The sequence below is a fragment of the Cupriavidus sp. WKF15 genome, assembly GCF_029278605.1.
GTDB lineage: Bacteria > Pseudomonadota > Gammaproteobacteria > Burkholderiales > Burkholderiaceae > Cupriavidus.
On the sequence record NZ_CP119573.1, the window covers coordinates 342,088 to 397,484 of the forward strand.

Consider the following 55,397-nt stretch of genomic DNA (forward strand, 5'->3'; position numbering starts at 1 on the left):
CTCGTCGATGAAGAACACCGGCCGGCCCAGCACCGCGCGCGTGAACGTGGCGCCCGCCGCGCGCTCGGCGCGGCCTTTCAGTTCGCTGATGAAGTGCGCCAGCAGCTTGCGGAAGGGCATGGCCTGCCCCATCACCTCGGTGCTGTCTTCCATCATCGAGGTACCGAGCAGGCTCTTGAGCGAGCGCATCAGCCGCCCTTCGTAGCCGGCCAGGTAGTCCTCCAGCGCCGCGCGGCCATAGCTGACCAGCGGGTCTTCGGCATGGAAAAAGATCACTGAAGGCAGCGTGAGCTTGCCGTCTTCCAGCGGCAGGAGCGCGGCCAGATGGCCGGGGCGGGTCCATCCCACCGTGGAGTTGGACGTGCCGAAGTCCAGGCCGCATGCGTTTGACATCATCGATTCCGTTCTTTGTACAACTACTGCTAGTTCCCCGGGCCAGCCAATGGGCCGGCGCAGGCCGGGCGCCATTGTAGTGGCAGATGCCGGCCGCGTTCGGCCCTTGACACCGTCAGCGGCGAATCCTATGCTCCTTTCGTTCTTTCTATAAGACCTACGTTCTGTCTTATAGAATTTAATAGATATCAGGAGACGACATGACTTTCCCGCACCGCCGCAAGCTTCACACCTGTGCCCGCGCACTGCTGTGCCTCGCCATCCCCGGATTCATGGCAGCCGCGGCACCGGTCCACGCCGACACCTACCCGAGCCAGCCGGTGCGCCTGGTGGTACCGTTCCCGCCCGCGGGCGGCACGGACGTGCTGTCGCGGCTGGTGTTCAACAAGGTGGGGCTGGCCACGCACTGGAACGTGGTGGTGGAAAACCGCGCCGGCGCGGGTGGCAATATCGGCCTGGATGTCGTCGCCAAGGCCCGGCCCGACGGCTACACCCTGGGCATGGGCCAGACCGCGAACCTGGCGATCAATCCGACCCTCTACCCGAAGATGCCCTATGACGCGGTCAAGGACTTCGCGCCCGTGGTGCTGGTCTCCGCCCAGCCAGTGGTGCTGATCGTGCGCGCCGATTCCCCGTACAAGACGGTCGCGGAACTCGTGGCGGCCGCCAAGGCCAAGCCGCTGTCGATGGCCTCTGCCGGCACCGGCACCGTGGGCCACCTGACCGGCGAGATGTTCGCGCGCCGCACCGGCATCAAGGCGCTGCACGTGCCCTACAAGGGCGCGTCGCCGGCCTTGACCGACCTGCTCGGCGGCCAGACCGACTTCTATTTCGCCACGCCGCCCATTGCGATGCCGATGATCAAGGCCGGCAAGATCCGCGCGCTGGCGGTCACGTCCGGCAAGCGCCTGCCGCTGCTGCCGGCCGTGCCGACCGTGGCCGAATCGGGCTACGCCGGCTTCCAGGCGGAAGACTGGAAGGCGCTGGTGGCGCCGGCGGGCACCTCCCCCGAAGTGGTCAAGCGGCTCAACGCCGAGGTCAACAAGGCGCTCGCCCAGCCCGACACCGTCAGCAAGCTGCGCGAGGAAGGCAGCGAACCGCGCGGCGGCAGCGCCCAGGACCTGGCCGCCTTCATCAAGGCCGAGAACGCACGCTGGGGCACGATCGTGAAGGAATCCGGCGCGCGCGTAGAGTAATCGCCGCTGTCCCGCTCCGTCCCGGCCCGTCCCCGCATTCCGCAGGAAACCATCATGCAAAAACCGTTGCGCCATGTGCGCGTACTCGACCTGACCAATGTGCTGGCGGGCCCGTTCTGCTGCCACCAGCTCGCGCACATGGGCGCCGAGGTCATCAAGGTGGAAACGCCTGGCACCGGCGACCTGGCACGCCAGCTTGGCGCTGACGCGGAACTGAACCAGCGCCTGATGGGCGTGTCGTTCCTGGCGCAGAACCCCGGCAAGCAGTCGATCACGCTCAACCTCAAGCACGCGCGCGGCAAGGAAGTGTTCCGCAAGCTGGTGCAAAGCGCCGATGTCGTGGTCGAGAACTTCCGCCCCGGCGTCATGACGCGCCTGGGACTCGGCTATGACACCCTGAAGCAGGACAACCCGCGCCTGATCTACTGCGCGATCTCCGGCTTCGGCCAGGACGGGCCGCTGTCGGACCTGCCGGCCTACGACCAGATCATCCAGGGCATGTCCGGCGTGATGAGCATCACCGGCGACGCGCAGACCGCGCCGTACCGCGTCGGCTATCCGGTGTCGGACACCATCGGCGGCATCACGGCGGCCTTTGCCATTGCGGCGTCGCTGGCGGACCACCAGCGTACCGAAGGCTATTTCATCGACGTGTCGATGCTCGAAGCCACGCTTGCCACCATGGGCTGGGTGGTCTCGAACCACCTGATCGCCGGCCAGACGCCGGCCCCGATGGGTAACGAGAATTTCACGGCCAGCCCGTCCGGCACCTTCCGCACCGGCGACGGCCTGCTGAACATCGCCGCCAACAAGCAGGAGCAGTTCGAGTCCGTATGCCGCGTGGTGGGCCGCCCCGACCTGATCGCCGACGAGCGCTTTGCCGCGCGCCAGGCGCGACTGGCGAACCGCGCCGCACTGACGCAGGCACTGGAAGCCGAACTGGCAAAGAAGTCCGCCGAAGCGTGGTGGACCCTGCTCAACGATGCCGGTGTCCCGGCCGGCCCCGTGCTGGGCGTGCCCCAGACCCTGGAGCAAGCGCAGGTGCGCGACCGCGGCATGATCGGCACCTTCGCCGACGTGCCCGGCGTCGGCCGCGACATCCGCGTGGTGCGCACCGGCTTCAAGCTGAACCGCGAAGCACCCTCGGTAGACACCCCGCCGCCGCAGCTGGGCGAGCACACGCGGCAGATCCTTGCCGGCCTGGGCTACAGCGAAACCGAAATCGATACCCTCGGACAGGAGCGTGCAATATGAGCGAAACCAGCCAGACCATGGACCCCGGCCAGCAGATGTCCCAGGACTGGTGGCGCACGGAAATCATCGACATGCGCCCCGGCGAGATCCGCTACCGCGGCTACCCGATCGAGCAACTGATCGGCCAGGTCTCGTTCGCGCAGATGATCTGGCTGATGCTGCGCGGCGAGCTGCCGGGCCCGGGCCAGGGCGAGCTGCTCGATGCGGCGCTGATGGCTGCCGTGGATCACGGGCCGCAGGCGCCCAGCATCGCCATAGCGCGCATGGCGGCCACGTGCGGCGTCGGGCTGAACAATGCCATGGCCTCGGCGGTCAACGTGCTCGGCGACGTGCATGGCGGCGCCGGCGAGCAGGCGGTGGAGCTGTACCAGGACATCGCGCGGCGCATCGACGCAGGCGCTGCGCTGGATCCGGCGGTCAGCGCTGGCCTGCAGCACTACCGCGACCTGCACGGCAAGTTCGTGTCGGGCTTCGGCCATCGCTTCCACCCGCTGGATCCGCGCGCGCCGCGGCTGCTGGCGCTGGTGGACCAGGCGGCGGAGAAAGGCGTGGTGAACGGCCGCTACGCCGCGATCGCGCGGGCCGTGGAACGCGCGCTGGGCGAAGGCCGCAGCAAGCCGGTGCCGATGAATATCGACGGCGCCACGGCGGTGATCTATGCGGAACTCGGCTTTCCGGCGCCGCTGGCGCGCGGGCTGTTCTGCCTGTCGCGCTCGGTCGGCATCCTGGCCCATGCGTGGGAACAGACCCAGCAGGGCGGCCGCAACAAGGGGCCGATCCCGCGCCAGTTCCTGTGGACGTATGACGGCACGCCGCAGCGCGATGTGCCGGGCGGTCCGGAGGCCTGACTCAGCCCTGCCCCTGGCTCAGGGGCGCCGGCGCCATGATCTGGCTGACCACGCGGACCAGCGCCGGCGGCGGCGCGTCCTCGAGCGTGGCGGATGCCACCACATAGCGGTCGCGGCCCTGCTGCTTGGCCAGGTAGAGCGCGCGGTCGGCATCCGCGAACAGGGTGCGCCACAGCAACTCCTTGCTGCCCGTCTCGCCGCGCAACTGCGCCACCCCGATGCTGACCGAGGCAAAGCACTCCCGCCCGGGCAGCGGGATCGCGCGGACCTTGCGCAGGATACGGTTGGCCAGCGCGGTGGCCTGGTGTTCGTCGGTATGCGGACAGAGAATGCAGAACTCCTCGCCGCCGTAGCGCCCCGCCACATCGGAGGCACGGCGCGAGTTGTCGAGCGCGTGGGCCACTTCCCGCAGCACCGCGTCGCCGGCGTGGTGGCCAAAGGTGTCGTTGACCTGCTTGAAGTGGTCGATATCGATGACCAGGCACGATAGCGGCTGGCCGTCGCGCTGCCAGCGCGCCACCAGGCCCAGTGCCGAATGGTCCAGCGCGCCGCGGTTGAGCAGCCCGGTCAGCGCATCCAGGCGTGCGCCGCTTTCGTTGTTGGCGATGATCTGCTCCATCGCCATCACGGTGAATCCGAACAGCCCGAGCAGCACCGCGATCAGCAGCGCCAGCGCCCAGGCCGACCCCGCCGGGCCAATGAAGAACAGCGTGAATGCGTGCGGGTCGGCAGCCTGCGTGACGGCATGGCTGGCGCCGGCCAGCAGGGTCGACAGCTGCACCAGGCTGGACACCAGCACCAGCGGCGCGCCAATGCTGCGCCGCCCGCGGCCGGTCCGCAGCAGCGTCGCGATCGTCGCCAGGGCAATCATGGCAAGGATGCCGTAGACGGCTGCCTGCAGCACGCGCGGCCCGTCTGGCAGGCCAGCGAAAGTGACCATCAGCCCGACCACGACCACACCGGCCGTCGCCAGCGGGCCGGCATGCGAGAGCAGGCTGTAGTAGACGCGCACGCCGCGGTAGATCAGCAGCCAGCCCACCACGAAGGCGCCGGCGCCGGCCATGCCCAGGTGCGGCGCGCCACCGGCCGCGCTGACCGCCAGCGCCAGTCCGGCGCAGGAGACCATCACATGGCCGAAGGCCCAGAGCCGCCCCGCTTCGATCGCGCGCAGCGCAAAGACCAGCCCGGCCGAGATGACCAGCGTGCTGGAAAAGAACACGATCATCACGACCGCAAGGGTCTGCTGGTCCAGGTGCACGAGAATCCCTTGACAAGGCCATGAGGCGCGCCGTCAGTCGACATGACGGCACGGGTAAGGGGGGGCGACCGGGAATGATATCCCGCGGCAGCCGTCAACGGGCACCCCCGACAAGCCGGGTCGCCTCACCGCAACACCCGCCTGAGGAGGGGATCAGGCAGCCGCCGCCGGCATCTCGGGAAAATCGGGGAAGCTGCCGCCCAGTGCCTGGGTCAGCGCGCGGGCGGCGCCCAGGACATCGTCACGGAAGTCTTCGCGGAACCGGCTGGCCGGGCAGGTCAGCGTCAGCGCGCCGGCCAGGCTGCCGTCCGGTCCGAATACCGGCGCCGACACGCCCGCGATATCGGGACTGCGGTCGCCAACCAGCGCGACCACCCCCTGGCGGCGGATGCGCTCGTAGAGTTCGCCGGCTTCTCCGGCAAAGGCGCGCAGCACGCGCCCGCCGGCGCCGCGGTCGCGCGGCAGCAGTTCCCCGGCGCGGATGTGGTCGCGCACGGGCTGGGGCGAATCGACGCGGTACAGGCACAGCCGGTGTTCGCCCTGCTCGACATGGAACGCGGCGCTTTCGCGCGTGGCCTGCACCAGCGCGCGCAGCACCGGCATGACCGCGGCCTCCAGCGAGAACGACGCGGCATAGACCGCATTGAGCCGCGCCACCTCGGGTCCCAGGCTATAGCGCCCGTCGGGCCGCCGCTGCACCAGCGCCGCATGCTCCAGCGACGCGAGCAGCCGCAATAGCGTGCTTTTATAGAGGCCGGAGCGTTGCGCCAGCTCGGCCAGCCCGAGCGAGGTATCGCCAAGCCGGAACGCCGACAGCACGAACAACGCACGGTCCACGGCAACGGCGCCGCCTTCGGCGGCGTGCTTGTCGGCTTCGGAGACCTGGGCGGCTTTGCGTGGCATGGACTGGCGCTGAATGGAAAACCGGCGTGCAAGACACGCCGGCATGACGGAACGAGCAGCCACCGTATAGAACGGACCCGGCCTTGTCAATGCATGGCGGCCAGGCCGTCAACGGTGCCCGCCGCCACGTGCCCCGCCCATTCCACCACCCATCCCGCGAACCGCTCCGCCACCCATGCCGCCGCGGAACCCGCCGTGCGGCATGACACGGACGACGCGCCCGCCCCAGCCGCCGCCGACATGGCGGAAGAACACGTGGTGCATGGGATGCAAGTGGTGGTGGCGGTCAACGAAGACGAACGCCGCCCCGTAGCCCACGGCTACCGGCGCCCAGTACCAGGAATCGCTGTCGTCGTAGTAGTAAGGCGTTGGATAGTAGGCGCCGCCGCTGTCGTCCACCAGTTGCCAGCTGCCGTCAGGCTGCAGGCAGGCCACGCCGGTCACCTGCTGCCACTGGCCATTGATCACGACCTGGCCCGCCACCAGCTGGCATGGCGGCCCCGTGCTCCAGGTCTCGTCGGCCAGCGCGGGCGTCAAGGCGCAAAGGCCAAGACTGACCACCCATGCCGCCGTCCATCTTGCAGCATCGTTCATGGCCGTACCTCCCTAGCGCGCTCCGCCTGATACCTGTGGTATAGGCGTATACACGCCGCGCGCCAGCTTTATTCCGGCACGAGCGTCGATCGCGGCAAGCGGATAGCGCGCGAGCGAGTGATTGCCGCCGCGCGCACTGCGGGTGGCGCTGGCAGCGCACAGGTTCAGCATTCACTCCACTCGCGGCGAGTGCATCACGGCAGCCGATCCAAAGGCCTATAGGCTGGCGCCGACCAGTGGCGTATTTCTGCAACAGACATTTTCGTGCCGGGCGTCCTTGCGGGCGTGCAAAGGCGCCTTAATGCACATGGCGCTGCAGCTTGCGCCACTTATTCGCCGCGTGCGCGCCACATGCCAGAATTAGAAGGGATATTGCGTGCTTTTGATTAAGCTGCCGCTGCACAGCATGGATAGAATCATGCGTTACCTCCCGCCGCAGCCTTATTTTTCGCATTGGTATGACCCCTCCCAACCTCTCGCTTGGCGACATCCTGGATGACTTGCGCAGCGCACCGCGACCGCTGACGCCGTCCGAGCACACCTACCTGGCCTACCTCAGGCAGCGGATCGTCACCGGCGACGCCGACCTCTGGACCACTCTGGAAACCGCCGGCGTGCCATGCCGCGAGCGCCGCCTGTCGCCCGAAGTCGTACTGGCGCTGACCGCTCTGGGCCAGTTGCCCATGCACTGAAGCCGCGCGGGGCGCGCCGCCGCCCCGCCGTGGAACTCGCCCCGCTTTCCCCCTCCTCCAGTCCCCCCAGTCCCCCCAGTCCCGCAAGGGGCCCCGCCCAAGAACGCCAGCCGAAACTTCCGACGAGTCGCAATATCGTTGCTGAATTTTCTGAATCAGGCTCGCCACGCTCATCGCTAGGATCGGCGCTTTACCCTGCGCCACACCGCGCGAACCCCCAGTCTGCGGCAGGCTGGCGGCAAGCCAGCATGGCTCACTGCATGGCATACCTCCTCAAGAACCGCCGCGTCAGCCTGTTGTCCCTGCGCGCGTTCGTCGCCCTCGTGCGCCATCGGGACCTCGGCCGTGCGGCCGCGGAGCTGGGCATCCAGCCGCAGCGGCTGCAGTATCAGGTGCGCAGGCTGGAGTCCGCGCTCGATACCACGCTGTTCCGCGTCTGCAGCCCGCACTGGCTGCCCACGCCGGCCGGCATTCGCGTCCTGCCCAGGGCACAGCGCGTGCTGGCGATGTGGCGCGAGATTCTCGACAGCCTCGCGCAGGAACCGATGGCGTCGGAACCCGCAATACCGCCCTACGGGCCCGTCGCGTTCTGGGTCCGGCAGGCCACCATGTAGCGCGTTACGGTGACAGGCGCGTGCAGCTGTAAGCCTCGGTCCGGTAGGGAAACGCCACCTGCGCCCGGCCGGCCAGCGCCGGCTCCTGGTCGATGACGGCCTGCACCTGTGCCCGCACGGTGGCTTGCCGGTCGCGCGGCAGCGAGGCAATGAAGCTCACCGACATCACGCGATCGACGACGACCTGCTGCGGCGGGCCTTCATGCACGTACGGCAAGCTCTCCAACGCGAGCGGGCCGAAGCCCTGCGCAGGAAACACGCGTTTCCAGTCGCCCTTGTAGAAGCGCGGCGCATCGCCTTCGAGCGGCATCATGATGGCGGTGAGCCTGGCGACCCACGGCACGCTTTCTTCGCGCACGTTCCACACCAGGCCCAGTTTGCCGCCCGGACGCAGCACGCGGCGGATCTCCGCCATGGCGCGGTCGTTGGCGAACCAGTGGAAGGCCTGCGCGCACACCACGGCGTCGACGCTCGCTTCAGGCAATGGCATCGCCTCGGCCGTGCCGGCCACGGCCTGCACCGACGGCAATGCCGCAGACAGTTGCGCGCGCATCGCGTCGACCGGCTCGACCGCGATGACCCCGGCGCCCGTCGCAGCCAGCCGGCGCGTGAACTTGCCAGTGCCGGCGCCGAGGTCAACGACGGTCTTGCCCGGACCCAGATCAAGCGTCCCGCGCAGCCAGTCGCCAATGCCTTCCGGGTACTCGGGGCGACCGCGGGCATAGGTGTCGGCCTGGGCGGCAAAGCCTTTGGCGGCGGCGTGGTGGATCTCTGTCATGACGGGCTCCGGTCTCGCTGTAGCGCTGTGGCGCTGTGGATATTCCGGAGCCGTACACTACTCCCGCCCGCAGTGACGGGCAAGGACTCAGTGCAGCATCCCCCAGCGCCGCACCATCAGTCGTTCCAGCGTGGTGAAGATCAGCCCTTCCACCATCAGCCCGATCAGTATCACCGTGGCCAGGCTTCCGCCACGCCGCCGCACTCAGCGCGGCACGTCGCCTTCAATGGTGGTGCGATACATCACGCGGCGCAGTTCGGGTGGACAACCGGCGGCCAGGTGCAGCAGCGAGCGGTTGTCCCAGAACACCAGGTCGTGCTCCTGCCAACGATGCCGGTACACGTGCTCGGGACGCGTGCTATGCGCGAAGAGCTGGTCGAGCAACTCACGGCTCTCGTCTTCAGGCACGTCGGCAATGCGCGTGGTGAAGTGCTCGCTGACGAAGATCGCCTTGCGGCCCGTTTCCGGGTGCGTGCGCACCACAGGCTGCAACACCGGCTTCACTTGCGCGATCTGCTCGGGCGTGAGGTCGGGCCGCCATGGGCTGCGCGCCTGCAGTTCGGCATAGCGCGCCAGGTAGGTGTGTTCCGCCTGCAGGCCGTCGACGGCGCGCTGCAACGCGGCCGGCAACGTATCCCAGGCCAGGTGCATATTGGCGAACAGCGTGTCGCCGCCTTCGGCGGGCAGCTCGCGCGCATGCAGCAGCGAACCGAGGCTCGGCTTCTCCTTGTAGGAGAGATCGGAATGCCAGAAGTGGCCGGCATCGCCAAGGCCGATCGGTTTGCCGTTCTCCACCACGTTCGACACCACCAGGATCTCCGGGTGGCCCGGGAGCTGGAACTGGTGCAGCACGTGGATCTGCAGCGGACCAAAGCGGCGGCTGAACGCGACCTGCTGCTCCGGCGTGATGCGCTGGTCGCGGAACACCAGCACGTGGTAGTCAAGGTGCGCGCGATGGAGGCGCGCGAAGTCTTCGGCGGATAGCGGCTGCGACAGGTCCAGGCCGATCACTTCCGCACCTAGCGGTGCGTCGAACGGACGGATCTCGATGCGATCCGTGTCCGCATGCGGATGCGGTACATGCGCTACGTAATGCGGTGGGCTCGGCTGGCCGCTATGGAGGTTGGCAGTCATGGCAGGTTCGGTGATGCGCTGGGGGAAGCCAGCACCGCTACGCGTGCCAACGGGCACTGCGCGCGGCGGGTACGAGCCATCCACTGTAGGGACCGCCGCCTGACGCGGTCAACGAACCATATCGCTGGGTCATATGCGGACAGCGCATATCCATGCCTGGACATTGGCCGCCGTCGCCGCGGGCGTGGCGATCAGCCAGCGCTCGGCCGGTCTTCGATCAGGCGTACCAGTGCGTGCAGCAGGCGGTTGGCCGGCACCGCGACGCCGAGCGCCTCGCCGCGGCGCACGATCAGGCCGTTGAGATGATCGATCTCGCTGCGCTTGCCGCGCGCCAGGTCCTGCGCCGTCGACGAAGTCTGCGCGGGCATGGTCTCGGCAATGCGGCGCACCGCCAGATCGATATCGCCGGGCAGGACCACGCCGTCCGCGTGCGCGACCGCGAGGCATTCCGCCACGATATCGCGCATCACGGCCTCGACGCCTTCACCGCGCACCAGCCGGCCATAGGGCAGCTGCGTGATCGCCGAGAGCGCGTTATAGACGCAGTTCAGGATCAGCTTGGCCCACAGCGCGCCGCGCACGTTGTCGGAGCTCTCGACCGGCACGCCGGCCGCGGCCAGCGTACTGACGAGGCCCGCGCCCCGGCTGGTCGGCTCGATCACCAGCTCGCCGCGCCCGTGGTGCCTGACGTGTCCCGGGCCCGCCATTGCCGTGGCTACATAGACCACCGCGGCGGCCACTTCCTGGTCCAGCAGGCTGCGCAGCGTCTCGGCATTCTCGACGCCGTTCTGCAGCGACAGCACCAGCGCGCCCGGCGCCAGCGACGGCTTCATGGCCAGCGCCGCGCTCTGCGTGTCGGTGGACTTCACGCAGAACAGCACCAGGTCCGCACCCTGCACCGCGCTGGCGTCGGTGCTGGCGGCTACTCCTACCTGCTCGTCGAACGATTGCGTCTCGAGCCGCAGGCCGCGCGCCGCGATGGCCTGCACGTGTTGCGGACGCGCGATCAGCACCACCTCGTGACCGGCCCGCGCCAGCATTCCGCCGTAGTAGCAACCGACGGCTCCGGCACCCATGACTGCGATTTTCATTGTTGCCACGCTCCTGCTGTAAATCCTTTCTTGATCCTCGATGTAAGCGACGCGTCGTGCCGCCCTACCCCTTGCCTGAATGCGATTATGACAGGACGCCCCTGGCGCGGCGTACCGGGGCGAAGCGATACGCATACCAATAGGCACGCCGTGTACGAGCACAAGCGCAAGCACGCAACGGGTGCATATGCGGTCATCCCATAACCAATGCCGGAATCATTCGTTCAGTTGCCGCGCACCGCACGCTTATCGTGGAGCTCTCCTCCACTACCGTCAGGCAACGACCATGACCACGCAGCGCCCCACTGCCAGCCACCCGTACACGGCACCCCGCCTCTCGCGCCGGGACATGCTCAGGCAGCTGGCGTGCGCCGGGGCGGCGGCGGCGCTCTCGCCGCAGAGCGCGTTCAGTGCCAGCGCGTCCGCGCGCCCCGAGGTCATCCGCATCGGCGTGGCACAGCCGGCCACCGGCACGCCGCCAACCTTCGCGGGCAGTTCGCTGTCGATCGCGCATGCGCGCGGCTGGCTCGAGGAATCGTTCAAGCCCGCCGGCACGCGCGTGGAGTGGTACTTCTTCAAGGGCGCGGGCCCGGCCGTCAATGAAGCGCTCACCAACCGGCAACTGGACTTCGCGCTGCAGGGCGACCTGCCAGCCATCGTGGCACGCGCCGCGGGGCTGAAGACGCGGCTCGTGCTGGCGGTCGGCGTGCGTTCGAACATCTATATCGGCGTGCCGCCCGACTCGCCGCTGAAAACGGTTGCCGACCTGCGCGGCAAGCGCGTGTCGCTGTTCAAGGGCACCAATATGCATCTGCCGGCGCTGCGGCTGCTGGAAGCCAACGGACTCACCGAGAAGGACCTGCGCCTGCTCAATCTCGACACCGCGGGCTACCTGGCCGCGCTGAGCACGCGCGACATCGACGCGGCCATCGGCGCCATGGACATCCTGCGCCTGCGCGACAAGGGCGCTGTGCGCATCCTGTATTCGAGCAAGAACCAGTCGCCGATCTACACGCGGCAAAGCCACGTCCTGGTGACGGACGACTTCGCCAGCCGCTACCCGGAAGCCACGCAGCATTTCGTCAAAAGCGCGGTGGAAGCGGCGCGCTGGGCCTCCGACGAGAGCCATCGCGAAGAGGTGCTGCGCACCTGGGCGCGCGCCGGCACGCCCTACGACCACTGGAAGGAAGACTTCGACGGCGAACCGCTGCGCGTGCGGCTCAACCCCAATTTCGACCCGTTCCTGGTCAGCCGCTACAAGGACGCCGCCGAGCAGGCCTACCGCTTCCGCCTGAGCCGCGCGCGCTTTGACGTGGACCAGTGGATCGACCAGCGCTTCCTGAAGAACGCGCTGAACGAGCTGAGCCTGCAGAGTTACTGGCCCATCTACCAGCCCAACGGCAAGATCCTGGGAGCCTGATGCCATGGCCGCCGAATCGATCGCGCTTCCCGCACGCGCGGCCGTCAGCGCCGCCGGCTGGCACTGGCGCGAGGCCACGCTGTGGCTGCTGGCATGGCCCGTGCCGCTTGCACTGCTGCTGCTCTGGTACGTGGCGGCGCGCTACGAGTGGATTCCGCCGCAGGTGTTGCCCACGCCCGAGTCGGTGGCGCTGACGCTGGCCGATCTCTGGCGAAGCGGCGAGCTGCAGTCGAACCTGGCCGTCAGCGCGCTGCGCGTGGCGAGCGGCTTCGCGGCCGGCCTTGTCGGCGGACTGGCGCTGGGCGCGGCGATGGGGCTCTTCCCAACGTTCCGCGACTATGTCTATCCCACCTTCAAGGCCTTCAGCCAGGTACCCGTGCTCGGCTGGCTGCCGCTGCTGATGCTGCTGGTCGGCATCGACGAAGCGCTCAAGGTCATCCTGATCGCCAAGGCCGCGCTGGTACCGATTGCACTCAACACATACAAAGGCATCGGCAATGTGCCGGTGCGCTATCTCGAGGTCGCGCGCGTGCTGCGCCTGACGCGCTGGCAGACGCTCGCGCGCGTGGTGCTGCCCGCGGCCGCCGCGCCGGTCTGGAACGGCATCCGCTACGGCCTGACGCATGCGTGGCTGGCGCTTGTGGTGGTGGAGCTGCTGGCTTCGTCCGAAGGGCTCGGCTACATGATCGTGTACGGGCGCCAGCTGTTCCAGCTCGACATGGTGATCGCGGCCGTGGTGGTGGTCGGTGTGGTGGGCCTTGCGCTGGACAAGGCACTGGCGCTCGCCGAGCGCGCGGTGCTGCGCTGGCGCAAGCCGGGCTTCTGAGGAGCAGGGCATGACGACACAAGCCACCATTTTCCCGCGGCGCGCGCGCATTCCGCGCGCCGCGCGCGGCTGGGTATTGCCGCTGGCGTTGCTCGCGCTATGGTGGGCAGCGGTGCGCTTCGGCTGGTCGAAATCGCCATTGCTGGTGCCGGTGTCCAGGGTCTGGGAGACGGCGGTCCGGCAGGCGAGCAGCGGCGAACTGGCGGTCTCTCTTTCCGCCAGCCTGTGGCGCGACCTTGCCGGCTTTGCGCTCGGCGCCAGCGCCGGGCTGGCGTTCGGCGCGGCACTCGGCCTGTCCCGCCTGTTCGAGCGGCTGGTCGGTCCCACCTTCCACACCGTCAAGCAGATCTCGCTGTTCGCGTGGATTCCGCTGATCTCGGTCTGGTTCGGGCTCGGCGATGCCGCCAAGGTGGTGTTCCTGTCGCTCGCGGCATTCTTCCCCGTGGTGCTCAATACCTTCGAAGGCATCCGGGCCGTGCCGGCCGACCTGCTGGAGGTGGCGCGCGTGCTGAAGTTCTCGCGCACGCAGGTGCTATGGCGCGTGGTGCTGCCGTCGGCGTCGCCGTCGATCTTCGCCGGCATCCACCTGGGGCTGATCTACGCGTGGCTCGCCACGCTCGGCGCGGAGTACCTGCTGGTGTCAGGCAAGGGCATCGGCAACACCATGATCGACGGCCGCGAGAACTTCTGGATGGACCTGGTGATCTTCGGCGTGATCGTGGTGGGCCTCGTGGGCTTCACGCTGAACTGGATCGCCAGCCGCATCGAACAACGCCTGCTCGCCTGGCGCGGCCGCTCGGTCGCCGCAGCTTGAACACCCTGACACGGAGAACCTTATGGCACATGCCGGCACGCTCGAGATCGCGCACCTGCACAAGCAATACGATGTGAAAGGCCAGGCGCTGCCTGTGCTCGAAGATGTCACGCTGACCATCGCCCCGGGCGAGTTCGTCAGCATCGTAGGCGCCAGCGGCTGCGGCAAGTCCACCCTGCTTCGGCTGGTGGTAGGGCTCGAAGAAGACTACCGCGGCGAGATCCTGCTCGACGGCCGGCGCGTGGCGGGCACCAGCCTGCAGCGCGGCATCGTGTTCCAGGAACACCGGTTGTTCCCGTGGCTGACGGTCGAACAGAACATCCGGCTGTCCTTGCTGAATACGCCCGGAACCGAAGCCGAGAAGAGCCGCAACGTGCGCGAGCATATCGCGCTGGTCGGGCTGGCGGGCTTCGAGCAGGCATATCCGCACCAGCTTTCCGGCGGCATGTCGCAGCGCGTGGCGATTGCCCGCGCACTGGTGACGCGCCCCGACATCCTGCTGCTGGACGAGCCGTTCGGCGCGCTCGACGCGCTCACGCGCGCCTACCTGCAGCAGGAACTGCACCGCATCTGGCAGGCCGAGGGCATCACCATGATCCTGGTGACCCATGACGTCGAGGAAGCCGTCTACCTCGGCGACCGCGTGGTGGTGATGGAACCGCGCCCCGGCCGCATCCGCCGCATCGTGCCGGTGGACCTGCCGCATCCGCGCGAACGCGCGTCCCTGCCCTTTGCGCGCGTGCGCGACGGCGTACTGCGCGAGTTCACCGGGCGCCTGGCCGAGCTGGCCGAGCCGCCGCTGCACGCCCCGGCACGCGCGGCCGATGCCATCGACCGCCTGCCCCCCACTTTCCAGTTTGCTGTCTGACCCAACCGTCGCCACCCGGAGACCGACCATGACCCAAACGCAAGCCAAGCAGGACCCGCAGACCGAACCGGCACAACTCGACATCCATCCCGTGGCCGGGCGCCTTGGCGCCGAAATACGCGGCGTGGCGCTGCGGGGCGACCTGCCCGCGGCCACCTTTGCCGCCATCCGCGCCGCACTGCTGCGCTACAAGGTGCTGTTCTTCCGCGACCAGGGCCATCTCGACGACGCGTCGCAGGAAGCCTTCGCCCGGCTGTTCGGCGACCTCGTGCCGCATCCGACGGTGCCCTCGCGCGAGGGCACGCGCAATGTGCTCGAGCTCGATTCGGAGCATGGCGGACGCGCCAATTCCTGGCACACCGACGTGACTTTCGACCTGGCCTACCCGCAGGTCTCGGTGCTGCGCGGGGTGACGATTCCCGAGGCGGGCGGCGACACGGTCTGGGCAAACACCGCGGCCGCCTACCAGGACCTGCCCGATTCGCTGCGCGAACTGGCCGACAAGCTGCGGGCACTGCATACCAACGACTACGACTACGCGGCGACGCGCGCCAACCCCGATGCCGGCGGCGTCAGGCGCTACCGCGAAGTGTTCACGTCGGCCATCTACGAGACCGAGCACCCGGTGGTCCGCGTACACCCGGAAACCGGCGAGCGCACGCTGGTGCTCGGTCATTTCGTCAAGAAGCTGCTCGGCTACTCTTCGGTGGACTCCGCGCACCTCGTTGCGGTACTGCAGGGGCACGTGCACCGCCTCGAGAACACGGTGCGCTGGCGCTGGCGCACGGGCGACGTGGCCATCTGGGACAACCGCGCCACGCAGCACTATGCGATCAACGACTACGGCGAGGCGCGGCGCGTGGTACGGCGCGTGACCATCGCCGGCGACGTGCCGGTCGGCGCGGACGGCCGCCCCAGCGTGGCGGTCAAGTCCGGCGTGCGGCGCGACGCCGCGGAGCCGGCCAACCAGGCTGCAGCGGACGCGGCAACCCGGGCGGCCTGAGCGGAGCCGGAACCGTTCCCGGCGGCGCTGGCCGCGCATAAGCAAATGCAATATGGTTCGTAGCCGCGCATGGCCCCGGGCACCATGCGCTGCTACCATGCCCAGGCCCGGCGCACCGTACGTTGCGGCTTCACCCGGCATCTACCTCACGCATGCCGGTCCAGCACCCGACCCATAACAACCCGATCATGAGACTTGAAACCATTGCCGTCCACGGCGGCTATTCGCCCGACCCGACCACGCGCGCTGTTGCGGTCCCGATCTACCAGACCGTCGCCTACTCGTTCGACAGCGCACAACATGGTGCGGACCTGTTCGACCTGAAGGTGCCCGGCAACATCTACAGCCGCATCATGAACCCGACCAACGACGTGCTGGAGCAGCGCCTGGCCGCGCTGGAGGGCGGCGTCGGCGCGCTGGCGCTGGCCTCGGGCATGGCGGCCATCACCTACGCCATCCAGACCATCGCGGAGGCCGGCGACAACATCGTCTCGTCCAGCCAGCTCTACGGCGGCACCTACAACCTGCTCGCGCACACGCTGCCGCAGTCGGGCATCGAGACGCGCTTTGCCGACGGCCGCAACCCGGCGAGCTTCGGCGACCTGATCGACGAGCGCACCAAGGCCGTGTTCGTGGAATCAGTGGGCAATCCGCTTGGCAATGTGGTCGACATCGAAGCCATTGCGCGCGTGGCGCACAACCACGGCGTGCCGCTGATCGTCGACAACACCGTGCCGTCGCCGTACCTGTGCCGGCCGTTCGAGCACGGCGCGGACATCGTCGTGCATTCGCTGACCAAGTACCTGGGCGGCCACGGCAACAGCGTGGGCGGCGCCATCGTCGACAGCGGCAAGTTCCCGTGGGCCAGGCACAAGGAACGCTTCAGGCGCCTGAACGAACCCGACGTGTCCTACCACGGCGTGGTCTACACCGAAGCGCTGGGCCCGGCTGCCTACATCGGCCGCGCACGCGTGGTGCCGCTGCGCAATACCGGCGCGGCGCTGTCGCCCTTCAATGCGTTCCTGATCCTGCAGGGCATTGAAACCCTTGCGCTGCGCCTGGACCGCATTACCGAAAACGCGCTGGCCATCGCCAGGCACTTGCAGAAGCATCCCAAGGTCGATTGGGTCAACTTCGCCGGCCTGCCCGAACACACCGACCACGCGCTCGTGCAGAAGTACCTGGGCGGCCGCGGCCCCGGCATCCTGTCGTTCGGCCTGAAGGCCGGCGGGCGTGAAGGCGGCGCACGTTTCCTCGACGCACTGCAGCTGTTCACGCGCCTGGTCAACATCGGCGACGCCAAGTCGCTGGCCACGCATCCGGCTTCCACCACGCACCGCCAGCTCAACGCCGACGAGCTCAAGGCCGCGGGCGTGAGCGAGGACATGGTGCGCCTGTCCATCGGCATCGAGCACATCGATGACCTGATCGAGGACCTCGACCGCGCGCTGGCTTCCACCTGAGCGCCGCCGTGCCCATATGTGCTTCCAGCATATGGGCATGACGAATTACTCGTTCCCTCATTGTCTGCCCCTCCCTACAATGGCCCGACCATGCAGCTGAACGCTGCGCCATTCCGAAAACCACGGGGGAGCTTTGATGAAGATCGGCAAGGGGATCCGGCTGTTCGCAGCCGTGCTGGCAGTTGGCGTGATGCAGGCGGCGGGCGCTGCCGATCCGGACAAGAAGGAAATCCGCTTTGGCGCGACGGCCGGCCCGTACGCCGACCAGATCCGCTACGGCGTGAAGCCGGTGCTGGAAAAGCGCGGCTACAAGGTCACCATCGTCGAGTTCAGCGACTACGTGCAGCCGAACCTGGCCCTGGCCGATGGCGCGATCGATGCCAACGCGTTCCAGCACGTGGCCTACCTGAAGAAGTTCTCGGCCGACCGCAAGCTGCAGCTGTCCGAAGTCGTCCAGGTGCCGACCGCGCCGATCGGCATCTACAGCAACAAGCACAAGGCCCTGACGGAAGTGAAGGCCGGCGCCACGGTGTCGCTGCCCAACGACCCGACCAACTTCGCGCGCGCCATCACCATCCTGCAGCAGATCGGCTGGGTCACGCTCAAGCCGGGCACCGACAGCATCCGCGCGTCGGAGCGCGACATCGACAGCAACCCGCACAAGCTCAAGCTGATCCAGCTCGAAGCGGCGCAGCTGCCGCGCTCGCTCGATGACGTGGACTATGCCTTCGTCAACGGCAACTTCGCGCTGGCCGCGGGGATGAAGCTGACCTCGGCGCTGGCGCTCGAGAAGATTCCCGACTACTACATGAACCTGGTGGCGGTGAAGACGGCCGATCTCAACAAGCCGTTCGTGAAGGACATTCGCGAGGCCTACCAGTCGGCCGAGTTCAAGGCCGTGGCACAGCAGCGCTTCGCGGGCTTCGTGCCGCCGGCTTACCAGAGGTAGGCGGCCGCGCTGATCCGCTGATCGCAGCCAGCACGGAAAGGCTCCCCCGGGAGCCTTTCTTGCTTTCGATGCCAGGGTTGCGAGGCGGCCACGCTTCTGCGCCCCGAGTAACACAAACGCCGCTTTCCGTCCCCCGTACGCGCGCCCATGCCCTAAACTCAAAGCAACCCGACCCGGTCCTGCCGTTCCACAAGGATGCGCGGGATCCCTGACACGCACATCGGAGGCCTCCCACATGGGCACGGTTGCGAGCTTTGACATCGGCTACACACGGTACCTGGACCTGCCGGGCGCATCCCCGGTTTCTTCTTCCCCTCTCCCGCCATTCGCCACCGATCCGGACGCGCTGCTGCCGCTGTACCGCGCGATGGTGCTGACCCGCCAGTTCGACCTCAAGGCCATTGCGCTGCAGCGCACCGGCAAGATCGGCACGTTCGCCTCGGCGCTCGGGCAGGAAGCGGTCGGCGTAGGGGTGGCCAGCGCGATGCGGCCCGAGGACGTTCTGGTGCCGTCGTACCGCGAACATGCCGCGCAGTTTGTGCGCGGCGTCACCATGACCGAGAGCCTGCTGTACTGGGGTGGCGACGAACGCGGCAGCGGATTTGCGGCAGCGCCGCATGACTTCGGCAACAATGTGCCGATCGGCACGCAGGTATCCCATGCCGCAGGCGTGGCCTATGCGTTCCTGCTGCGCAAGGAGCCACGCGTCGCGGTCTGCATGCTCGGCGATGGCGGCACTTCGAAGGGCGACTTCTACGAGGGCATGAACATGGCCGGTGCCTGGCATGCGCCGCTGGTCATCGTCGTGAGCAACAACCAGTGGGCCATCTCCATGCCGCGCAGCCGCCAGACGGCCGCGCACACGCTCGCGCAGAAAGCGATCGCGGCGGGCATTCCGGGCGAACAGATCGACGGCAACGACGTGGTCGCCGTGCGGCACCGCGTGGGCGAGGCCATCGAGCGTGCCCGCGCCGGCGAAGGGCCGGCGCTGATCGAGGCCGTCACCTACCGGCTTGGCGACCACACCACGGCCGACGATGCGTCGCGCTACCGCGACGAGTCGACCGTCAAGGCGCACTGGCAGGCCGAGCCGCTGCTCCGGCTGCGCGAGCACCTGCTGAAGCTCGATGCATGGGACGCGGGCCGCGAAGAGGCGCTGGTGCGCGAGTGCTCGCAGCAAGTGGCAAAAGCCGTCGAAGCCTACCTGGCGCTGCCGCCGCCGGAACCGGAGGCGATGTTCGACTGCCTGTTCGCCACCATGCCGGCGGCGCTGCAGGAACAGCTGGCGACAGCGCGGCGCTACGCCGCGCCGCATGGCCAGCCCAACCCGAACTGAGCGAGCGCACCATGGCTGAAATCACTCTGGTCGAGGCCGTCAACCAGGCGCTGGGCTACGCGCTGGAACATGACCCCGACGTACTGCTGCTGGGCGAGGACATCGGCGTCAATGGCGGCGTGTTCCGCGCCACGGTCGGCCTGCAGGCCCGCTTCGGTCCGCTGCGCGTGCTGGACACCCCGCTGGCCGAGGCCGGCATTGTCGGCGCCGCGATCGGCATGGCGGCAATGGGGCTCAAGCCGGTGGCCGAGATCCAGTTCACGGGCTTCATCTATCCGGCCATCGACAACATCATCAACCACGCCGGGCGCATGCGGCACCGCACGCGCAACCGGCTGGGCTGCCCGCTGGTGGTGCGCTCGCCGTTCGGCGCGGGCATCCACGCGCCCGAGCATCATTCGGAAAGCCCCGAGGCCATGTTCGCCCACATCCCCGGCATTCGCGTCGTCATCCCGTCGTCGCCCGCGCGCGCCTATGGCCTGCTGCTGGCCGCGATCAACGACCCCGATCCGGTGATCTTCCTGGAACCGACGCGCCTGTACCGGCTGTTCCGCCAGGAGGTCGCCAATGACGGCGCGGCGTTGCCGCTCGACGCCTGCTTCACGCTGCGCGAAGGCAGCGATGTCACGCTGGTGAGCTGGGGCGCGATGGTGCAGGAAACGCTGGCCGCCGCGGACCAGCTTGCCGAAGAGGGCGTGTCCGCCGCCGTGATCGACGTGGCCACGCTCAAGCCACTCGACATGCAGACCATCCTCGAATCGGTGGCGCGCACGAGCCGCTGCGTGATCGTGCACGAGGCGCCGCGCACCGCCGGCTTCGGCGCGGAGATCGCGGCGGGGCTGGCCGATGCCGGCCTGTACTCGCTGGCGGCGCCAGTGCAGCGCGTGACGGGATTCGACACCGTGGTGCCGCTGGCGCGGCTCGAGCATACCTACCTGCCCAGCGTGGCGCGCATTGTCGATGCCGTGCGCAAGGCGCTGGCCGGCTGACGATCCGGGGACGCAACCATGAGAGTGTTCAAGCTGCCCGATCTGGGCGAAGGCCTGCAGGAGGCCGAGATCGTGACCTGGCACGTCAAGGTCGGCGACACCGTGGCCGCCGACCAGCCGCTGCTGTCGGTGGAAACGGCCAAGGCGATTGTCGAGATTCCGTCGCCGTACGCCGGCACGGTCGGCAAGCTGTTCGCGCAGGCCGGCGACATCGTGCACCTGGGCGCGCCGCTCGCCGGCTTCGAGGGCGCCGGCGATGATGCCGATGCGGGCACCGTGGTCGGCGCGGTCAAGGTTGGCTCGCACGTGGTGGCCGAGTCGGCCACGCCGCTCGCACCCGGCGCGGGTGGCGCCGGCATCAAGGCCACGCCGGCGGTGCGCGCGCTCGCGCGTCGCCTGGGCGTGGACCTGGCGATGGCAAACCCGTCCGGCGCAGATGGCGTGGTCACGGCCGCGGACGTGGAGCGCGTCGCCTCGACGCTGGCCGAAACCGGCCCGGGCGAAGTGCTGCGCGGCGTGCGCCGCGCGATGGCGCAGAACATGGCGCGCGCGCAGAGCGAGGTCGCCGCCGCGACCGTGATGGACGACGCGGATATCCATGCCTGGCAGGGCACGCACGACGTCACCATCCGCCTGGTGCGGGCGCTGGTCGCCGGGTGCCGCGCGGAGCCGGGCCTCAATGCCTGGTACGAAGGCCAGACCGGCAAGCGCCACGTGATGCAGAAGATCGACGTGGGCATTGCCGCCGACCTGCCCGAAGGCCTGTTCGTGCCGGTCCTGCGCAATGTGGGCAACCGCGACGCGGCGGACCTGCGCCACGGCCTGGACCGCATGCGCGCCGATATCCGCGCGCGCACCATCGCGCCTGAAGAAATGCGGGGCAGCACCATCACGCTGTCCAACTTCGGCATGATCGCGGGCCGCTATGCCGCGCCGATCGTGGTGCCGCCGACCGTGGCGATCCTCGGCGCCGGCCACATCCGCGACGAGGTGGTGGCCGCCGGCGGCGTGCCGGCGGTGCATCGCGTGATACCGCTGAGCCTGACCTTCGACCACCGCGTGGTCACCGGCGGCGAGGCGGCGCGCTTCCTCGCGGCGGTGATCGCCGACCTGGCGCTGCCCGAATAGGCACCTCGTCCGTCCGGTCCGCCCCGTCAGGCCAGGCGGATGTCGCCGTCGAACGTCGCGCTCAGCTTCAGCTTGCCGAGCTCCAGCGTCATCTTGACCGGCAGGATCTCGTTCCCGGCCAGCTCGCCACTGGCCAGCGCGGCCGCCACGGCCTGCTCGATCTCGCGCTGCGAACTGACCCCTACGGTCTTGAGGAACTTGCGGATGCTCATGTTGAAGGCTTCCTGGTCCATGGCGGTCTCCTGACTGGCGGTTCGCTTCGTCTTGATGGTACGTCTTGATAGTAGTGCAGGCCGGCGAAGGACTGGCGCATGGGTGCAAAACGCGCTACACAGGAGGCTGGCCCCTGCCCAGGAGAAGCGATGCCCGCGATCCATGACCACCGCGGTCCGACGTCCCGCTGGCTCTGCCGCCTCGCGTCCCTGCTGGCTGCAGGACTATTGATGGCCGGCTGCGCCAGCCTGCCGCCGCAGAATGGGCGCGTTGCCTCCTACGCGGTCACCGATACGTCCGGCACGCTGCTAGGCCGCACCATGGCGCCGAAGCTGTCCGCGCACCCGGGCCAGTCGGCCTTCTATCCGCTCGCCAGCGGTCCCGACGCGCTGGTCGCACGGCTGGCGCTGGCCAGGGCCGCGCAGCGCACGCTGGACGTGCAGTACTACATCTACGACGGCGACCTGACCGGCAAGACGCTGCTGGCCGACATCATCGCCGCGGCCGACCGCGGTGTGCGCGTGCGGTTGCTGCTAGATGACCTGCACATGTCCGGCCAGGACCGCACCCTCTCCGCGTTCGACGATCACCCGAATATCGAAGTGCGCCTGTTCAACCCGTTCACGGCGCGCAGCCTGCGCATGGCCGAGATGGCCCTCGACTACAGCCGGCTGAACCGCCGCATGCACAACAAGTCGATGACGGCCGACAACCAGCTCACCATCGTCGGCGGGCGCAATATCGGCGACGCGTATTTCTCCGCCGACAAGGGCTCTGACTTCACCGACCTGGACCTGCTGCTGGCAGGCCCGGTGGTGCCGGAGGTCTCGGCGGTCTTCGACGACTACTGGAACGGCGCCGCCGCGTACCCGGTCGGCGCGCTGGCCAAGCCGCCCGCGGACGCGGCCGCGCAGCTGCAGGCGGTGCGCGAATACCTCGACCAGCACGTGGCCGAAGCCCGCGGCGGCGAGTATTCGCAGGCCTTGCAGGCATCTGGACTGGCACAGGCCCTGGAAAGCGGCAAGCTCCCCGCGTACTGGGGCCACGCTACCGTCATCGCCGACAAGGCGGCGAAGGTCACGCTGCCGCCAGAGGATGATTCCAGCCATGCCATTCCGAAGCTGGCGAAGCTGCTTGGCAGCGCGCAGCAGGAACTGGCGCTGGTCTCGCCTTATTTCGTGCCCGACCGCAAGTCGGTCGACTGGCTTGCGCAGATGACGAAGCGTGGCGTGACGGTGCGCATCCTGACCAACTCCTTCGCCGCCACGGATGTCAGCGCCGTGCATGCGGGGTACTCGCCGTGGCGCAAGGACCTGCTCGAAGCCGGCGTGGAACTGTACGAGCTCAAGCCTTCGGCCTATGCCGAGATGGCGCGCGAAGGCAAGCACGCGCACCGCAGCATGATCAGCAAGAGCCGCGCGAGCCTGCATGCCAAGAGCTATATGGTCGACCGGCACCTGCTGTTCGTCGGTTCGCTCAACCTGGACCCACGCTCGGCCCGGCTCAATACCGAGATGGGCGTGGTGGTCGACAGCGCGCCGCTGTGCGCGGCGCTCGGCAAGGACCTGGACCAGGCCATGCTCGACATCGCCTACAAGGTCATGCTGGCCCCCGGCACCGACGGCAACGCCGCGCACCTGGAATGGGTGACGCGCGAGAACGGCCTGCTACGCACCTATGACAGCGAACCCGGCATGGGCGCGTGGCAGCATCTCGGGCAGGGACTGCTGCGAATGCTGCCGATCGAGGAGGAACTGTAGGCAGGCCGGGCGCATTGGCGCTGCATTGGCGCGGCATTGGCCCTGCTTGGGTCCTGTATATAATGCGGTTCCGATCGCCGCCGCGCATCGCGACTGACTTCCATGGAATCCAAGACCGCCCGCCTCACCATCCTGATCGACCCGGTCAAGAAAAAGGCTTTCGAGACCCTGTGCGCATCGCAGGACCTGACGCCATCGCAAGTGGTGCGGCAACTCATTCGCGAATATCTCGCGCAGCACGGCGTGGACTACGCTACCAAGGCAAAGCCCGCCGGCCGGAAGAAGGGCCCGGCCGTCAAGGCCTGAGAACCGTCGTACCTGCGGCGCGATCCGCGCGCAGCGCCCGGTCGCATCGGCCAGCGTTTCCTGGTAGTTCCTTCCCCAGTGCCGCCAGCACGCCGGCACGCATGAGCGTCTGGCGCACGCGCGCATTGGCTTTGCACAGCACCACCACCCCGCTGCGCCGCCAGAGCTTGCCGATCACCTCCTCCAGCTTCTGCAGGCCGGTCATGTCCCTGAACGGCACGCAGCGCAATCATCATTGGGGCACCTTTGTCGTCGGATGATCGGCAAGCACATCGGATGATAACGATGTGTTAATCCTCGACAATCACCGGCGACCCCCGCCCGGGGGTTGCGCGGTGATGCCGGAAAGTACACTGACGGGCTGTCGCGACAGGCAGTCAATTCCTATACTTGAGTGGCCCGCGCGGACCGGGGCGTGCACCAGCCGGCAACGCGCCGGCTTTCAGTGGACTGGCAAGCGGAGGACACGATGTTCAAGCACTTCCTGGTTCCCACGGACGGCTCGCCCCGTGCCGATGCAATGATTGCGCGCGCCATGACCTTCGCCGGACGCGTCGGCGCCCGCGTCACCGGCTTGCATGTGATTCCCCAGTACCACCTGATGACCTACCGGCTGACCAGCCTGCAGGACACGCGGGAGACATTCGCCGCGGAAGCGGCGCGCCATGCTGACGAATTCCTGGCCGCACTGAGCCGGGCAGCCACGCAGGCAGGCGTGCCGTGCGAAACGGTCACCGCCACGGACGACCACCCGTGGCAGGCCATCGTGCAGACGGCGCAGCAAAGAGATTGCGACCTGATCGTGATGTCATCGCACGGGCGGCGCGGCCTGCAGGCCATGCTGATCGGCAGCGAGACACACCGGGTCCTCACACACAGCGCGATTCCCGTGCTGGTGTTCCACTAGCCGCCCGCAAGGGCCTGGCAAGCGGGCAGCGAGCCCACCCCACCTTCACCACAAGACCAAGGAGTTCGATCATGGCGATTCGAATAGGCGAAGAAGCCCCTGACTTCACCGCCGAGACCACGCAGGGCCCGATCCGCTTCCATGAATGGATCGGCGACAGCTGGGCCATCCTGTTCTCGCACCCGAAGGACTTCACGCCCGTGTGCACCACCGAACTTGGCTACATGGCCGGCCTCAAGCCCGAGTTCGACAAGCGCAATACGAAGATCATCGGCCTGAGCATCGACCCGGTCGGGGACCACGCTCGCTGGGCCAAGGATATCGAAGAGACGCAGGGCCATGCGGTGAACTATCCGATGATCGGCGACCCCGACCTGAAGGTGGCCAAGCTCTACGACATGATCCATCCGGAAGCCAGCGGCGGCCCGCGCACGGCTGTGGATAACGCGACCATCCGCTCGGTGTTCTGGATCGGGCCGGACAAGAAGATCAAGGCCATGCTGGCGTACCCGATGAGCGCCGGCCGCAATTTCGACGAAGTCCTGCGGCTGCTGGACTCGCTGCAGCTCAATGCGAAGCATACCGTGGCGACGCCGGTCAACTGGAAACCGGGCGACGACGTGATCATCCCGACTTCGGTCTCGGACGAAGACGCCCGGAAAAAGTATCCGAACGGCTTCAAGACGCTGAAGCCCTATCTCCGGGTGGTGGCCCAGCCAAAGTAGCAGGGTGAGGGCCGGGCGGCGGGGCCGTCCGACCCCCGGAAGTTTCGGGCGCCGCCTCATCCGTTGGTACGAGGCGGCCGAATCACCGGAAATCTATCCACAGGAACGGTGGATATCCGGCCTATTGACAACCGCAAAAGGCGCGCCGGGACTGGGAAACACTGGATTGCCTAAATTCTAGGCAACCGGCCGGCGTGGGGAAATGGTTGCGCCGCCGGCCATTCTGTGCCTGATGCGATACAGCGTGCGCGCTTAGTGCACCAGCACGGTGCGAATAGTATCGGCCAATTCCTTGGCAACAAACTTGGCGACGTAAGCGTTGGCGCCGACCTTGCGTACGTGTTCCTCGCTGGCCTCCCCGGAAAGAGATGAATGAATCACCACGGGGAGCGTTTTCAGGCGGCTGTCCGCCTTGATCTTGCGGGTCAGCGTGAAGCCATCCATCTCCGGCATTTCCAGATCGGTCAGCACGAGCGCCACCTCGTCATGGATGGAGCGGCCGTTGCTGGCCGCCTCCGCGGCCATGCTGTCGAGCAGCTCCCAGGCCTCCTTGCCCGACTTGGTCATGACCACCGGCGCGCCGAGCGCCTTCAGGCTCTGTTCGATCAGCCCGCGTGCCAGTGCCGAATCATCGGCGGCAATGACCTTGGTGCCGGGAGGCAGGGTGAGCTGCGGGCCGACGGCATCCGGGACGACATCGGGCTGGCGCGACGGCAATACGTCGCGCAGGATCTGCTCGACGTCCAGCACCTGCACCAGACGTGCCTGGTCCGTGCCGGCATCCAGCTTGGCGATACTGGTGACGTGGCCCGTGCGCACGGTGGCCTCGGCCGAATGCACCTGGTTCCACTCCAGCCGCACGATTTCCTCGACCGCCTCCACCGCAAACCCTTGCGTCGAACGCGCATATTCGGTCACCAGCAGGATGCCGAGGCCGTTGGCGGGCTTGCAGCCCACCAGGCGCGGCAGGTCGATGACCGGGATCACCTGGCCACGGATATCGGCCATGCCCAGGATCGACGGATCGGCGCCGACCACCGTGGTGACCGGCGGCATCACCAGGATTTCGCGAACCTTGAAGACGTTGATGCCGAACAGTTCGGACTGGCCTGAATGCTCGGCGTCGCCCAGCCGGAACAACAGCAGCTCGAACTGGTTGTTGTTGGTCAGGTTGGTGCGCTCGTCGATGTCCCTCATCGAACTGCTCATGTGATGCTCCCCTTGCATGCCGATTGGCCTTTGGTTGCCGCTGCGGTACAGGCGGTCTGCGGCCTGGCGGCAGGCGGACAGCAGACGCACGATGCCTGGATAACGGCAAGCAGGATCGGGGATTTAAGGCACGCCCCTGCGCCAGATCAAGGTGCGGGGCGCGGTGCAGGCAACGCGACGGCGGTTTAGCCGCCGGCGAGCGCCTGGAGGATGTGGATTTCGTCATCGTCGCGCAGCGGCGCGTCGAGCCGCATCCACTGCACGCGATTGACGAAGACGCGGATATACGGCCGCAGCTTGTCCTGCTCGTCGACGATGCGAAAGCGCATGCCGGGGAATTGCCGGTCAAGGTCCTCGAGCATCTGGCCGATGGTGCCGCCGCGCGCTTGCACCATCGATTGCTGGCCGGTGTAGGAAAGCAGTGGCGAGGCAATATGCACGCGCATGGCCCGGACCCCGGCTCAGGCTGGCCGCGCGGACTGCACCGCGTAGATATGCGGCAAATGGCTGGCGATGCACTGCCAGTGTTCTCCCTCGTCGGCACTGGCCCAGACCTCGCCGCCGGTGGTGCCGAAATACAGGCCCACGGGCGACTGCGCGTCGGCCGCCATGGCCTGGCGCTTGACCGTGAGCCAGGCCTGCCCGGCCGGCAAGCCGCGGTCCTGCCGCTGCCAGGATTCGCCGGCATCGCGCGTGACATAGACCGCGGGCTTGCCGCCGGGGCTCACGCGTGGCCAGACGTCGCTGCCATCCATCGGGAATACCCACACCGTGCGGGGATCGCGCCGGTGCGCAACGATCGGGAAACCGATGTCCCCGACCTCGCGCGGCATGGCGTCGCCGATGCGCTTCCAGATCCCTTCGCGCCGGTCCATGCGGTAGATGCCGCAGTGGTTCTGCTGGTACAGGATGTCGGGCGCGGCCGGATGCTGCAGCACGCAGTGCGGATCGTGCCCGTATTCGACATTGGGGTCCGGCAGGAAATCGGCGGCACAGCCGCGGTTCAGCGGCTTCCAGTCGGCGCCGGCATCGGTGCTTTCGAATACGCCGCCGCTCGACATGCCGATGTAAAGGTGCTTCGGGTCGCGCGGATCCACCAGGATGGAATGCAGCTTGGGGCCGTCGGGCGTGCCATCCTGCTCGCCGCCGGTCCAGGTGCGCCGCATCGGGTGGTCGTTGAAGCCGGTCACGGAGTCCCAGCTTGCACCATGGTCAGTACTGCGGAACAGGCCCTGCGGCGATGTGCCGGCGTACCACGTGCCGGTCTCGCTCGCGTGTCCGGGCGTCAGCCAGAAGACATGGTCGACCACGCGTCCGGCCTCGCCTTCGGGCGCCTTGGCAAAGGCCGGCGGGCGGGTGGCTTCGGTCCAGTTCTGGCCGCCGTCGTCGGAACGGAATACGGTCGGGCCCAGATGGCCGGTGCGTGCAGCCATCAACATGCGCCGGGGCTCGCGCGGGTCCTGCACGATATGGTGGATGGTGTGTCCCAGGAATACCGGCCCGCGCAGCGCCCAGCTGCGCCGGGCCGCGTCGCTGGTCAGGAACCAGGCGCCCTTGATCGTGGCGACCAGCAGCATCGCCGGGCCGGAGTCGGGCGTCGGAATCGGGTGAGGGTCGGTTTGCGGCGCCGTGCTGGCAGTCATCATGGCTCCTGCGGAACTGCCCCGATGCGGGGCGCGTGCTTCCGAGTCTAGTGCATGTAGACAGTGTTCACAAATAGCTATCCACTAGCGGAATCGACCGCCCAGCATCGCGCAGCCCGTGGAAGATCCTTGCAGTAAGACGCTGGTGAGGGCGGATCGTCGTTTTTTCGCGGCCGGAACTGGTCCGTCCTCACTATCCGCTGATGCTCTTCGGCGCTCGGAACCGCTCAGAGCCAGGTAATGGGCGCCGCCCGGCGGGCGTTCTCCATATGCAGCATCCAGCCCCGAGCAAAGTAATCACGCACGCGCGCGGCCAGCGAGCGCCCGCTGCCCATGCGGGCGTACATGGCCATATCGCGCGTCGGGACAGCGGGCGCGGCAGCCGAATGGCGGCGCGGAAATTGGCGATAAAGGGTATCGGCAAGCACTTGCATGAGAAGATTCCAGGCGGAGAAGGGGTTGGCAAAAAGGGAATCAAGCCGCACTTACTTTATGCAGCAGCCAGCGCCTGGCTCGATTCGAGGGTTATCACTAGTTTAACGAAGCCACTCGCACGGCATACGGGTCATTACCTATAGGCCGCATTTGCCCCAAGTGATAATGGCAGAATGCCTTCGCCCGCCGTTGGCGTCACCCGCCGCCACGAAGACGGTAATTCATCACATTCACTATTCCCATCCAGGCATACCGCGCATTTTGCCGGGGTTATGACGACTCGCCACGCGTCGCCTAGCCTTCAGCCTTGCCCAGATCGCGCCCATAGAAGGCGACAGACAGCAGGCACACCGATAAAACCGGCCGGACAACGAGTATTGCCACGGCCGATACCTAGAACCACGTGAGACAAAGCCTGCCCACGGCCTATCCGTCGGCCGCGACAGCGCCCTGCAAGGAGACAGATCATCATGATCGAACAGCCCTATCCGTCAGTGACGGAAGTCGATTCCGCCCCCCCCGAAGTCAAGAACAAGCTCGACGCCTATTTCCAGATCACGGCGCGCGGCAGCACGCAGCGCCAGGAACTGGTGGCCGGCGTGACCACCTTCATGGCCATGGTCTACGCGGTCTTTGTCGTGCCGGGCATGCTCGGCAAGGCTGGCTTTGACACGAGCGCGGTGTTCGTGGCGGTGTGCCTGACCACGGCGTTCGGCTCGCTGCTGATGGGCGTGTGGGCCAAGCTGCCGATCGCCATTGGCTGCGCCATTTCACTGACAGCCTTCATGGCTTTCGGCCTGGTATTGGGACAGGGACTGTCGCCGGCCGTGGCGCTTGGCGCGGTATTCCTGATGGGCGTAGTGTTCACCGCGATTTCCGTCACCGGGGTGCGCTCCTGGATCCTGCGCAACCTGCCGGCCGGCGTGGCCCATGGCGCGGGGATCGGCATTGGCCTGTTCCTGTTGCTGATCGCGTCCAATGAGGTCGGCCTGGTGGTCAAGAACAGCGGCGCGGGCCTGCCTGTCACGCTGGGCAAGATCACCGCGTTTCCGGTGGTGATGTCGGTGCTGGGCCTGGCCGCCATCTTCGGCCTGGAGCGCCGCCGCGTGCCGGGGGGCATCCTGCTGGTGATCGTCGCCATCTCGGTGCTGGGCCTGATCTTCGACCCCGCCGTGAAGTTCACCGGCGTGTTCGCCCTGCCTTCGCTGAGCGCGCCCGGCCACCAGTCGCTGATCGGCGCCATGGATATCCGTGGCGCACTGTCCGCTGCCGTGCTGCCGAGCGTGCTGGCACTGGTGATGACTGCGGTGTTCGATGCCACCGGCACGATCCGCGCCGTGGCGGGCCAGGCTGGCCAGCTCGATGCCAGCGGCCATATCCGCAACGGCGGTCGTGCGCTGACCGCGGACTCGGTCAGCTCGATCTTCTCCGCCATGTTCGGCGGCGCCCCGGCCGCGGCCTATATCGAGTCGACCGTCGGCGTCGCCGCCGGCGCCAAGACCGGCCTGACCGCCGTGGTGGTCGGCCTGTTGTTCCTGGCCGTGATGTTCTTCTCGCCGCTGGCGGCCCTAGTGCCGTCGTACGCCACCGCGCCGGCACTGATGTACGTGGGTCTGCTGATGCTGTCGAGCGTCTCGCGCCTGCACATGGATGACCTGGTCGATGCGCTGTCGGGCCTGGTGTGCGCGGTGTTCATCGTGCTGACCTGCAATATCGTCACCGGCATCATGCTCGGCTTCTGCACCCTGGTTGTCGGCCGCATCGTCTCCGGCGAATGGCGCAAGCTTAATGTCGGTACCGTGGCCATTGCCATTGCGCTGGCCGCGTTCTATGCCGGCGGCTGGGCAATCTGAAACAGGCGCTTCAATCGGATGGCCGCTGCCCCTGGCGCGGTTGTCCGGAGTGAATTCAACAATGTCTCCTCCACCGCCACACGGTGGATTTAGGCCCCGGGATTCCTGCTTTCCCGGGGCATTTTTTTATTGCACGCTGGCCACGCGGGAATTTCTCCGTGCTTCGCGCCGGCAATGCTCCCATACGCGCAATCCAGCCATTCATCACCATGGCAACATGCGCTCGCCATTGTTCTGCTATCAACACCTCACTGAATCCGCATGCCTTATCGAGGCCGCCGCGCTCGCCCCGATTGAGTGCGATGTGCCGGCAATGTCCGTCCTGCCGGTCATGCACAGCCCCGCCGCACCGGGGAATGCCAGGGGAAGCCTGATGCCCGCTGCAAGGACATAACGGATTTCCACGCAAGCCGACTGGATAGCGGAATGCGGTCGCGCATGCGCGACCGGCAAACTCGTTCCACACCTCTGGAGGAGAATCCATTTCCTGCCTTTAGCAATAGCCAAAGCCGCGAAACAAGGCAATGGCATTGCCCCGACAATCCCCGCGATTTCTCGCGACCGCCCTGTCTGTAACAATACAGTCGTGCAAGCTGCGCGATATTTTGTAAAATATTTTTGTGTCCGCCGCAGCATGCCAATGTCATATCCGCAGGTAGTTTGCAGTACTATGCAGCGGTCAATTGCCGAAAAAGGGGAATATAAATGGCGACATACAAGCAACTCCTTGCAGAAAAAGAAGCGCTCGAAGCCAAGCTCAATGAAGTCAGGGCGACGGAAGTCGCCGGCGTAATCGACCAGATCCGCTCGCTGATGGCCGAATATGGCCTGACTGCAGACGACATCGCGCCGCGCCGCGGCCGTGGCCGGCCGGCCGGTTCGAGCATCAAGAAGGCGGAGCACGCTCCGCTGCCGCCGAAGTATATGGACCCGAAGACCGGCAAGACCTGGTCGGGTCGCGGCCGTGCCCCGGCATGGCTGGGCAAGCGCCCGGAACGTTTCCTGATCGAGTCGTAATCCCGCGCGGCCGCCCCGTCAGGGGCAGGCCCGGCCGGGCGCCGTCAGGACGCCTGGCACACGTATTCCTTCCTCAGCGCGCGGAAGCCCTGCTGCGTCGGTTCGGCCACCGGCCGTGCACCGCCTGACGGCAGCGGTTGCAGGCGCAGCACCTGGGCCGAGCACTGGCTCGCGGTTTCGTCACGCTTATAGCGGATTTCGTATTGCGCCCCCGGCGCGGGCACGAACGACACCCCCGCCGCGCAGCGCAGTTCTGGCAGGGGCGGCGCAGCGGTCGAACTCACGCCCACATAGATCCTCCGGCCCGCCTCCACCTGGCGCTCCCGCGTGCGCGCCGGCGGCTCGGGCGAGGTCCCGGCCATCTCGAGCCCACGGTCCCGCCCGATCGCCGAAAGCTGCTTGCCGGTCCCGGCCAGGACCAGCGGGCGGGCCGGGGCCGGGCATCTGGCGGGATCCACCACCGTGAAGGTGGTGTTGTCATCGGTATCCGTCATCAGGCGCACGCTGGCCACCGGAGCGCCGGACGGCACGCGGTACTGCGCCACGCAGCCGGCCGCCATGATGGCACCAGCCAGCATGGTCAGGATCGGTACTGCCGTCGGCCCGTGGTTTCGCATGGTGTCTGGAGGAAAGGGAATGCATGCCGGGTCGCCGAACGGCAAGCGGCAGGCCGGGGCGGAGCGCCCAGCATACGCCCAAGCCGGAGGGCCCGTCGTTGGTAGAAACCCACGTTGAAAATCCGACAAGGATATCCACAGAATCTGTGGATATCCTCGCGCGTCTCCCCCGGAACGCCCAGTCTGTGCGCCAACGCACCGGACCGCCCATTTTTTAAGCATCCGGTTTGCGCCACGCTGCGGCCTTCGACCAGCGCACAGCCCTGCTCCGCGATGATCGCGCATTCTGGCGTCGCGTGGTGCAATGCAGCAATCAAACCTCCAGACCGCGCCACCAGTCCCAGCTGGCCATCGCCACCGAAAAATCCAGGCTGCAATCCGCAAGCACCCTAGCCCTTCGCCATCCACAGCCAGTCTGCCCTTGCCGTCATCTTCGGCATCCCGGGCGTCGCGAGCGAAGGCATTCCTAGCCGGGTCCCGTCAGCCTGGCTTCCCGTCGATCCTGGGCCGCGCCAGCCGCGGCGCGTAGACCACCGCGTAGATCACGAACCCGACCGCCCAGCAGCCGGCCGCACCGTATATCCAGTGCAGGTACCAGGCCGGCCACAGCAGCGGCCCGATGACGCGCAGTACGGCGGCCGCTGCCACCAGCCAGTAGGCCGCGGTCTCCGCACGCCCCGCCGCCAGCATCCGCCCCGTATGTCCCAGCGCCGTGCGCGTGACCATGGCGATGATCGCGCCACCGAGCACGCCGACCGTGAGCGCATGCGTGGCGATAGCCGGCATCACCAGCCCCAATCTGGCGGCGGCGTGCAGCACGAAGGCCAGCGGCAGCCACGCATAGGCCAGGTGCAGGGACCACAGCAGCGGCCGGTTTCCGACCGCGTAGCCGCGCCAGCCGGCCACGCGGATGCCGAGCGCCACGGCGGCCGGCAAGGGCAGCACGGCCGACAGCCATCCCGGCAACGGCAACAGCCCGGCCAGCAGGCCCAGCACCGCGGCCGGCACCACCAGCCGGTCGACCTTCGGATACTGGCGCAGGCGGAAGCCGGGAACGGCGTTGGTCGTGAACATCGGGATCACGCGGCCGCCGATCACGATCACGAACAGCGTGATCAGCGCAACCCCGGCCTGGCAGGCGCGCAGTGCCGCGTCGGTGTGGCCTGCGGCCTGCAGCCCGAGGCTCGACGCATTGGCCAGCGCCAGCAGCCATAGCGCGAACGCCAGCGGATAGTTGCGGCGGTTGCCGCCCCTGACCAGCGTACGCGTGAATGCGAGCGCGGCGAGCGGCAGGAACGCGCAGTCGATCCACGCCGCCAGAGCGCCCGTACCGAACCACATGGCACCGCGCCCGGCCAGCCACAGCGCGAACAGGCAGGCCAGCGGCGCGCCGGTCGGCGTCGGTTGCCCGGTCCACGCGCGCCCGGCCGTGAACAGGAAGCCCACCACGATGGCCGCGGCAAAGCCGAACACCATCTCATGGGCGTGCCACAGCATCGGCGGCAAGGCGCCAGACGGCGCCATGCCCGCCATGCCGCCGAACATGGCCGCCCATACGGCCACGGCGATCGCCGCGAACACCGCGCCGCCCAGGTAGAACGGCCGGAAACCGAGCGCGAACAGAGCGAAACCGCGCGGTGGCGGACCGGCTTCCGGCGACTTGCGCGGGCCGCGAGCGGGCAGGATAGGGATGGTTTCCATGATGGGCGCGTGCGAGAAATTTGATCCTTGTCACGGGTTGATGCCGTGTCCAGGCGGGCTGCGACCACGATAGCACCCTGATGCCGCCGTCGTCCTCCGCCGATGGAACTAGCTCCACCAGCAGGTTCCGTGGCGTGGCGGCCTGTGCTCCCGGCGAATGGTCAGCCGTAACGCCCATGCCTACTCTGGCGTCATCCCGTCAAAGTTGACACAGGAGCATGGCCATGGCCACCCCCACACGCGCGGCGCGAATGCCGGAGCCCGTCCCTCCCGGAGCATGGACGACTCTGGCATCGAGCACCTTCGCCTTCACCATCTGCTTCGCCGTCTGGATGCTGTTCGCCGTCCTCGGCATCCCGCTCAAGAAAGAGCTCGGACTCAACGAGACCGAGTTCGGCCTGCTGGCCGCCACGCCCGTGCTGAGCGGCTCGCTGATCCGCGTGCCGCTCGGCATCTGGACCGACCGCTACGGCGGCCGCGTCGTCTTCTTCGTGCTGATGCTGGCCACGGTCATCCCGATCTGGCTGATCTCGTACGCGCACACCCTGTGGCAGCTGCTCGTGCTGGGCCTGTTCGTGGGCCTGGCCGGCGGTTCGTTCTCGGTGGGCACGCCCTACGTCGCGCGCTGGTTCCCGCGTTCGCGCCAGGGGCTGGCCATGGGCATCTTCGGCGCCGGCAACTCGGGCGCCGCGCTGACCAAGTTCGTCGCGCCCGCGCTGATCCTGGCCGCGGGCACGTGGGAAATCGTGCCGCGCGTGTACTCGGTGGCGATGCTGGTGACGGCCGTCGTGTTCTGGATCGGATCGCGCAGCAATCCCGCCCACCGCGTATCGTCCAGCACCGGCTGGCGCGAACAGTTCGCCATGCTGCGCGACCCGCGCGTGTGGCGCTACTCGCAGTACTACTCGGTCGTGTTCGGCGGCTATGTCGGCCTGTCGCTGTGGATGACCAAGTACTACATCGGCGAGTACGGCTTCGACATGAAGGTGGCCGCGTTCCTGGCGGCGTGCTTCTCGCTGCCGGGCGGCGTGCTGCGCGCGATCGGCGGCTGGATCTCCGACCGCTACGGCGCGCACCGCACCACCTGGTGGGTGATGTGGGTGAGCTGGGTCGGCTTTTTCCTGCTGAGCTACCCGCAGACCGACTTCGTGATCCACACCACCACGGGCCCGCAGAGCTTCCGCATCGCGCTCACGCCCACGGTGTTCACCTTCCTGCTGTTCGTGGTCGGCATCGCGTTCGCCATCGGCAAGGCCTCGGTCTTCAAGTTCATCTCGAACGATTTCACGCACAACATCGGCGCCGTCTCCGGCGTGGTGGGCCTGGCCGGCGGGCTGGGCGGCTTCGTGCTGCCGATCCTGTTCGGCGCGCTGGCCGATCTCACCGGCGTGCGCAGCAGCTGCTTCATGCTGATGTACGGCACCGTGTGCGTCAGCCTGGTCTGGATGCACTACAGCCACCGCGCCGGGCGCCGGCGCAAGGAACAAGCCGTCGGCCTCACGCAAGCGGCGTGACGCCTCCCCCTGACAACTCATTCCACTCAAGCACACTGTCATGTCCACCTCCGTACTAACGCGCTGGGAGCCCGAGAACACTTCGTTCTGGCAAGACACCGGCGAACGCATTGCTTACCGCAACCTGTGGATCTCGATCCCCGCACTGATGCTGGCCTTCGTGGTCTGGATGCTGTGGAGCGTGGTCGCGGTCAACCTCGACCGCGCCGGCTTCCAGTTCACCAAGAACCAGCTGTTCTGGCTGACCGCGCTGCCCGCGCTGTCCGGCGCCACGCTGCGCATCTTCTACTCGTTCCTGGTGCCGGTGTTCGGCGGCCGGCGCTTCACCGCGATCTCCACCGCGCTGCTGCTGATTCCCGCGCTCGGCATGGGCTTCGCGCTGCGCGACCCGTCCACGAGCTACCCGACGCTGCTCGCGCTCGCGCTGCTGTGCGGGCTGGGCGGCGCCAACTTCAGCTCGTCGATGGCCAATATCAGCTTCTTCTTCCCGAAGGCGAAGAAGGGGCTGGCCACGGGCCTGAACGCGGGCATCGGCAACCTGGGCGTGTCGGTGGTGCAGTTCGTCACCCCGCTCGTCGTATCGCTGGCAGTGTTTGGCACGCTCGGCGGAGATCCCCAGCAATACCAGGCAGGCGGCGCCACGCAGAGCCTCTGGCTGCAAAATGCAGGCTTCATCTGGGTGCCGTTCATCGTGGTGTCTTCGCTGGCCGCGTGGTTTGGCATGCATGACATCGCCGACGCAAAGGCTTCCTTCGCCGACCAGGCCATCATCTTCAAGCGCAAGCACAACTGGCTGATGTGCTGGCTGTACGTGGGCACGTTCGGCTCGTTCATCGGCTTCTCGGCCGGCCTGGCACTGCTGACCAAGTCGCAGTTCCCGGGTGTGAACCCGACCGCCTATGCCTTCCTGGGGCCCCTGGTCGGCGCGCTGACGCGCCCCGTGGGCGGCTGGATCTCCGACAAGCTCGGCGGCGCCCGCGTGACGCTATGGACCTTCGTCGGCATGATCGTCGCGGTGTTCGCCGTGCTGGCCGCGCTGCCGCATGATGGCGCAGCAGGCAGCTTCCCGGCCTTCCTGGCCGCCTTCGTCGCGCTGTTCGCGCTGACCGGCATCGGCAACGGTTCGACCTTCCGCATGATCCCGGTGATCTTCCTCACGGAGCGCCAGCGCGCCGCCGCCGGCAAGGGCGACCTCGCGCAGAAGCAGGCGCTGCAGGAAGCCGGCAAGGAATCGGCCGCCGTGCTCGGCTTCTCCGGCGCGATCGGCGCCTATGGCGGCTTCTTCATCCCCAAGAGCTTCGGCACCTCGCTGGAGCTCACCGGCTCGGCCGACGCCGCGCTGTACTGCTTCATCGCCTTCTACGTGAGCTGCGTGCTGGTGACGTGGTGGTGCTACGCGCGCCGCAATGCGGCCATGCCCTGCTGATCCTGCCGGCCGGCCTAGTTCGACAGAACTAGGCCGGCCCCCGCCGACTAGCCCGAACGCACCGCGCGGCCTGTTCCACCAGCGAATTGGCGCGCACATGCCTCCCCCATAAGCTACGAGTGTCCCTGCAACGGCCGTGTGCCGCCAGCAGCTAGCATTCGCGGAGAACAAGAGATGAGTCACTTTCTGGATCGACTGAAGTTCATGTCGCGCGTCAAGTCCACGTACTCGGACGGGCACGGCGCGGTGGTGAATGAAGACCGCAAGTGGGAAGACGGCTACCGCAGCCGCTGGCAGCACGACAAGATCGTGCGCTCCACGCACGGCGTGAACTGCACGGGCTCGTGCTCGTGGAAGGTGTACGTGAAGAACGGCCTGATCACCTGGGAAACCCAGCAGACCGACTACCCGCGCACCCGCCCCGACCTGCCCAACCATGAGCCGCGCGGCTGCCCGCGCGGCGCCTCGTACAGCTGGTACGTCTATGCAGCGCAGCGCGTGAAGTACCCGATGATCCGCGGCCGCCTGATGGAGATGTGGCGCGAGGCCCGCAAGACCATGGACCCGATCGCCGCCTGGGAATCGATCAGCCAGGACCCCGAGAAGGCCAGGCGCTACAAGAGCGTGCGCGGCCAGGGCGGCTTCGTGCGCGCCGACTGGAACACCGCGACCGAGATCATCGCGGCCGCCAACGCCTTCACCGTCAAGAAGTTCGGCCCGGACCGCGTGATCGGCTTCTCGCCGATCCCGGCGATGTCGATGGTGTCCTACGCCGCCGGCGCGCGCTACCTGAGCCTGCTCGGCGGTGCCTGCCTGTCGTTCTATGACTGGTACTGCGACCTGCCGCCGGCGAGCCCGCAGATCTGGGGCGAGCAGACCGACGTGCCCGAGTCGGCCGACTGGTACAACTCCACCTACCTGATGGTGTGGGGCTCGAACGTACCGCAGACACGCACGCCGGATGCCCACTTCTACACCGAGGTCCGCTACAAGGGCACCAAGACCGTGGCCGTGTCTTCCGACTTCGGCGAGATGGTCAAGTTCGGCGACATCTGGCTTGCCCCGAAACAGGGTACCGACGCCGCGCTCGCCATGGCCATGGGCCATGTCGTGCTCAAGGAGTTCCACGTCAGCCGCAAGTCCGCCTACTTCCGCGACTACATCAAGCAGTACACCGACATGCCGATGCTGGTGCTGCTGCGCGACAACCACGGCACGCTGGTGCCCGACCACTTCCTGCGTGCCTCGCACCTGGCCGATAACCTCGGCGAAGCCAACCATCCGGACTGGAAGACCCTGCTGGTCGACGACATGACCGGCGATATCGTCGCGCCCAATGGTTCCATCGGCTTCCGCTGGGGCGAGGGCGCGCACAACGGCGGCGAGAAGGTCGGCCGCTGGAACCTGGAAATGAAGGACGGCGGCAGCGGCCGCAACATCGACCCACGCCTGTCGCTGCTGGGCAGCCATGATGAAGTGGCCGAAGTCGGCTTCGCGTACTTCGGCGGCGAGCACGACGCGCTGCTGCGCCGCCGCGTGCCGGCCCGCCGCGTGACGCTGGCCGACGGCACCACCGCGCTGGTTGCCACGGTGTATGACCTGCAACTGGCCAACTACGGCGTCGACCAGGGCCTGGGCGGCCCGAACGTGGCCACGTCCTATGACGATGACGTGCCTTACACGCCCGCCTGGCAGGAGAAGCACACTTCGGTGCCGCCGAAGCTGGTCATCCAGGTGGCGCGCGAGTTCGCCGACAACGCGGACCGCACGCAGGGCAAGAGCATGGTCATCGTCGGCGCGGCGCTGAACCACTGGTACCACAACGACATGATCTACCGCGGCATCATCAACCTGCTGATGATGTGCGGCTGCATCGGCAAGAGCGGCGGCGGCTGGGCCCATTATGTCGGCCAGGAAAAGCTGCGTCCGCAGTTCGGCTGGGCACCGCTTGCGTTCGGGCTGGACTGGTCGCGCCCGCCGCGCCAGATGAACGGCACCTCGTTCTTCTACAACCACACCAGCCAGTGGCGCCACGAGAAGCTCGGCGTCGACGAAATCCTGTCGCCGACCGCCGACCGGAACAAGTACGGCAAGCTGTCGCTGCTGGACCTGAACGCCAAGGCCGAACGCATGGGCTGGCTGCCGTCGGCGCCGCAGCTCGGTTCCAACCCGCTCGACGTGGTCGATGCGGCCGAGCGCGCCGGCAAGGACCCGGTTGCGTACACCGTCGAGCAACTGAAGTCCGGCAACCTGCAGTTCGCCTGCGACGACCCGGACAACCCCGCCAACTTCCCGCGCAATATGTTCGTGTGGCGCTCGAACATCCTGGGCAGCTCGGGAAAGGGTCACGAGTATTTCCTCAAGTACCTGCTCGGCACGCAGAACGCCGTGTTCGGCGACGAGGACGACGCCATCAAGCCGAGCGAAGTCAAGGTCCGCCCGGCCGCCGAAGGCAAGCTCGACCTGCTGACCGTGCTCGACTTCCGCATGAGCACCACCTGCCTGTACGGCGATATCGTGTTGCCCACGGCCACCTGGTACGAGAAGGACGACCTCAACACATCCGACATGCACCCGTTCATCCACCCGCTGTCCGAAGCCGTGCAGCCGCTGTGGGAAAGCAAGACCGACTGGGAGATCTACAAGGCCATCGCGAAGACATTCAGCGAGATCGCCGGCCCTTACCTCGGCACGCGCAAGGACCTGGTCTGCACGCCGCTGCTGCATGACACCCCGGGCGAACTCGGCCAGCCGTTCGAACCGAAGGACTGGAAGCACGGCGAGTGCGACCTGATCCCCGGCAGGACCGCGCCGTCGATGACCGTGGTCGAGCGCAACTACGCGGACATCTACAAGAAATTCACCTCGATCGGCCCGCTGCTCGACAAGATGGGCAACGGCGGCAAGGGCATCAACTGGGATACGAAGCACGAGGTCAAGGACATCGGCGAACTCAGCAAGACGGTGACCGAGCACGGCGTGAGCCACGGCCGCCCGAAGCTGGAAACCGCGATCGACGCCGCCGAGATGATCCTGACCTTCGCGCCCGAGACCAACGGTCATGTCGCCGTGAAGGCGTGGGATGCGCTGTCGAAGATCACCGGCCGCGACCATGCGCACCTGGCCGAGGGCCGCGAGCACGACAAGATCCGCTTCCGCGACGTGCAGGCGCAGCCGCGCAAGATCATCTCCGCGCCGACATGGTCGGGGCTGGAGTCGGAAGAAGTCAGCTACAACGCCGGCTATACCAACGTGCATGAGCTGATCCCCTGGCGCACGCTCACCGGCCGCCAGCAGTTCTGGCAGGACCACCGCTGGATGCTCGACTTTGGCGAAGGCTCGGCCGTGTACAAGCCGGCCATCGACACCAAGACGGTCAGCCCGATGCTCGGCAAGAAGCCGAACGGCAACCCGGAGCTGGTGCTGAACTGGATCACGCCGCACCAGAAGTGGGGCATCCACTCCACCTACTCGGACAACCTGCGCATGCTGACGCTGTCGCGCGGCGGCCCGCACGTATGGATCTCGGAAGTCGAGGCCAAGGCCAACGGCATCCGCGACAACGACTGGGTCGAAGTGTTCAACGTCAACGGCACGCTGACCGGCCGCGTGGTGGTGTCGCAGCGTGTGCCGCAGGGCATGTGCCTGATGTACCACGCCCAGGAAAAGATCGTGAACGTACCGGGTGCCGAAACCAGCCGCATGCGCGGTGGCATCCATAACTCGGTCACGCGTGCGGTGACCAAGCCCACGCACATGATCGGCGGCTACGCGCAGCTCGCCTACGGCTTCAACTACTACGGCACCGTCGGCAGCAACCGCGACGAGTTCGTGATCCTGCGCAAGATGAACAAGGTCGACTGGCTGGAAGGGCCGCTCGTGGAAACTGTGAAGGAAGGAGCCTGAGAATGAAGATCCGTGCCCAGGTAGCCATGGTGCTGAACCTAGACAAGTGCATCGGCTGCCATACCTGCTCCGTAACCTGCAAGAACGTGTGGACCAGCCGTGACGGCATCGAGTACGCGTGGTTCAACAATGTCGAAACCAAGCCCGGCATCGGCTACCCGAAGGAATGGGAGAACCAGGACAAGTGGCAGGGCGGCTGGAAGCGCAATGCCGACGGTACCCTGGAACCGCGCCAGGGCGGCAAGCTGAAGATCCTGGCGAACCTGTTCGCCAACCCGAACCTGCCGCAGATCGACGACTACTACGAGCCGTTCACCTACGACTACGAGCACCTGCAGAAGGCACCGCTGGTGCAGACCCCGCCGACCGCGCGTCCGGTGTCGGTGCTGACCGGCCGCAAGATGGAAAAGATCGAATGGGGTCCGAACTGGGAAGACGACCTCGGCGGCGAATTCAGCTCGCGTGGCCGCGACAAGCTGTTCGACGACGTGCAGAAGGAGATGTACTCGACCTTCGAGAACACCTTCATGATGTACCTGCCGCGCCTGTGCGAGCACTGCCTGAATCCGGCCTGCGTGGCATCGTGCCCGTCGGGCTCGATCTATAAGCGCGAGGACGACGGCATCGTGCTGGTCGACCAGGACAAGTGCCGCGGCTGGCGCATGTGCATCTCGGGCTGCCCGTACAAGAAGATCTACTTCAACTGGCAGAGCGGCAAGGCCGAGAAGTGCCTGTTCTGCTATCCGCGCATCGAGGCCGGCCAGCCCACCGTGTGCTCGGAAACCTGCGTTGGCCGCATCCGTTATCTTGGCGTGATGCTCTATGACGCGGACCGTATCGAACAAGCGGCATCGGTGGCCGACGAACGCGACCTGTACCAGTCGCAGCTCGACGTGTTCCTCGACCCGCACGACCCGGCCGTGCAGGCCGAAGCGCACCGCCAGGGCATTCCGCAGAGCTGGCTCGATGCCGCGCGCAAGTCGCCGGTCTACAAGATGGCGTGCGAATGGAAGGTCGCCTTCCCGCTGCACCCCGAGTACCGCACGCTGCCGATGGTCTGGTACATCCCGCCGCTGTCGCCGATCCAGTCCGCCGCCGAGGCGGGCCACATGGGCATGAACGGCGTGATTCCGGACGTGAAGAGCCTGCGCATCCCCGTGAAGTACCTGGCCAACCTGCTCACCGCGGGCGACGTGATGCCGGTGCTGTCCGCGCTCGACCGCATGCTGGCGATGCGCGCCTACAAGCGCTCGCAGGTCGTGGATGGCGAACAGGACCTGGCCGTGCTGGAGCAGGTCGGCCTGACGCCGGCGCAGGTCGAAGACATGTACCAGACCATGGCCATCGCCAACTACGAAGACCGCTTCGTCATCCCGTCATCGCACAAGGAAATGGTCGAGGACAGCTTCAGCGACAAGGCAAGCTGCGGCTTCACCTTCGGCAACGGCTGCTCGGGCGGCACTTCGGAAGGCACGCTGTTCGGCAAGAAGCCGAAGCCAGCCATTGCCTACGCGGCCCTGCCGCGTTCGCGCAAGGCGTTCGCAGGCTGACCAGACAGGAGAACCGACATGCCCCTTTACCCTATCCTCAGCGCCCTGCTCTGCTACCCGGAGGAGGCCCTGCTCGACAGCCTGCCCGAGATCGGCGAGGCCCTTGCCGAATGGCCGCAGGCGCGCGACATGCTCGCGCCGCTGATGCACCTGCTTCGCGGCGAAACACTGATCTCGCTGCAGGAGAACTACGTCGCCACGTTCGACCGCAATCCCGCGCATTCTCTGCACCTGTTCGAGCACGTCCACGGCGAAAGCCGCGACCGCGGACAGGCCATGGTCGACCTGATCGAGGAATACCGGCGCGACGGCTTCGAGCCGACGGCGGCCGAGCTGCCCGACTACGTGCCGCTGTTCCTCGAGTACCTGGGCGCGCTCGTCGCGGACGGCAAGGACGCACGCGCCGAGCAGCTGCTTGGCGATGCCATCCATGTGCTGGCCGCCGTAGGTGGCCGGCTCGCGCGCAACGAAAGCCCGTATGCCGGCATCTTCACGGTGCTGTGCACGCTGACCGACGTGCAGCCCGAACCGCAGCAGGAGCCGCCCGTGCGCGACATGGATGAAGCGCTCGAAACCTTCGGCCCCGGTGCCGACGGCGTCGAGCCGCTGCTCGGGCCCGCTACCGGCGCGCACGCCGTGAAGTTCTACCCGCGTGGCACCGCGCAGCGCGCGCCGGTGGCATCCGTCTGCTGAGAACGCCAAGGTGACGACCATGAACCTGATCCATCAATTCCTCTTCGGCATCTACCCGTATATCGCGCTGGCCATCTTCCTGTTCGGCAGCCTGGCGCGCTTCGAGCGCGAACAGTACACCTGGAAGACCGACAGCTCCCAGGTGCTCTACCGCGGCAACCTGCGCACGGGCAACATCCTGTTCCACGTCGGCATCCTGGGCCTGTTCTTCGGCCACCTGGTCGGGCTGCTCACGCCGGTGGCCGTGTGGGACGCGCTCGGTGTTTCGCACAGCTTCAAGCAGGCCGTTGCGATGACCGCCGGCGGCGTGATGGGCACCATGTGCCTGGCCGGCCTGCTGATCCTGCTGCATCGCCGCCTGACCAACGCGCGCGTCTCGGCCGTAACCCGCGCCGGCGACAAGGTGCTGCTGCTGTGGCTGCTGGTCACGCTGCTGCTGGGCCTGTCCACCATCTTCGAATCCGCCAGCCATATGGACGGTCACATGATGGTGCTGCTGATGACCTGGGCGCAGCACATCGTGACGCTGCGCGGCGATGCGGCCAGCTTCGTGGCCGATGCCCCGCTGCTGTTCAAGGTGCACCTATTCATGGGGATGTCGCTGTTCGTGATCTTCCCGTTCACGCGGCTGGTCCACGTGTGGAGCGGCTTCGCCTCGGTGGGCTACCTAGGCCGCGCCTGGCAACTCGTGCGCAGCCGCTGAGCCGCGCGCATCGAAACCGGAGAACACCATGCCCGTCACCGTCAATGGCGTAGAACTGACCGACGCCGACATCGAACGTGAAATGGACCACCACCGCGACGCGCGCAACCCGGCACAGATGGCAACGGTATCCGCCATCTTGCGCCGCCTGATGCGCACGGAGGCGGAACGCCTGGGCATTGCGCGCGGCGATATGGACGACGACGCGCTGGCGCAGGCGCTGCTCGCGCAGGAGGCGCCCGTGCCGGACCCCGACGAGAGCAGCTGCCGCCGCCACTACGACAGCCGGCCCGACCGCTTCTGCGAAGGCGAATGGGTCGAGGTCGAGCACATCCTGTTCCAGGTCACGCCGCGCGTGCCGCTCGACGCGCTGCGCGAGGTCGCGCAGCAGACGCTCGCGCTGGTCAAGGGCGATCCGTCGACCTTCGCCAGCCACGCCAGCGCCTTGTCCAACTGCCCGAGCGGCGCAGGCGGTGGCCGCCTGGGCCGTGTGTTCCGCGGCGAGACTGCACCGGAATTCGAACGCGCGGTCTTCTCCGCGCAAGCACAGGGCTTATTGCCCCAGCTCGTGGAGACCCGCTTCGGGCTGCATATCGTCCGCGTGCTCGACCGCTGCGGCGGCAACCGCCTGCCCTTCGACGTAGTGCGCGCGGACATCGCGCGTGCGCTGTCGGACGCTGCGCGCGATCGCGCGTGGAAGCAGTACGCGAGCCTGCTGATCGGCCGGGCCAGCATTACCGGCATCGAGCTGGAAGGCGCCGACAGTCCGCTGGTGCAATAGCACCGTCAACTCCGGGAGCCCGCTGGCATGCACGAGATCGAACGTCTGCCGGCAAGGACTTCATCGGCCCGTGGGTGCGGATTGCCAGCCCCGCACGCCGGCACGTCGACGAGCCCCTGGCTGGTGCCAGCGCCGCACAACGCCAGCGTGCCTGCGAGCAGGCGGCCATCCTGGTGTCGCTGCGCAATCTTGAGACCTTTCCAGGACTGGCCAGCCCTGCGGTGATCATGATCGGCGCGGTATTGTCCGACGCGGGAGCACCTCAGTACGGCAGCCCGACGTAGTTCTCGGCCAGCGCCTTGCAGGCGGCCTCGGAGCTGACCAGGTAGTCGAGTTCGGCCTGCTGGATGCGCGACGAGAACGCATCGGCATCGGGGAAGCGGTGCAGCAGCGATGTCATCCACCAGGAGAAGCGTTCAGCCTTCCAGATGCGGCGCAGGCATTTCTCCGAATAGCCGTCGAGTTCGCGCGGGTCGTCCTGCCGATAGCGCGCGGCCAGCGCGTCGGCCAGGTACAGCACATCGCTCGCGGCCAGGTTCAGGCCCTTGGCGCCGGTCGGCGGCACGATATGCGCGGCGTCGCCGGCCAGGAACAGCCGGCCGAAGCGCATCGGCTCGCATACGAAGCTGCGCAGCGGCGCGATGCTTTTCTCGATCGAAGGGCCGGTCACCAGCGACTGCGCGGCCTGCGGGTCGAGCCGGCTGCGCAGCTCATCCCAGAAGCGCTCGTCCGACCAGTCTTCGACGCGCTCTGTCGACGGCACCTGCACGTAGTAGCGGCTGCGTGCTTTCGAACGCATGCTGCACAGCGCGAAGCCGCGCTCGTGGCCGGCGTAGATCAGTTCGTCGGCAACCGGCGGCGTGTCCGACAGAATGCCAAGCCAGCCAAACGGATAGACGCGTTCGAACAACTTCGTCGACGCGACCGGGACGCTCTGCCGGCTGACGCCGTGGAAGCCGTCGCAGCCCGCGATGTAATCGCATTCGATCTCATGCGTGACGCCGTCCTTGCGATAGCGTACGAGCGGCCGCGTGCCGTCGAAGCCGTGCAGGCTCACGTCGGACGCCTCATAGATCGTCGTGGTGCCCTCCGCCTGGCGCGCGGCCATCAGGTCGCGCGTGACTTCGGTCTGGCCGTACACCGTCACCCTGCGCCCGGTCAGCGCGTGCAGGTCGATGCGATGGCGCTGGCCGTTGAACGACAGCTCGATGCCATCGTGCGGCAGGCCTTCCTCATGCAGCCGCGCCGCAACCCCCGCGCGCTCGAGCGCGTCGACGGTCACGCTTTCCAGGATGCCGGCGCGGATGCGCCCAAGCACGTAGTCCGGGCTGCGTTGTTCCACGATGATGTTGTCGATGCCCGAGCGAGTAAGCAACTGGCCGAGCAGAAGACCGGCGGGGCCGGCGCCGATGATGGCGACCTGGGTGCGCATGGCTTGTCTCCGTATGCGTTGTTTTGATGGTAGGAAAGATAGCGGCCAGGGGTGCTTTCCGGAATGGACAGACCGAACCAAGAACAGGACAATCCGAACATCTCTGGTAAACACTGATGCGTCGTGAAGCTCGTTCCCACCTATTCGCTGTACGGCACCAGTTCATCGGAGCCACTGCTGGACCAGCTGCATTTCGAATCGATTGCGCAGCGCAGCAAGCTGCACGGCTGGGAGATCCAGCCGCACCGGCATGAGCGCTTCCTGCAAATTCTGTACATCCACGCGGGCGGTGGCGAAGCCTTGCTGGAAGAGCGGCGTGAAGCGCTGCGCAGCGGCTCGCTGGTCATGGTGCCGCCGCAGCACATTCACGGCTTCGTGTTCCGGCCCGATACGGACGGCATCGTCGTGACCATGACCGACAGCCACCTGCGCACGCTGCTGGCCGGCGTGCCGGACACGCTGCCCTTGTTCGAGCACCCGCGCCACGACCGTGTGCAGCGCAGCGACGCGCTGGCCGATGCGCTGGCGCTGTTCCGCGGGGAAATGGAGGGCGTGTCCGCATGGCGCGGCGCCGCGCTGTCAGCGCTGCTGACCGTGGTGCTGATCGGCATTGCGCGGCTGGCCGATGCCGCGGCGCCGGCCGCGGCGCGCAGCAGCAGCCGGCCCGCGCGGCACTTCCAGCAGTTCCAGCAATTGCTGGAATCGGGCTATCGCGAACAGAGGGAGATTGGCGACTATGCCGGCGACATCGGCATCACGGCCACGCAGCTCAACCGGATCTGCCGGCAGATGGCCGGACAGTCCGCGTTGCAGATGATCCACGCCAGGGTGCTGGCGCAGGCGCAGCGCGACCTGCTGTTCAGCGACCTGGAGGTGAAGCACATCGCGCTGTCGCTGGGCTTTGCCGACGCGGCCTACTTCTCGCGCTTCTTCGCGAAGCAGGTCGGGCAGACGCCGACCGCGTTCCGGCAGTCGGGGCGCGCCCGGCTGCCGGCGTTCGCGACGCGCTAGAGCGCGCCAGGACGGGTCAGGCCTGCGGCCTGCGGTTGGCCTCGTCGATGGCGGCAAAGACTTCCTCGGCCATGTGGAATGCCGAGTTGGCGGCCGGCACGCCGCAGTAGATGGCCGTTTGCAGCAGCACTTCCTTGATCTCGTCGCGCGTCACGCCATTGTTGGCGGCGGCGCGCAGGTGCAGCTTCAGTTCCTCGGCGCGGTTCAGCGCGACCATCATCGCGATGGTCAGCAGGCTGCGCGTGTGCCGCGGCAGGCCTTCGCGGGTCCAGATCTCGCCCCACGCATAGCGCGTGATCAGGTTCTGGAACTCCTCGTTCAGCGGCGTCAGGTGCGCGAGCGAGCGGTCCACGTGGGCGCTGCCGAGCACCTCGCGCCGCACCGACAGGCCTGCTTCGTAGCGGGCGTGATCATCGGTGACGGGCAGGCGGCCCAGGATGAAATCGAGCAGCGCGGCGGTGAAGCGGCCTGGTTGCTCGAAGTTGGAGATATGCGCGGCCGGCAGTGCAACGAAGTGCGCGCCGGGGATCTCCGCGGCCAGGTCACGGCCCTCCTGCACCGTGGTGGACGGGTCGTGGCTGCCCGCGATCACCAGCACCGGCACGCGCATCGTGCGCACGGCCTCGCGGAAATCGGCATCGCGCACGGCGGCGCAGCTGGCCGCATAGCCGCGCGGATCGAGCGCGGCCAGCACGGCGCGCAGCGGATCCAGCGCACGGCTAGCCGTGGCGGCAAACTCGGGCGTAAACCAGCGCTCGATCGACGGTTCCACCATGATGCCCATGCCGTCGCGCAGCACGCTGTCGATGCGCGCATTCCAGCCTTCGGCATTGCCGATCTTTGCGGCGGTGTTGGCAAGCACGATCTTCGGGAAGCGCTCGGGCGCATGCACGCCCAGCCACATGCCGGTCAGGCCGCCCATCGACACGCCGCAGAACGCGGCCCGTTCGATGCCCAGCGCGTCGAGGATGGCGAGTACGTCGCCGCCCAGCTGGTCCATGGTGAAGGCATCGCCGGGCGCACTGGAACGTCCGTGGCCACGCGTGTCATAGCGCACGATGCGGAAACGTCCCGCCAGCGCATCGACCTGCGGCTGCCACATCGTGTGGTCGGTGCCGAGCGAGTTGGAGAAGACGATGGCCGGTGCATTGTCGGGGCCATCCACGGTATAGAAGAGCCGGGCGCCGGCGTGGTCGAGATAGGGCAATGCGGTCTCCTTGGAATCCTGTATGAAGGGGTGACGCAATCAGCTGGCCAGGCGCTGCGCGAGCGCAGCCTGCCAGCCCTGCACGGCGGCATCCGCGAAGGCGGCGGACTGGCCGGCGTAGTTGGCCGGGTCGGCCAGGCGGTCGAGGGTGGCATCGTCGAGCAGGCCTGCGTGCGCGGGATTCTCGCTGAGCGTCTGCGCCAGCGCTTCACGCAGCGTGATGCCTTGCGCTACCGCGCGGCGCGACGCGTGCTCCACCAGATGGTGCGCTTCGAGCCGGCCGATGCGGCCGCCGAGTTCGAGCATGGCCGCCTCGCCAAGGATCAGGCCGTGCGTGAGGTCGAGATTGGCACGCATGCGCGTGCCATCCACCTGCAGGCCCGACACCACCTCACCCATCTGGCGCAAGGCGCCGGCGGCAAGCGTCACGATCTGCGGCAGCGTGTCCCACTCGGCCTGCCAGCCGCCGAGCGCGCGCTCGTGTTCCTGCACCATGCCCGACAGCATCGTCGCCACCAGCGGCGGCACGCGCACGGCCGCGGTCAGCACGGCGGCGCAGCCCACCGGGTTGCGCTTGTGCGGCATGGTGCTGGAGCCGCCGCGTCCCGGGCCGGACGGCTCGGCCACTTCAGCGACTTCGGTCTGCATCAGCAGCGAGAGATCGCGCGCCATCTTGCCGAGCGAGCCGGTCAGCATGCCAAGCGCGGTGGCGACCTCGACCAGCCGGTCGCGATGCGCATGCCACGGCAGCGCGGGCAAGGCCAGCTTCAGCTCGCTGGCCAGTTCGCGGGCCACCGCCGGCGCGGACGTGCCCAGGCTCGCCAGCGTGCCGGCCGCGCCGCCGAACTGCAGCGCGCTGGCCTGAACGCGTGCCGCGTCGAGCCGGCAAAGGTCACGGCGCAGCGCATCGAGCCAGCCGGCGGCCTTCAGGCCAAACGTGGTGGGCAAGGCATGCTGCAGCCAGGTGCGGCCGACCATCGGCGTGTCGCGGTGGGACGCAGCCAGGCCGGCGCAGGCATTGCCAAGCGCCAGCAGGCTCGCCTGCAGGCTCGGCATGGCCTCGCCGAGCTGCAGCACCAGCGCGGTGTCGATGATGTCCTGGCTGGTGGCGCCCCAGTGGACGAAGCGCGCGGCCTCGGGGTCGCGCGCCGCCACGGCGGCGGTGAGTTGTTTGACGAAAGGAATTGCCAGGTTGCCTGCAGCGACAGCGGCCTGCGCCAGCGCATCGAAGTCGATGACCGAGACGTTCGCGCAGACTTCGGAGATAGCCGTCGCGGCCGACACGGGAATGACACCGCAGCGCGACTCGGCGCGGGCCAGCGCGGCTTCGACGGCAAGCATGCAGCGCACGGTGCCGGCATCGGTGAAGATCTCCAGCACGGCAGGGCTGCCGAACATGGGATCGGTAAGGCGGGACGAGCTTGGCATGGGGGCGTAGTGGGTGTGCCGTCACGACATTGGCGACGGCACGATTATGCGCGCAGCGTCAGATGTCGAAGAACACCGTCTCGCCCGGACCCTGCAGCACCACGTCCCAGCGCAGCGCGCCGTTGCCTTGCGCCTTGGCAACGAGCGTGCCGCGCCGATCCGCCGGCACCAGCGCCAGCACGCCATCGGCGGCATTGGCAGCGGCTTCGTCCGGGAAGTAGATGCGCGTGGCCACATGCTTGACCAGGCCGCGCATGAACACCGACACCATGATATGCGGCGCCTGCGGCTTGCCGTCCGCGCCGGGCACCACGCCCGGCTTCACGGTGACGAAGCGGAACGAGCCATCCTCGGCGGTCGGCACGCGGCCGAAGCCGGTGAAGCCGGCGACCAGCGGCAGTTCGCGCGTGTCCTCGGCATGGCGGTAGCGGCCGGCCGGGTTGGCCTGCCAGATCTCGACCATCCCGTCGGGCACGGGCGCGCCGGTGCCGTCGATGACGCGGCCTTCGATGATGATGCGCTGGCCGGCCAGTTCCGGCGCGTCAGCGGTGAGGTCGGCGCAGTTCAGGCCGGTCAGGCCGATATGCAGGTAGGGGCCGACAGTCTGCGAAGCGGTGGCGTACAGCATGTTCTTACTCCATCGGCGTGGCATCGCGGCCACGCAGCACGATATCGAAACGGTAGCCCAGCGCGTATTCCGGCTGCGTGGTCTCCCAGTCAAAAGTGGAAATCAGGCGGTTGCGCGCCTTCTCGTCGGGCACGCAGTTGAAGATCGGGTCGTACGCCAGCAGCGGGTCGCCGGGGAAGTACATCTGCGTGACCAGGCGCGTGGCGTAGGCATTGCCGAACAGCGAGAAGTGGATATGCTGCGGCCGCCAGGCGTTGTGGTGGTTGCGCCAGGGGTAGGCACCGGGCTTGATGGTCTTGAACTGGTAGCGGCCGTTGGCATCGGTGACCGTGCGGCCTTCGCCGGAGAAGTGCGGGTCGAGCGGCGCATCGTGCTGGTCGCGCTTGTGCGTGTAGCGTCCGGCGGCGTTGGCCTGCCAGACCTCGATCAGCGCGTTAGGCACCGGGCGGCCATTCTCGTCCAGCACGCGGCCCGTGACCAGGATGCGCTCGCCGAGCGGCTCGCCGCCATTGCCGACGGTCAGGTCGTTGTCGCCGGCGCGCACGAACTCGGCACCGAAGGTGGGGCCGGTCACTTCGGACAGCGACTGCGGAATCTGCACCAGCGGCTGCGCTGGCGAGCGCAGCACGGTGGACGCATAGGGGTCGAAACGGTATTCGGGCTGGGTGTCCCAATAGGGGCGGCGGTACTGGGCAAGGCGGGTCATTGCTTCGTCTCCGGTGTTGTAGGGGTGGAATGACTTTAAGACACACACAAAGTCATGTAAATTGAGTTATTCGCTGATTACGATGAATTTTTGATATGGAACGGCAAGAGCAGGCCGCACAGGACATTTTCCGCAACCGCGTGCGCCTGCGGCATCTCTATTGCTTCGTGGCGGTGTCGCAAACCCAGCACCTCGGACGCGCGGCGGACCGCCTCGGCCTGACCCAGCCGGCCGTTTCCAAGACCCTGAGCGAACTGGAGGAGCTGGCCGGCACGCGGCTGCTGGTGCGCCAGCGTGCCGGCACCGAGCTGACCACGGCGGGCACGCGCTTCCTGCAGCATGCGCTGCGCATCCTGGCCGATATCGACGCTGCCGCCGGCAGCGTCACGGGGGAAACGGCGCAGACGCACGAACGTATCCGCCTGGGTGCGCTGCCAAGCGTGGTGCCGGCCGTGCTGACCGATGCCGTGCTGCGCTTTCGCGCCACCTATCCCGAGGTCGGCCTGGATGTGCGCACCGGCATGAACCGCAACCTGATCGACCAGCTCAAGGCCGACGTGCTGGATCTCGTGATCGGCCGCATGGACGATCCGGTCGCGATGGAAAGCCTGTGGTTCGAGTCGCTGGGACCCGATTCGCTGGTGCTGGCGGTGCGCCCCGGCCATGCGCTGGCGACGACCACGCGGCCCACGCTGCTCGATTGCCTGGCGTGGCCGCTGGTGATTGCCGCCGCGGGCTCGATCCCCCGGCACAACACCGAAAGCCTGCTGGCCCGCCACGGCCTGCGCCTGCCCGATGGCTGCGTGGAGACCTCGGACGCCTATCTCGGACGCCTGCTCGCCGAGCAGAGCGACTGTGTCTGGGCGGCGCCGATGTCGGCCACGCGCCGGGCCATGGACGAGGGCGGCCTGGTGGCACTGCCCATCGACACCCTGGGCACCGAGGAGCCCGTCGGCCTGCTGCGCCACAAGGACCGCACCCTGACGCCGATGGCGGAGGCGTTGGCCGACTGCATCCGGGCGGCGGCGCATCCGGGCGCTCCGCGTCGCGGCCAGCCGGCTCAGTGAGCGGCCACGGGCCGCCTGCCCGGCTCGCCAGCCGGAGCGGGGCTGCCGCCGAAGTGCTTCACCATCAGCGCAATGGCGGCCAGGAAGGCAGGTACGGCCAGCAGCGTGAAGATCATGTCGAAGCCAAGCTGCAGGCGCAGCAGTTCCGCGCCGAGCAGTGCGCCGGTGATGCCGCCGAAGCGGCCGATGCCGAGCATCCATGCCACGCCGGTGGCACGGCCCTGCGTCGGGTAGAAGGCCGCCGCCAGGGAAGGCATGGAGGACTGGGCGCCATTCATCGCCGTGCCCGCCAGGAAGATCAGCACGCCCAGCATGAGCTGGCTGCCGGTACCGTGCCCGACGGCGTAGATCAGCGCGCCGGTGACCGCATAGGTCAGCGCGATCACCTTGTTCGGGTTGAAGCGGTCCATGAACCAGCCCGCGGCGATGGTGCCGATGCCGCCGCCGAGCGGGAACAGCGCGGTCAGGAACGAGGCGCGCTGGATCGAGAAGCCCGCGTCCTTCATCAGCGTGGGCATCCAGCTCGTCAGCAGGTAGAAGATGACCAGGCCCATGAAGTACGTGGCCCACATCATGGCCGAGCCCAGGCGATAGCCCGGCGCCAGCACGGTGCCAATGGCCGACCGGGTGGCGGGAGCCTGCTCGCCAATGACATAGCTTGCGGCCGCCGCTCCGGCACCGGTCACGCGCTGCAATACCTTGCCGATCTGCTCGAGCGGGTAGTTGCGCAGCACCATGTAGCGCACCGATTCCGGCAGCAGCAACACCAGCAGCACGGCCAGCACGACCGGCAGCACACCACCGAGCAGCAGCACACTGTGCCAGCCGTAGTGCGGGATCATCGCCGCCGCAACGAAGCCGCCCACCGCCGAGCCGAGTGGAAAGCCGCAGAACATGGTGTTGACCAGCACGGCACGGCGGCGCTGCGGCGCGAATTCGGAAGTCAGCGTGACCGCATTCGGCATGGCCGCGCCCAGGCCCAGGCCGGTCAGGAAGCGCAGCGCCGTCAGCCAGCCCAGGCTAGGCGCGAAGGCCGTGGCCAGGCTGCACACACCGAAGAAGAAGACCGAAAGCACCAGCACGCGCTTGCGGCCGACGCGGTCAGCCAGCGGGCCGGCGAAGATCGCGCCAAAGGCCAGGCCAAACAGCGCGGCGCTCATCACCGGGCCAAGCTCGGATTTCTGGATACCCCAGTCTTGCACCAGGGCCGGCGCAATATAGCCAATGGCCGCCGTGTCAAAGCCGTCGACCGCGACGATCAGGAAGCACAGGATCAGGATCAGCCACTGGCAGCCGGTAAACGGCCGCTCGTCGATCAGGGCCTGGACGTCGATGACGCCGCCCTTGGCAGGGGTGGATTGGGGCACGGTTGTCTCCGTTTGCATGGAATTCGGCTGGGGTCAGCGACTGGGCAAACCCGCCCGTTGTTCTAATAGCGAACCATCGTTCTCTATAGGAACTGATCTTAGGAGTGGGAGGGGAAAGGCAAGAATTCGGGTTAACCCCTCGCGGCAGAGCAGCGCGAGTCGGGCCGGGCATGGTGGATTACGCCAGTCGGAAGGCGAATTCCGCGGGAAACTTGCGCGGTCTGCGGATAGCTTCCTTGCAGGCGTGACAGATCGGCCAAGTTGCGCAATCTTTCACCGCCGGCTTATGGGAGCACAGACGATACATGCCAAAATTTCATGGAAATAACGCCAGATGTTATTTTCCATGCCATGACGTATTGCTTAGGATGCGCTAAGCAGCCGTCAACGCGAGCCAGGCTAAAAAGATAAGTATAAGACTCAATCGGCTTGACCCACGCCTCATCACGGGGCCAACGACTCCAGCACGGCAAGGTTGCCCTCGCCGAAGCCGTGGTGCCCGTCCCGCTGGACGATCTCGAAGAAGAACTCGCCCGCCTCGCGTTTCGCGAAGGCCTGGAGGAAGCGGTCCTGCCCACCGTCGGCGCGCACGGTGCCGTCTACCAGGATGCCATAGCGCTGCAGCGTGGCCAGGTCCAGTCCATGCCCCGGCAGGCGCGCATCGAGCGTGCCGTAGTAGGCCGCCGGCGGCTGCACGAACTGCACACCGTGCGCAGCCAGTGCCGCGGCGCTCGCCGCCAGGTTGTCGGTGGCCAGCGCAATGTGCTGGATGCCCTCGCCATGGGGGTCCGACAGGTACTGGCGCATCCGGTCGTGGCGCGGCGTGCCCTTCTCGTACAACGGAATCCGGATCTGCCCGCAAGGGGAAAGCAGCACGCAGGCATCGCTGGCCACCTGCCAGTCGGGATGGACTTCGTGGATCTCCCGAAAACCCAGCACCTTGCGGTAGAAGTCGCTCCATTCTTCCAGGTGGCCCGGTTCCACGGCCTGCGTCAGGTGATCGACCCGAGTCAGACCCGCGCCTGGCGAACGGCCGTCCTGCGGCAAGGGCCGGAAGTCCACGTCGTAGATCGAGATATCTCCCACGTCGCCCGGACGGCCTTCCTTGCCGCGCCAGCGGTCAATGAAATAGATGACCGACTGGCCGATGCCCTGGATGGCGGGAATATTCAGTTCCATCGGCCCGACCGTGCCGCCTTCGAACGGCCACGCGCCCGCTTCGATGGCGCGCTCGAACGCCGCCGCGGCATCGTTCACGCGGATGCCGACGGCGCAGATCGACAGGCCATACTCGGCGGCGTAGCGTGTGGCAAAGGAATCCGGCTCCGCGTCCACGACGAAGTTCATCTCGCCCTGGCGATACAGCCTGACTGCCTTGTGGCGGTGCTCGGCAAGGGCGGCAAAGCCGAAACGCTCGAAGGTCCGGCCCAGTGCGGCCGCATCCGGCGAGGCGAACTCGATGAATTCGTAACCCTGGATGCCCAGCGGGTTGTCCCAGGCTTCAGCGGCGCTCATGTTGGGGGGCTCCTGTATGGGTGCGGGGCGGTACGGCAAGCCCCGTGGCAACGTGGTCCGATCATAGCAATGCTGCCGGCGCCTGCCGCATCGCCCATGGATCCCGGCCCCCTCCGTAGAAACCCGCACTGCGTTTCCTGATCGCCCAACTGCGTTCACTAATCGCGCGTTATGCGCTTTACATCTCTTGGCTCGCCGCCCATCGGCCACTAATCTCTGGTCATCGAGACACAGCGCCAGGCCCGGACCATGTATCCTCGCCGGCCCGACTTCCTACGCCCCCAGGAACATCATGATCAACGGCAAGACCACCCTCATCGCGCACCTTGGCTTTCCGACCGAGTCGTTCAAGGCGCCCATGATCTACAACCCCTGGTTCGAGCAGCAGGGCATCGATGCCGTGGTAATGCCGATGGGCGTGAAGCCCGACGACTACCCGGTGTTCTTCCGCTCGCTGTTCCGCCTGAGCAATATCCGCGGCGCGCTGGTCACCATGCCGCACAAGGTCACCACCGTCGAACTGGTG

General features: G+C 67.3%; 53 protein-coding genes and 2 pseudogenes (2 of these 55 only partly in view). 32 read left to right on the top strand and 23 right to left on the bottom strand.

The annotated features are described in order from the left end of the window. Positions 1-396, bottom strand: the start of a protein-coding gene (locus tag CupriaWKF_RS18890; RefSeq protein ID WP_276102301.1) for an Hsp70 family protein. It extends 861 nt beyond the left edge of the window; 396 of the gene's 1,257 nt are visible here — the first part of the coding sequence; it begins with the start codon at positions 394-396; its stop codon lies off the left edge, out of view. A gap of 197 nt (positions 397-593) precedes the next feature. Between CupriaWKF_RS18890 and CupriaWKF_RS18895 the strand changes: the two genes are divergently transcribed. Genes CupriaWKF_RS18895 through CupriaWKF_RS18905 form a run of 3 tightly spaced genes read left to right on the top strand, consistent with a single transcriptional unit; the run spans position 594 to position 3,691 of the window. Further along, positions 594-1,589, top strand: a complete 996-nt coding sequence (locus tag CupriaWKF_RS18895) for a tripartite tricarboxylate transporter substrate binding protein (protein ID WP_276102302.1) — start codon at positions 594-596, stop codon at positions 1,587-1,589. Between the two features lie 54 nt (positions 1,590-1,643). Next, positions 1,644-2,843: a CaiB/BaiF CoA-transferase family protein gene (locus CupriaWKF_RS18900; protein WP_276102303.1), complete on the top strand. Its 1,200-nt coding sequence runs from the start codon at positions 1,644-1,646 to the stop codon at positions 2,841-2,843. Further along, positions 2,840-3,691, top strand: coding sequence for a citryl-CoA lyase (locus tag CupriaWKF_RS18905; protein ID WP_276102304.1), 852 nt, complete (start codon positions 2,840-2,842; stop codon positions 3,689-3,691). The genes CupriaWKF_RS18900 and CupriaWKF_RS18905 overlap by 4 nt, the downstream gene beginning before the upstream one ends. 1 nt (position 3,692) lies before the next feature. Here the strand turns inward: CupriaWKF_RS18905 and CupriaWKF_RS18910 are convergent, their stop codons facing one another. The 3 genes from CupriaWKF_RS18910 to CupriaWKF_RS18920 form a co-directional block, all read right to left on the bottom strand. Beyond that, positions 3,693-4,949 (bottom strand): GGDEF domain-containing protein, encoded by a 1,257-nt coding sequence (locus CupriaWKF_RS18910; RefSeq protein ID WP_276102305.1) that lies wholly within the window; start codon positions 4,947-4,949, stop codon positions 3,693-3,695. Positions 4,950-5,102: 153 nt separating this feature from the next. Continuing rightward, positions 5,103-5,852, bottom strand: coding sequence for an IclR family transcriptional regulator (locus CupriaWKF_RS18915; RefSeq protein WP_276102306.1), 750 nt, complete (start codon positions 5,850-5,852; stop codon positions 5,103-5,105). Positions 5,853-5,960: 108 nt separating this feature from the next. Further along, complete coding sequence (locus tag CupriaWKF_RS18920; protein ID WP_276102307.1) at positions 5,961-6,446, bottom strand: hypothetical protein; 486 nt, start codon at positions 6,444-6,446, stop codon at positions 5,961-5,963. Between the two features lie 458 nt (positions 6,447-6,904). Between CupriaWKF_RS18920 and CupriaWKF_RS18925 the strand changes: the two genes are divergently transcribed. Then, entirely contained in the window at positions 6,905-7,138 is a 234-nt protein-coding gene (locus tag CupriaWKF_RS18925; protein ID WP_276102308.1) for an IclR family transcriptional regulator, read from the top strand. A gap of 260 nt (positions 7,139-7,398) precedes the next feature. After that, the gene (locus CupriaWKF_RS18930) at positions 7,399-7,752 is read left to right on the top strand and encodes a LysR family transcriptional regulator (RefSeq protein ID WP_276102309.1); all 354 of its coding nucleotides are present in this window, start codon (positions 7,399-7,401) and stop codon (positions 7,750-7,752) included. A gap of 4 nt (positions 7,753-7,756) precedes the next feature. Here CupriaWKF_RS18930 and CupriaWKF_RS18935 read toward each other — a convergent pair whose 3' ends face one another. The 4 genes and pseudogenes from CupriaWKF_RS18935 to CupriaWKF_RS18950 form a co-directional block, all read right to left on the bottom strand. Continuing rightward, the gene (locus CupriaWKF_RS18935) at positions 7,757-8,530 is read right to left on the bottom strand and encodes a class I SAM-dependent methyltransferase (protein WP_276102310.1); all 774 of its coding nucleotides are present in this window, start codon (positions 8,528-8,530) and stop codon (positions 7,757-7,759) included. Between the two features lie 87 nt (positions 8,531-8,617). Beyond that, positions 8,618-8,713, bottom strand: a pseudogene (locus CupriaWKF_RS18940) (ABC transporter permease); the annotation flags it as partial. 21 nt (positions 8,714-8,734) lie between these two features. After that, complete coding sequence (locus tag CupriaWKF_RS18945; protein WP_276102311.1) at positions 8,735-9,664, bottom strand: TauD/TfdA family dioxygenase; 930 nt, start codon at positions 9,662-9,664, stop codon at positions 8,735-8,737. 191 nt (positions 9,665-9,855) lie between these two features. Then, positions 9,856-10,755, bottom strand: coding sequence for a 2-dehydropantoate 2-reductase (locus CupriaWKF_RS18950; protein WP_276102312.1), 900 nt, complete (start codon positions 10,753-10,755; stop codon positions 9,856-9,858). 286 nt (positions 10,756-11,041) lie between these two features. On the opposite strand from CupriaWKF_RS18950, the gene CupriaWKF_RS18955 reads away from it, so the two are divergent. From CupriaWKF_RS18955 to CupriaWKF_RS19000, 10 genes are all read left to right on the top strand, one after another. After that, a complete protein-coding gene (locus CupriaWKF_RS18955; protein WP_276102313.1) occupies positions 11,042-12,175 on the top strand; it encodes an ABC transporter substrate-binding protein in 1,134 nt (377 codons plus the stop codon). 4 nt (positions 12,176-12,179) lie between these two features. Further along, entirely contained in the window at positions 12,180-13,001 is an 822-nt protein-coding gene (locus tag CupriaWKF_RS18960; protein WP_276102314.1) for an ABC transporter permease, read from the top strand. A gap of 10 nt (positions 13,002-13,011) precedes the next feature. Beyond that, positions 13,012-13,815, top strand: coding sequence for an ABC transporter permease (locus tag CupriaWKF_RS18965; protein ID WP_276102315.1), 804 nt, complete (start codon positions 13,012-13,014; stop codon positions 13,813-13,815). Between the two features lie 22 nt (positions 13,816-13,837). Then, positions 13,838-14,683, top strand: coding sequence for an ABC transporter ATP-binding protein (locus CupriaWKF_RS18970; protein ID WP_276102316.1), 846 nt, complete (start codon positions 13,838-13,840; stop codon positions 14,681-14,683). Positions 14,684-14,711: 28 nt separating this feature from the next. Next, positions 14,712-15,686, top strand: coding sequence for a TauD/TfdA family dioxygenase (locus CupriaWKF_RS18975; protein WP_276102317.1), 975 nt, complete (start codon positions 14,712-14,714; stop codon positions 15,684-15,686). A 188-nt stretch (positions 15,687-15,874) separates the two neighbouring features. Further along, on the top strand, positions 15,875-17,149 hold the full coding sequence (locus tag CupriaWKF_RS18980) for an aminotransferase class I/II-fold pyridoxal phosphate-dependent enzyme (RefSeq protein ID WP_276102318.1): 1,275 nt from the start codon (positions 15,875-15,877) through the stop codon (positions 17,147-17,149). A 136-nt stretch (positions 17,150-17,285) separates the two neighbouring features. Then, positions 17,286-18,098, top strand: coding sequence for a MetQ/NlpA family ABC transporter substrate-binding protein (locus CupriaWKF_RS18985; protein WP_276102319.1), 813 nt, complete (start codon positions 17,286-17,288; stop codon positions 18,096-18,098). Positions 18,099-18,333: 235 nt separating this feature from the next. Next, a complete protein-coding gene (gene pdhA / locus CupriaWKF_RS18990; RefSeq protein WP_276102320.1) occupies positions 18,334-19,434 on the top strand; it encodes a pyruvate dehydrogenase (acetyl-transferring) E1 component subunit alpha in 1,101 nt (366 codons plus the stop codon). An 11-nt stretch (positions 19,435-19,445) separates the two neighbouring features. Next, a complete protein-coding gene (locus tag CupriaWKF_RS18995; RefSeq protein WP_276102321.1) occupies positions 19,446-20,423 on the top strand; it encodes an alpha-ketoacid dehydrogenase subunit beta in 978 nt (325 codons plus the stop codon). An 18-nt stretch (positions 20,424-20,441) separates the two neighbouring features. Then, the gene (locus CupriaWKF_RS19000; RefSeq protein ID WP_276102322.1) at positions 20,442-21,551 is read left to right on the top strand and encodes a dihydrolipoamide acetyltransferase family protein; all 1,110 of its coding nucleotides are present in this window, start codon (positions 20,442-20,444) and stop codon (positions 21,549-21,551) included. A 26-nt stretch (positions 21,552-21,577) separates the two neighbouring features. Here CupriaWKF_RS19000 and CupriaWKF_RS19005 read toward each other — a convergent pair whose 3' ends face one another. Next, positions 21,578-21,784 (bottom strand): DUF6494 family protein, encoded by a 207-nt coding sequence (locus tag CupriaWKF_RS19005; protein WP_276102323.1) that lies wholly within the window; start codon positions 21,782-21,784, stop codon positions 21,578-21,580. 129 nt (positions 21,785-21,913) lie between these two features. Here CupriaWKF_RS19005 and CupriaWKF_RS19010 point away from each other — a divergent pair, with 129 nt between their 5' ends. Together CupriaWKF_RS19010 and CupriaWKF_RS19015 are read left to right on the top strand one after the other, a co-directional pair. Next, a complete protein-coding gene (locus CupriaWKF_RS19010; protein ID WP_276102324.1) occupies positions 21,914-23,524 on the top strand; it encodes a phospholipase D family protein in 1,611 nt (536 codons plus the stop codon). 102 nt (positions 23,525-23,626) lie between these two features. Then, a complete protein-coding gene (locus CupriaWKF_RS19015) occupies positions 23,627-23,830 on the top strand; it encodes a CopG family transcriptional regulator (RefSeq protein ID WP_276102325.1) in 204 nt (67 codons plus the stop codon). On the opposite strand, the gene CupriaWKF_RS19020 is transcribed toward CupriaWKF_RS19015, so the two are convergent. Beyond that, positions 23,820-24,035, bottom strand: coding sequence for a hypothetical protein (locus CupriaWKF_RS19020; protein WP_276102326.1), 216 nt, complete (start codon positions 24,033-24,035; stop codon positions 23,820-23,822). The two genes, CupriaWKF_RS19015 and CupriaWKF_RS19020, sit on opposite strands and share 11 nt — an antisense overlap. A gap of 264 nt (positions 24,036-24,299) precedes the next feature. Between CupriaWKF_RS19020 and CupriaWKF_RS19025 the strand changes: the two genes are divergently transcribed. Beyond that, positions 24,300-24,737, top strand: coding sequence for a universal stress protein (locus CupriaWKF_RS19025; RefSeq protein WP_276102327.1), 438 nt, complete (start codon positions 24,300-24,302; stop codon positions 24,735-24,737). Between the two features lie 71 nt (positions 24,738-24,808). Continuing rightward, positions 24,809-25,462 (top strand): peroxiredoxin, encoded by a 654-nt coding sequence (locus CupriaWKF_RS19030; protein ID WP_276102328.1) that lies wholly within the window; start codon positions 24,809-24,811, stop codon positions 25,460-25,462. 252 nt (positions 25,463-25,714) lie between these two features. Here the strand turns inward: CupriaWKF_RS19030 and CupriaWKF_RS19035 are convergent, their stop codons facing one another. From CupriaWKF_RS19035 to CupriaWKF_RS19050, 4 genes are all read right to left on the bottom strand, one after another. Beyond that, positions 25,715-26,671 (bottom strand): chemotaxis protein, encoded by a 957-nt coding sequence (locus tag CupriaWKF_RS19035; protein ID WP_276102329.1) that lies wholly within the window; start codon positions 26,669-26,671, stop codon positions 25,715-25,717. A gap of 185 nt (positions 26,672-26,856) precedes the next feature. Then, entirely contained in the window at positions 26,857-27,117 is a 261-nt protein-coding gene (locus CupriaWKF_RS19040; RefSeq protein ID WP_276102330.1) for a MoaD/ThiS family protein, read from the bottom strand. Positions 27,118-27,132: 15 nt separating this feature from the next. After that, positions 27,133-28,317: a glycosyl hydrolase gene (locus CupriaWKF_RS19045; protein WP_276102331.1), complete on the bottom strand. Its 1,185-nt coding sequence runs from the start codon at positions 28,315-28,317 to the stop codon at positions 27,133-27,135. A gap of 224 nt (positions 28,318-28,541) precedes the next feature. Continuing rightward, positions 28,542-28,748: a hypothetical protein gene (locus CupriaWKF_RS19050; protein WP_276102332.1), complete on the bottom strand. Its 207-nt coding sequence runs from the start codon at positions 28,746-28,748 to the stop codon at positions 28,542-28,544. A gap of 471 nt (positions 28,749-29,219) precedes the next feature. Here CupriaWKF_RS19050 and CupriaWKF_RS19055 point away from each other — a divergent pair, with 471 nt between their 5' ends. Both CupriaWKF_RS19055 and CupriaWKF_RS19060 read left to right on the top strand, forming a co-directional pair. Next, positions 29,220-30,602 (top strand): NCS2 family permease, encoded by a 1,383-nt coding sequence (locus tag CupriaWKF_RS19055; RefSeq protein ID WP_276102333.1) that lies wholly within the window; start codon positions 29,220-29,222, stop codon positions 30,600-30,602. A gap of 705 nt (positions 30,603-31,307) precedes the next feature. After that, entirely contained in the window at positions 31,308-31,619 is a 312-nt protein-coding gene (locus CupriaWKF_RS19060) for an H-NS histone family protein (RefSeq protein WP_276102334.1), read from the top strand. A gap of 44 nt (positions 31,620-31,663) precedes the next feature. Here CupriaWKF_RS19060 and CupriaWKF_RS19065 read toward each other — a convergent pair whose 3' ends face one another. Together CupriaWKF_RS19065 and CupriaWKF_RS19070 are read right to left on the bottom strand one after the other, a co-directional pair. After that, a complete protein-coding gene (locus CupriaWKF_RS19065; protein WP_346348618.1) occupies positions 31,664-32,236 on the bottom strand; it encodes a hypothetical protein in 573 nt (190 codons plus the stop codon). A 480-nt stretch (positions 32,237-32,716) separates the two neighbouring features. Next, the gene (locus CupriaWKF_RS19070; RefSeq protein ID WP_276102335.1) at positions 32,717-33,937 is read right to left on the bottom strand and encodes an NnrS family protein; all 1,221 of its coding nucleotides are present in this window, start codon (positions 33,935-33,937) and stop codon (positions 32,717-32,719) included. Positions 33,938-34,188: 251 nt separating this feature from the next. Here CupriaWKF_RS19070 and CupriaWKF_RS19075 point away from each other — a divergent pair, with 251 nt between their 5' ends. From CupriaWKF_RS19075 to CupriaWKF_RS19110, 8 genes and pseudogenes are all read left to right on the top strand, one after another. Next, complete coding sequence (locus CupriaWKF_RS19075) at positions 34,189-35,451, top strand: nitrate/nitrite transporter (protein WP_276103322.1); 1,263 nt, start codon at positions 34,189-34,191, stop codon at positions 35,449-35,451. 40 nt (positions 35,452-35,491) lie between these two features. Continuing rightward, positions 35,492-36,877: a NarK family nitrate/nitrite MFS transporter gene (locus CupriaWKF_RS19080; protein ID WP_276102336.1), complete on the top strand. Its 1,386-nt coding sequence runs from the start codon at positions 35,492-35,494 to the stop codon at positions 36,875-36,877. 174 nt (positions 36,878-37,051) lie between these two features. After that, on the top strand, positions 37,052-40,783 hold the full coding sequence (locus tag CupriaWKF_RS19085) for a nitrate reductase subunit alpha (RefSeq protein WP_276102337.1): 3,732 nt from the start codon (positions 37,052-37,054) through the stop codon (positions 40,781-40,783). Between the two features lie 2 nt (positions 40,784-40,785). After that, positions 40,786-42,333: a nitrate reductase subunit beta gene (narH, locus tag CupriaWKF_RS19090; RefSeq protein WP_276102338.1), complete on the top strand. Its 1,548-nt coding sequence runs from the start codon at positions 40,786-40,788 to the stop codon at positions 42,331-42,333. Between the two features lie 18 nt (positions 42,334-42,351). Then, on the top strand, positions 42,352-43,026 hold the full coding sequence (gene narJ, locus CupriaWKF_RS19095) for a nitrate reductase molybdenum cofactor assembly chaperone (RefSeq protein WP_276102339.1): 675 nt from the start codon (positions 42,352-42,354) through the stop codon (positions 43,024-43,026). A gap of 19 nt (positions 43,027-43,045) precedes the next feature. After that, positions 43,046-43,729: a respiratory nitrate reductase subunit gamma gene (gene narI / locus CupriaWKF_RS19100; RefSeq protein WP_276102340.1), complete on the top strand. Its 684-nt coding sequence runs from the start codon at positions 43,046-43,048 to the stop codon at positions 43,727-43,729. A 28-nt stretch (positions 43,730-43,757) separates the two neighbouring features. Further along, on the top strand, positions 43,758-44,510 hold the full coding sequence (locus CupriaWKF_RS19105; RefSeq protein WP_276102341.1) for a peptidylprolyl isomerase: 753 nt from the start codon (positions 43,758-43,760) through the stop codon (positions 44,508-44,510). Between the two features lie 56 nt (positions 44,511-44,566). Beyond that, positions 44,567-44,713, top strand: a pseudogene (locus CupriaWKF_RS19110) (carbonic anhydrase); the annotation flags it as partial. 59 nt (positions 44,714-44,772) lie between these two features. Here the strand turns inward: CupriaWKF_RS19110 and pobA are convergent. Further along, on the bottom strand, positions 44,773-45,942 hold the full coding sequence (gene pobA, locus CupriaWKF_RS19115; RefSeq protein WP_276102342.1) for a 4-hydroxybenzoate 3-monooxygenase: 1,170 nt from the start codon (positions 45,940-45,942) through the stop codon (positions 44,773-44,775). 123 nt (positions 45,943-46,065) lie between these two features. On the opposite strand from pobA, the gene CupriaWKF_RS19120 reads away from it, so the two are divergent. After that, on the top strand, positions 46,066-46,953 hold the full coding sequence (locus tag CupriaWKF_RS19120; RefSeq protein WP_276102343.1) for a helix-turn-helix domain-containing protein: 888 nt from the start codon (positions 46,066-46,068) through the stop codon (positions 46,951-46,953). A 16-nt stretch (positions 46,954-46,969) separates the two neighbouring features. Here CupriaWKF_RS19120 and pcaD read toward each other — a convergent pair whose 3' ends face one another. From pcaD to pcaH, 4 genes are all read right to left on the bottom strand, one after another. Continuing rightward, positions 46,970-48,160, bottom strand: coding sequence for a 3-oxoadipate enol-lactonase (gene pcaD / locus CupriaWKF_RS19125; protein ID WP_276102344.1), 1,191 nt, complete (start codon positions 48,158-48,160; stop codon positions 46,970-46,972). Positions 48,161-48,199: 39 nt separating this feature from the next. Beyond that, the gene (locus CupriaWKF_RS19130; RefSeq protein WP_276103323.1) at positions 48,200-49,558 is read right to left on the bottom strand and encodes a 3-carboxy-cis,cis-muconate cycloisomerase; all 1,359 of its coding nucleotides are present in this window, start codon (positions 49,556-49,558) and stop codon (positions 48,200-48,202) included. An 88-nt stretch (positions 49,559-49,646) separates the two neighbouring features. Beyond that, complete coding sequence (gene pcaG, locus CupriaWKF_RS19135; RefSeq protein ID WP_276102345.1) at positions 49,647-50,216, bottom strand: protocatechuate 3,4-dioxygenase subunit alpha; 570 nt, start codon at positions 50,214-50,216, stop codon at positions 49,647-49,649. Positions 50,217-50,220: 4 nt separating this feature from the next. Next, the gene (gene pcaH, locus CupriaWKF_RS19140) at positions 50,221-50,922 is read right to left on the bottom strand and encodes a protocatechuate 3,4-dioxygenase subunit beta (RefSeq protein ID WP_276102346.1); all 702 of its coding nucleotides are present in this window, start codon (positions 50,920-50,922) and stop codon (positions 50,221-50,223) included. Positions 50,923-51,017: 95 nt separating this feature from the next. Between pcaH and CupriaWKF_RS19145 the strand changes: the two genes are divergently transcribed. After that, positions 51,018-51,989, top strand: a complete 972-nt coding sequence (locus tag CupriaWKF_RS19145; protein WP_276102347.1) for a LysR substrate-binding domain-containing protein — start codon at positions 51,018-51,020, stop codon at positions 51,987-51,989. On the opposite strand, the gene CupriaWKF_RS19150 is transcribed toward CupriaWKF_RS19145, so the two are convergent. Together CupriaWKF_RS19150 and CupriaWKF_RS19155 are read right to left on the bottom strand one after the other, a co-directional pair. Then, the gene (locus CupriaWKF_RS19150) at positions 51,983-53,356 is read right to left on the bottom strand and encodes an aromatic acid/H+ symport family MFS transporter (RefSeq protein ID WP_276102348.1); all 1,374 of its coding nucleotides are present in this window, start codon (positions 53,354-53,356) and stop codon (positions 51,983-51,985) included. The two genes, CupriaWKF_RS19145 and CupriaWKF_RS19150, sit on opposite strands and share 7 nt — an antisense overlap. A gap of 444 nt (positions 53,357-53,800) precedes the next feature. Then, the gene (locus tag CupriaWKF_RS19155; protein ID WP_276102349.1) at positions 53,801-54,871 is read right to left on the bottom strand and encodes a VOC family protein; all 1,071 of its coding nucleotides are present in this window, start codon (positions 54,869-54,871) and stop codon (positions 53,801-53,803) included. 292 nt (positions 54,872-55,163) lie between these two features. Here CupriaWKF_RS19155 and CupriaWKF_RS19160 point away from each other — a divergent pair, with 292 nt between their 5' ends. Beyond that, positions 55,164-55,397, top strand: the beginning of a protein-coding gene (locus CupriaWKF_RS19160; RefSeq protein ID WP_276102350.1) for a shikimate dehydrogenase. The gene runs 600 nt beyond the window's last position; 234 of the gene's 834 nt are visible here — the first part of the coding sequence; it begins with the start codon at positions 55,164-55,166; the stop codon falls past the right edge of the window.

What these genes read in the sequence shown, in the direction of transcription:
- CupriaWKF_RS19030 (WP_276102328.1), top strand. Translation starts at nt 24,809, where the DNA reads ATGGCGATTCGAATAGGCGAAGAAGCCCCTGACTTCACCGCCGAGACC.
- CupriaWKF_RS19145 (WP_276102347.1), top strand. Translation starts at nt 51,018, where the DNA reads ATGGAACGGCAAGAGCAGGCCGCACAGGACATTTTCCGCAACCGCGTG.
- CupriaWKF_RS18915 (WP_276102306.1), bottom strand. Translation starts at nt 5,852, where the DNA reads ATGCCACGCAAAGCCGCCCAGGTCTCCGAAGCCGACAAGCACGCCGCC.
- narH (WP_276102338.1), top strand. Translation starts at nt 40,786, where the DNA reads ATGAAGATCCGTGCCCAGGTAGCCATGGTGCTGAACCTAGACAAGTGC.
- CupriaWKF_RS18945 (WP_276102311.1), bottom strand. Translation starts at nt 9,664, where the DNA reads ATGACTGCCAACCTCCATAGCGGCCAGCCGAGCCCACCGCATTACGTA.
- CupriaWKF_RS18920 (WP_276102307.1), bottom strand. Translation starts at nt 6,446, where the DNA reads ATGAACGATGCTGCAAGATGGACGGCGGCATGGGTGGTCAGTCTTGGC.
- CupriaWKF_RS18975 (WP_276102317.1), top strand. Translation starts at nt 14,712, where the DNA reads ATGACCCAAACGCAAGCCAAGCAGGACCCGCAGACCGAACCGGCACAA.
- CupriaWKF_RS18985 (WP_276102319.1), top strand. Translation starts at nt 17,286, where the DNA reads ATGAAGATCGGCAAGGGGATCCGGCTGTTCGCAGCCGTGCTGGCAGTT.
- CupriaWKF_RS19075 (WP_276103322.1), top strand. Translation starts at nt 34,189, where the DNA reads ATGCCGGAGCCCGTCCCTCCCGGAGCATGGACGACTCTGGCATCGAGC.
- narI (WP_276102340.1), top strand. Translation starts at nt 43,046, where the DNA reads ATGAACCTGATCCATCAATTCCTCTTCGGCATCTACCCGTATATCGCG.
- CupriaWKF_RS19080 (WP_276102336.1), top strand. Translation starts at nt 35,492, where the DNA reads ATGTCCACCTCCGTACTAACGCGCTGGGAGCCCGAGAACACTTCGTTC.
- pdhA (WP_276102320.1), top strand. Translation starts at nt 18,334, where the DNA reads ATGGGCACGGTTGCGAGCTTTGACATCGGCTACACACGGTACCTGGAC.
- pcaG (WP_276102345.1), bottom strand. Translation starts at nt 50,216, where the DNA reads ATGCTGTACGCCACCGCTTCGCAGACTGTCGGCCCCTACCTGCATATC.
- CupriaWKF_RS19010 (WP_276102324.1), top strand. Translation starts at nt 21,914, where the DNA reads ATGCCCGCGATCCATGACCACCGCGGTCCGACGTCCCGCTGGCTCTGC.
- CupriaWKF_RS19040 (WP_276102330.1), bottom strand. Translation starts at nt 27,117, where the DNA reads ATGCGCGTGCATATTGCCTCGCCACTGCTTTCCTACACCGGCCAGCAA.
- CupriaWKF_RS19065 (WP_346348618.1), bottom strand. Translation starts at nt 32,236, where the DNA reads ATGCGAAACCACGGGCCGACGGCAGTACCGATCCTGACCATGCTGGCT.
- CupriaWKF_RS18895 (WP_276102302.1), top strand. Translation starts at nt 594, where the DNA reads ATGACTTTCCCGCACCGCCGCAAGCTTCACACCTGTGCCCGCGCACTG.
- CupriaWKF_RS18900 (WP_276102303.1), top strand. Translation starts at nt 1,644, where the DNA reads ATGCAAAAACCGTTGCGCCATGTGCGCGTACTCGACCTGACCAATGTG.
- CupriaWKF_RS19045 (WP_276102331.1), bottom strand. Translation starts at nt 28,317, where the DNA reads ATGATGACTGCCAGCACGGCGCCGCAAACCGACCCTCACCCGATTCCG.
- pcaH (WP_276102346.1), bottom strand. Translation starts at nt 50,922, where the DNA reads ATGACCCGCCTTGCCCAGTACCGCCGCCCCTATTGGGACACCCAGCCC.
- CupriaWKF_RS18960 (WP_276102314.1), top strand. Translation starts at nt 12,180, where the DNA reads ATGGCCGCCGAATCGATCGCGCTTCCCGCACGCGCGGCCGTCAGCGCC.
- CupriaWKF_RS19000 (WP_276102322.1), top strand. Translation starts at nt 20,442, where the DNA reads ATGAGAGTGTTCAAGCTGCCCGATCTGGGCGAAGGCCTGCAGGAGGCC.
- CupriaWKF_RS19035 (WP_276102329.1), bottom strand. Translation starts at nt 26,671, where the DNA reads ATGAGCAGTTCGATGAGGGACATCGACGAGCGCACCAACCTGACCAAC.
- CupriaWKF_RS19085 (WP_276102337.1), top strand. Translation starts at nt 37,052, where the DNA reads ATGAGTCACTTTCTGGATCGACTGAAGTTCATGTCGCGCGTCAAGTCC.
- CupriaWKF_RS19060 (WP_276102334.1), top strand. Translation starts at nt 31,308, where the DNA reads ATGGCGACATACAAGCAACTCCTTGCAGAAAAAGAAGCGCTCGAAGCC.
- CupriaWKF_RS19020 (WP_276102326.1), bottom strand. Translation starts at nt 24,035, where the DNA reads ATGACCGGCCTGCAGAAGCTGGAGGAGGTGATCGGCAAGCTCTGGCGG.
- CupriaWKF_RS19025 (WP_276102327.1), top strand. Translation starts at nt 24,300, where the DNA reads ATGTTCAAGCACTTCCTGGTTCCCACGGACGGCTCGCCCCGTGCCGAT.
- CupriaWKF_RS18925 (WP_276102308.1), top strand. Translation starts at nt 6,905, where the DNA reads ATGACCCCTCCCAACCTCTCGCTTGGCGACATCCTGGATGACTTGCGC.
- CupriaWKF_RS19130 (WP_276103323.1), bottom strand. Translation starts at nt 49,558, where the DNA reads ATGTTCGGCAGCCCTGCCGTGCTGGAGATCTTCACCGATGCCGGCACC.
- CupriaWKF_RS18905 (WP_276102304.1), top strand. Translation starts at nt 2,840, where the DNA reads ATGAGCGAAACCAGCCAGACCATGGACCCCGGCCAGCAGATGTCCCAG.
- CupriaWKF_RS19015 (WP_276102325.1), top strand. Translation starts at nt 23,627, where the DNA reads ATGGAATCCAAGACCGCCCGCCTCACCATCCTGATCGACCCGGTCAAG.
- narJ (WP_276102339.1), top strand. Translation starts at nt 42,352, where the DNA reads ATGCCCCTTTACCCTATCCTCAGCGCCCTGCTCTGCTACCCGGAGGAG.
- CupriaWKF_RS18980 (WP_276102318.1), top strand. Translation starts at nt 15,875, where the DNA reads ATGAGACTTGAAACCATTGCCGTCCACGGCGGCTATTCGCCCGACCCG.
- CupriaWKF_RS18955 (WP_276102313.1), top strand. Translation starts at nt 11,042, where the DNA reads ATGACCACGCAGCGCCCCACTGCCAGCCACCCGTACACGGCACCCCGC.
- CupriaWKF_RS18930 (WP_276102309.1), top strand. Translation starts at nt 7,399, where the DNA reads ATGGCATACCTCCTCAAGAACCGCCGCGTCAGCCTGTTGTCCCTGCGC.
- pobA (WP_276102342.1), bottom strand. Translation starts at nt 45,942, where the DNA reads ATGCGCACCCAGGTCGCCATCATCGGCGCCGGCCCCGCCGGTCTTCTG.
- CupriaWKF_RS18935 (WP_276102310.1), bottom strand. Translation starts at nt 8,530, where the DNA reads ATGACAGAGATCCACCACGCCGCCGCCAAAGGCTTTGCCGCCCAGGCC.
- CupriaWKF_RS19005 (WP_276102323.1), bottom strand. Translation starts at nt 21,784, where the DNA reads ATGGACCAGGAAGCCTTCAACATGAGCATCCGCAAGTTCCTCAAGACC.
- CupriaWKF_RS19155 (WP_276102349.1), bottom strand. Translation starts at nt 54,871, where the DNA reads ATGAGCGCCGCTGAAGCCTGGGACAACCCGCTGGGCATCCAGGGTTAC.
- CupriaWKF_RS18965 (WP_276102315.1), top strand. Translation starts at nt 13,012, where the DNA reads ATGACGACACAAGCCACCATTTTCCCGCGGCGCGCGCGCATTCCGCGC.
- CupriaWKF_RS19105 (WP_276102341.1), top strand. Translation starts at nt 43,758, where the DNA reads ATGCCCGTCACCGTCAATGGCGTAGAACTGACCGACGCCGACATCGAA.
- CupriaWKF_RS19070 (WP_276102335.1), bottom strand. Translation starts at nt 33,937, where the DNA reads ATGGAAACCATCCCTATCCTGCCCGCTCGCGGCCCGCGCAAGTCGCCG.
- CupriaWKF_RS19050 (WP_276102332.1), bottom strand. Translation starts at nt 28,748, where the DNA reads ATGCAAGTGCTTGCCGATACCCTTTATCGCCAATTTCCGCGCCGCCAT.
- CupriaWKF_RS18950 (WP_276102312.1), bottom strand. Translation starts at nt 10,755, where the DNA reads ATGAAAATCGCAGTCATGGGTGCCGGAGCCGTCGGTTGCTACTACGGC.
- CupriaWKF_RS18970 (WP_276102316.1), top strand. Translation starts at nt 13,838, where the DNA reads ATGGCACATGCCGGCACGCTCGAGATCGCGCACCTGCACAAGCAATAC.
- CupriaWKF_RS19055 (WP_276102333.1), top strand. Translation starts at nt 29,220, where the DNA reads ATGATCGAACAGCCCTATCCGTCAGTGACGGAAGTCGATTCCGCCCCC.
- CupriaWKF_RS18995 (WP_276102321.1), top strand. Translation starts at nt 19,446, where the DNA reads ATGGCTGAAATCACTCTGGTCGAGGCCGTCAACCAGGCGCTGGGCTAC.